At 39.1% G+C, this 51,917-nt stretch carries 102 protein-coding genes and 1 pseudogene (1 of these 103 only partly in view); 5 read left to right on the top strand and 98 right to left on the bottom strand.

The annotated features are described in order from the left end of the window. The 47 genes and pseudogenes from ACYFX0_RS20620 to ACYFX0_RS20390 all read right to left on the bottom strand — a co-directional run. Positions 1–63: the beginning of a hypothetical protein gene (locus ACYFX0_RS20620; protein ID WP_460271900.1), read on the bottom strand. Its footprint begins 222 nt before the window's first position; 63 of the gene's 285 nt are visible here — the first part of the coding sequence; it begins with the start codon at positions 61–63; the stop codon falls past the left edge of the window. A 39-nt stretch (positions 64–102) separates the two neighbouring features. Further along, positions 103–282 (bottom strand): hypothetical protein, encoded by a 180-nt coding sequence (locus ACYFX0_RS20615; protein WP_221660677.1) that lies wholly within the window; start codon positions 280–282, stop codon positions 103–105. 112 nt (positions 283–394) lie between these two features. Beyond that, entirely contained in the window at positions 395–835 is a 441-nt protein-coding gene (locus tag ACYFX0_RS20610) for a hypothetical protein (protein WP_221660676.1), read from the bottom strand. Between the two features lie 13 nt (positions 836–848). Beyond that, a complete protein-coding gene (locus tag ACYFX0_RS20605; protein WP_460271897.1) occupies positions 849–1,211 on the bottom strand; it encodes a hypothetical protein in 363 nt (120 codons plus the stop codon). Between the two features lie 2 nt (positions 1,212–1,213). Then, entirely contained in the window at positions 1,214–1,465 is a 252-nt protein-coding gene (locus ACYFX0_RS20600; RefSeq protein WP_221660674.1) for a hypothetical protein, read from the bottom strand. Between the two features lie 66 nt (positions 1,466–1,531). Further along, positions 1,532–1,735, bottom strand: a complete 204-nt coding sequence (locus ACYFX0_RS20595; protein ID WP_193635656.1) for a hypothetical protein — start codon at positions 1,733–1,735, stop codon at positions 1,532–1,534. A 3-nt stretch (positions 1,736–1,738) separates the two neighbouring features. Next, a complete protein-coding gene (locus ACYFX0_RS20590; RefSeq protein WP_221660672.1) occupies positions 1,739–2,026 on the bottom strand; it encodes a hypothetical protein in 288 nt (95 codons plus the stop codon). Continuing rightward, complete coding sequence (locus ACYFX0_RS20585; RefSeq protein WP_460271895.1) at positions 2,019–2,219, bottom strand: hypothetical protein; 201 nt, start codon at positions 2,217–2,219, stop codon at positions 2,019–2,021. Before ACYFX0_RS20585 ends, ACYFX0_RS20590 begins: the two co-directional genes overlap by 8 nt. A 12-nt stretch (positions 2,220–2,231) precedes the next feature. Next, on the bottom strand, positions 2,232–2,441 hold the full coding sequence (locus tag ACYFX0_RS20580; protein WP_460271893.1) for a hypothetical protein: 210 nt from the start codon (positions 2,439–2,441) through the stop codon (positions 2,232–2,234). 211 nt (positions 2,442–2,652) lie between these two features. Next, positions 2,653–3,108, bottom strand: coding sequence for a hypothetical protein (locus ACYFX0_RS20575; protein ID WP_460271891.1), 456 nt, complete (start codon positions 3,106–3,108; stop codon positions 2,653–2,655). 38 nt (positions 3,109–3,146) lie between these two features. Further along, the gene (locus ACYFX0_RS20570) at positions 3,147–3,527 is read right to left on the bottom strand and encodes a hypothetical protein (protein WP_460271889.1); all 381 of its coding nucleotides are present in this window, start codon (positions 3,525–3,527) and stop codon (positions 3,147–3,149) included. A 13-nt stretch (positions 3,528–3,540) separates the two neighbouring features. After that, on the bottom strand, positions 3,541–3,825 hold the full coding sequence (locus ACYFX0_RS20565; protein WP_460271887.1) for a hypothetical protein: 285 nt from the start codon (positions 3,823–3,825) through the stop codon (positions 3,541–3,543). Then, on the bottom strand, positions 3,826–4,230 hold the full coding sequence (locus ACYFX0_RS20560) for a hypothetical protein (RefSeq protein ID WP_460271886.1): 405 nt from the start codon (positions 4,228–4,230) through the stop codon (positions 3,826–3,828). 15 nt (positions 4,231–4,245) lie between these two features. Next, positions 4,246–4,434: a hypothetical protein gene (locus ACYFX0_RS20555; RefSeq protein WP_460271884.1), complete on the bottom strand. Its 189-nt coding sequence runs from the start codon at positions 4,432–4,434 to the stop codon at positions 4,246–4,248. A 10-nt stretch (positions 4,435–4,444) separates the two neighbouring features. Next, positions 4,445–4,648, bottom strand: a complete 204-nt coding sequence (locus ACYFX0_RS20550; protein ID WP_460271882.1) for a hypothetical protein — start codon at positions 4,646–4,648, stop codon at positions 4,445–4,447. A gap of 18 nt (positions 4,649–4,666) precedes the next feature. Continuing rightward, complete coding sequence (locus tag ACYFX0_RS20545; RefSeq protein ID WP_460271880.1) at positions 4,667–4,969, bottom strand: hypothetical protein; 303 nt, start codon at positions 4,967–4,969, stop codon at positions 4,667–4,669. Positions 4,970–4,975: 6 nt separating this feature from the next. Next, positions 4,976–5,164 (bottom strand): hypothetical protein, encoded by a 189-nt coding sequence (locus ACYFX0_RS20540; protein ID WP_460271878.1) that lies wholly within the window; start codon positions 5,162–5,164, stop codon positions 4,976–4,978. Further along, positions 5,157–5,294, bottom strand: a complete 138-nt coding sequence (locus tag ACYFX0_RS20535) for a hypothetical protein (RefSeq protein ID WP_460271876.1) — start codon at positions 5,292–5,294, stop codon at positions 5,157–5,159. Before ACYFX0_RS20535 ends, ACYFX0_RS20540 begins: the two co-directional genes overlap by 8 nt. A gap of 15 nt (positions 5,295–5,309) precedes the next feature. After that, complete coding sequence (locus ACYFX0_RS20530) at positions 5,310–5,585, bottom strand: hypothetical protein (protein ID WP_460271874.1); 276 nt, start codon at positions 5,583–5,585, stop codon at positions 5,310–5,312. 71 nt (positions 5,586–5,656) lie between these two features. After that, complete coding sequence (locus ACYFX0_RS20525) at positions 5,657–5,905, bottom strand: hypothetical protein (protein WP_460271872.1); 249 nt, start codon at positions 5,903–5,905, stop codon at positions 5,657–5,659. A gap of 77 nt (positions 5,906–5,982) precedes the next feature. Continuing rightward, positions 5,983–6,369, bottom strand: coding sequence for a hypothetical protein (locus tag ACYFX0_RS20520; protein ID WP_460271870.1), 387 nt, complete (start codon positions 6,367–6,369; stop codon positions 5,983–5,985). Further along, positions 6,347–6,820, bottom strand: coding sequence for a hypothetical protein (locus tag ACYFX0_RS20515; protein WP_460271868.1), 474 nt, complete (start codon positions 6,818–6,820; stop codon positions 6,347–6,349). Before ACYFX0_RS20515 ends, ACYFX0_RS20520 begins: the two co-directional genes overlap by 23 nt. 17 nt (positions 6,821–6,837) lie before the next feature. Then, positions 6,838–7,068, bottom strand: a complete 231-nt coding sequence (locus tag ACYFX0_RS20510; protein WP_460271866.1) for a hypothetical protein — start codon at positions 7,066–7,068, stop codon at positions 6,838–6,840. A 99-nt stretch (positions 7,069–7,167) separates the two neighbouring features. Next, on the bottom strand, positions 7,168–7,413 hold the full coding sequence (locus ACYFX0_RS20505) for a hypothetical protein (RefSeq protein WP_460271864.1): 246 nt from the start codon (positions 7,411–7,413) through the stop codon (positions 7,168–7,170). Positions 7,414–7,426: 13 nt separating this feature from the next. After that, the gene (locus ACYFX0_RS20500; RefSeq protein ID WP_460271862.1) at positions 7,427–7,726 is read right to left on the bottom strand and encodes a hypothetical protein; all 300 of its coding nucleotides are present in this window, start codon (positions 7,724–7,726) and stop codon (positions 7,427–7,429) included. Between the two features lie 99 nt (positions 7,727–7,825). Continuing rightward, a complete protein-coding gene (locus ACYFX0_RS20495) occupies positions 7,826–8,371 on the bottom strand; it encodes a hypothetical protein (protein ID WP_460271860.1) in 546 nt (181 codons plus the stop codon). Positions 8,372–8,375: 4 nt separating this feature from the next. Beyond that, complete coding sequence (locus ACYFX0_RS20490; RefSeq protein ID WP_460271858.1) at positions 8,376–8,660, bottom strand: hypothetical protein; 285 nt, start codon at positions 8,658–8,660, stop codon at positions 8,376–8,378. 204 nt (positions 8,661–8,864) lie between these two features. Then, on the bottom strand, positions 8,865–9,107 hold the full coding sequence (locus tag ACYFX0_RS20485; protein WP_193635634.1) for a hypothetical protein: 243 nt from the start codon (positions 9,105–9,107) through the stop codon (positions 8,865–8,867). Between the two features lie 74 nt (positions 9,108–9,181). Further along, a complete protein-coding gene (locus ACYFX0_RS20480; RefSeq protein WP_460271856.1) occupies positions 9,182–9,475 on the bottom strand; it encodes a hypothetical protein in 294 nt (97 codons plus the stop codon). A 10-nt stretch (positions 9,476–9,485) separates the two neighbouring features. Further along, entirely contained in the window at positions 9,486–9,689 is a 204-nt protein-coding gene (locus ACYFX0_RS20475; RefSeq protein WP_460271854.1) for a hypothetical protein, read from the bottom strand. 112 nt (positions 9,690–9,801) lie between these two features. Then, positions 9,802–10,287 (bottom strand): annotated as a pseudogene (locus ACYFX0_RS20470) (NADAR family protein). 30 nt (positions 10,288–10,317) lie between these two features. After that, a complete protein-coding gene (locus tag ACYFX0_RS20465) occupies positions 10,318–10,779 on the bottom strand; it encodes a hypothetical protein (RefSeq protein ID WP_460271852.1) in 462 nt (153 codons plus the stop codon). 15 nt (positions 10,780–10,794) lie between these two features. Further along, complete coding sequence (locus ACYFX0_RS20460; RefSeq protein ID WP_460271850.1) at positions 10,795–11,535, bottom strand: hypothetical protein; 741 nt, start codon at positions 11,533–11,535, stop codon at positions 10,795–10,797. Positions 11,536–11,639: 104 nt separating this feature from the next. Then, a complete protein-coding gene (locus ACYFX0_RS20455; protein ID WP_460271848.1) occupies positions 11,640–12,089 on the bottom strand; it encodes a hypothetical protein in 450 nt (149 codons plus the stop codon). Positions 12,090–12,210: 121 nt separating this feature from the next. Next, positions 12,211–12,414, bottom strand: coding sequence for a hypothetical protein (locus ACYFX0_RS20450; protein WP_460271846.1), 204 nt, complete (start codon positions 12,412–12,414; stop codon positions 12,211–12,213). Positions 12,415–12,445: 31 nt separating this feature from the next. After that, a complete protein-coding gene (locus ACYFX0_RS20445) occupies positions 12,446–12,865 on the bottom strand; it encodes a hypothetical protein (protein WP_460271844.1) in 420 nt (139 codons plus the stop codon). Positions 12,866–12,999: 134 nt separating this feature from the next. Continuing rightward, positions 13,000–13,731: a toprim domain-containing protein gene (locus ACYFX0_RS20440; RefSeq protein ID WP_460271843.1), complete on the bottom strand. Its 732-nt coding sequence runs from the start codon at positions 13,729–13,731 to the stop codon at positions 13,000–13,002. A 307-nt stretch (positions 13,732–14,038) separates the two neighbouring features. Further along, positions 14,039–14,281 carry a hypothetical protein gene (locus tag ACYFX0_RS20435; protein WP_460271841.1) on the bottom strand — a complete coding sequence of 81 codons (243 nt, stop codon included), beginning with the start codon at positions 14,279–14,281 and terminating at the stop codon, positions 14,039–14,041. Positions 14,282–14,807: 526 nt separating this feature from the next. Then, positions 14,808–15,194, bottom strand: coding sequence for a hypothetical protein (locus ACYFX0_RS20430; protein ID WP_460271839.1), 387 nt, complete (start codon positions 15,192–15,194; stop codon positions 14,808–14,810). A gap of 16 nt (positions 15,195–15,210) precedes the next feature. Then, complete coding sequence (locus ACYFX0_RS20425) at positions 15,211–15,945, bottom strand: hypothetical protein (RefSeq protein ID WP_460271837.1); 735 nt, start codon at positions 15,943–15,945, stop codon at positions 15,211–15,213. A 362-nt stretch (positions 15,946–16,307) separates the two neighbouring features. Then, entirely contained in the window at positions 16,308–16,475 is a 168-nt protein-coding gene (locus ACYFX0_RS20420) for a Spo0E family sporulation regulatory protein-aspartic acid phosphatase (protein WP_460271835.1), read from the bottom strand. A 259-nt stretch (positions 16,476–16,734) separates the two neighbouring features. After that, entirely contained in the window at positions 16,735–17,190 is a 456-nt protein-coding gene (locus tag ACYFX0_RS20415; RefSeq protein WP_460271833.1) for a hypothetical protein, read from the bottom strand. A gap of 237 nt (positions 17,191–17,427) precedes the next feature. After that, positions 17,428–18,411 carry a hypothetical protein gene (locus tag ACYFX0_RS20410; protein ID WP_460271831.1) on the bottom strand — a complete coding sequence of 328 codons (984 nt, stop codon included), beginning with the start codon at positions 18,409–18,411 and terminating at the stop codon, positions 17,428–17,430. A 129-nt stretch (positions 18,412–18,540) separates the two neighbouring features. Beyond that, positions 18,541–19,257 carry a hypothetical protein gene (locus ACYFX0_RS20405; protein WP_460271829.1) on the bottom strand — a complete coding sequence of 239 codons (717 nt, stop codon included), beginning with the start codon at positions 19,255–19,257 and terminating at the stop codon, positions 18,541–18,543. 143 nt (positions 19,258–19,400) lie between these two features. Continuing rightward, complete coding sequence (locus ACYFX0_RS20400) at positions 19,401–19,622, bottom strand: hypothetical protein (RefSeq protein ID WP_460271827.1); 222 nt, start codon at positions 19,620–19,622, stop codon at positions 19,401–19,403. 156 nt (positions 19,623–19,778) lie between these two features. Next, a complete protein-coding gene (locus tag ACYFX0_RS20395; protein ID WP_460271825.1) occupies positions 19,779–20,513 on the bottom strand; it encodes a hypothetical protein in 735 nt (244 codons plus the stop codon). Between the two features lie 768 nt (positions 20,514–21,281). Beyond that, entirely contained in the window at positions 21,282–21,839 is a 558-nt protein-coding gene (locus ACYFX0_RS20390; protein WP_460271823.1) for a tyrosine-type recombinase/integrase, read from the bottom strand. A gap of 876 nt (positions 21,840–22,715) precedes the next feature. On the opposite strand from ACYFX0_RS20390, the gene ACYFX0_RS20385 reads away from it, so the two are divergent. After that, entirely contained in the window at positions 22,716–22,910 is a 195-nt protein-coding gene (locus tag ACYFX0_RS20385; protein WP_193635612.1) for a hypothetical protein, read from the top strand. A 41-nt stretch (positions 22,911–22,951) separates the two neighbouring features. On the opposite strand, the gene ACYFX0_RS20380 is transcribed toward ACYFX0_RS20385, so the two are convergent. The 8 genes from ACYFX0_RS20380 to ACYFX0_RS20345 form a co-directional block, all read right to left on the bottom strand. Further along, positions 22,952–23,557, bottom strand: a complete 606-nt coding sequence (locus tag ACYFX0_RS20380) for a hypothetical protein (protein WP_460271820.1) — start codon at positions 23,555–23,557, stop codon at positions 22,952–22,954. Between the two features lie 132 nt (positions 23,558–23,689). After that, complete coding sequence (locus tag ACYFX0_RS20375; protein WP_460271818.1) at positions 23,690–24,004, bottom strand: DUF6166 domain-containing protein; 315 nt, start codon at positions 24,002–24,004, stop codon at positions 23,690–23,692. A gap of 21 nt (positions 24,005–24,025) precedes the next feature. Further along, positions 24,026–24,232, bottom strand: coding sequence for a hypothetical protein (locus ACYFX0_RS20370; RefSeq protein WP_416493620.1), 207 nt, complete (start codon positions 24,230–24,232; stop codon positions 24,026–24,028). A gap of 137 nt (positions 24,233–24,369) precedes the next feature. Further along, positions 24,370–25,086, bottom strand: a complete 717-nt coding sequence (locus ACYFX0_RS20365; protein WP_221660633.1) for a hypothetical protein — start codon at positions 25,084–25,086, stop codon at positions 24,370–24,372. Positions 25,087–25,125: 39 nt separating this feature from the next. After that, a complete protein-coding gene (locus tag ACYFX0_RS20360; protein ID WP_193635607.1) occupies positions 25,126–25,431 on the bottom strand; it encodes a hypothetical protein in 306 nt (101 codons plus the stop codon). Between the two features lie 339 nt (positions 25,432–25,770). Further along, on the bottom strand, positions 25,771–27,000 hold the full coding sequence (locus ACYFX0_RS20355; RefSeq protein WP_460271815.1) for an ATPase, T2SS/T4P/T4SS family: 1,230 nt from the start codon (positions 26,998–27,000) through the stop codon (positions 25,771–25,773). Between the two features lie 17 nt (positions 27,001–27,017). Further along, on the bottom strand, positions 27,018–27,983 hold the full coding sequence (locus ACYFX0_RS20350) for a hypothetical protein (RefSeq protein WP_460271813.1): 966 nt from the start codon (positions 27,981–27,983) through the stop codon (positions 27,018–27,020). A 268-nt stretch (positions 27,984–28,251) separates the two neighbouring features. Next, entirely contained in the window at positions 28,252–28,542 is a 291-nt protein-coding gene (locus ACYFX0_RS20345) for a hypothetical protein (protein WP_460271811.1), read from the bottom strand. 421 nt (positions 28,543–28,963) lie between these two features. Between ACYFX0_RS20345 and ACYFX0_RS20340 the strand changes: the two genes are divergently transcribed. From ACYFX0_RS20340 to ACYFX0_RS20330, 3 genes are all read left to right on the top strand, one after another. Next, positions 28,964–29,434, top strand: coding sequence for a DUF5065 family protein (locus tag ACYFX0_RS20340; protein WP_460271809.1), 471 nt, complete (start codon positions 28,964–28,966; stop codon positions 29,432–29,434). Positions 29,435–29,479: 45 nt separating this feature from the next. After that, the gene (locus tag ACYFX0_RS20335; protein WP_460271808.1) at positions 29,480–29,953 is read left to right on the top strand and encodes a DUF5065 family protein; all 474 of its coding nucleotides are present in this window, start codon (positions 29,480–29,482) and stop codon (positions 29,951–29,953) included. Between the two features lie 171 nt (positions 29,954–30,124). Further along, positions 30,125–30,289, top strand: coding sequence for a hypothetical protein (locus ACYFX0_RS20330; protein ID WP_193635601.1), 165 nt, complete (start codon positions 30,125–30,127; stop codon positions 30,287–30,289). A gap of 609 nt (positions 30,290–30,898) precedes the next feature. Here ACYFX0_RS20330 and ACYFX0_RS20325 read toward each other — a convergent pair. From ACYFX0_RS20325 to ACYFX0_RS20305, 5 genes are all read right to left on the bottom strand, one after another. Continuing rightward, a complete protein-coding gene (locus ACYFX0_RS20325) occupies positions 30,899–31,279 on the bottom strand; it encodes a hypothetical protein (protein WP_460271806.1) in 381 nt (126 codons plus the stop codon). 11 nt (positions 31,280–31,290) lie between these two features. After that, positions 31,291–31,725, bottom strand: coding sequence for a hypothetical protein (locus tag ACYFX0_RS20320; RefSeq protein WP_460271804.1), 435 nt, complete (start codon positions 31,723–31,725; stop codon positions 31,291–31,293). A 20-nt stretch (positions 31,726–31,745) separates the two neighbouring features. Next, entirely contained in the window at positions 31,746–32,021 is a 276-nt protein-coding gene (locus tag ACYFX0_RS20315; protein WP_460271802.1) for a hypothetical protein, read from the bottom strand. A gap of 114 nt (positions 32,022–32,135) precedes the next feature. Then, on the bottom strand, positions 32,136–32,603 hold the full coding sequence (locus ACYFX0_RS20310) for a hypothetical protein (protein WP_460271800.1): 468 nt from the start codon (positions 32,601–32,603) through the stop codon (positions 32,136–32,138). After that, the gene (locus ACYFX0_RS20305) at positions 32,581–33,186 is read right to left on the bottom strand and encodes a hypothetical protein (RefSeq protein ID WP_460271798.1); all 606 of its coding nucleotides are present in this window, start codon (positions 33,184–33,186) and stop codon (positions 32,581–32,583) included. Before ACYFX0_RS20305 ends, ACYFX0_RS20310 begins: the two co-directional genes overlap by 23 nt. Positions 33,187–33,384: 198 nt before the next feature. Here ACYFX0_RS20305 and ACYFX0_RS20300 point away from each other — a divergent pair, with 198 nt between their 5' ends. After that, positions 33,385–33,876, top strand: coding sequence for a hypothetical protein (locus ACYFX0_RS20300; RefSeq protein ID WP_460271796.1), 492 nt, complete (start codon positions 33,385–33,387; stop codon positions 33,874–33,876). Positions 33,877–33,943: 67 nt separating this feature from the next. On the opposite strand, the gene ACYFX0_RS20295 is transcribed toward ACYFX0_RS20300, so the two are convergent. From ACYFX0_RS20295 to ACYFX0_RS20110, 38 genes are all read right to left on the bottom strand, one after another. Beyond that, positions 33,944–34,282 carry a DUF1653 domain-containing protein gene (locus ACYFX0_RS20295; RefSeq protein ID WP_460271794.1) on the bottom strand — a complete coding sequence of 113 codons (339 nt, stop codon included), beginning with the start codon at positions 34,280–34,282 and terminating at the stop codon, positions 33,944–33,946. A 13-nt stretch (positions 34,283–34,295) separates the two neighbouring features. Further along, positions 34,296–34,745: a hypothetical protein gene (locus ACYFX0_RS20290; RefSeq protein WP_460271792.1), complete on the bottom strand. Its 450-nt coding sequence runs from the start codon at positions 34,743–34,745 to the stop codon at positions 34,296–34,298. Positions 34,746–34,898: 153 nt separating this feature from the next. After that, complete coding sequence (locus ACYFX0_RS20285; RefSeq protein WP_460271790.1) at positions 34,899–35,246, bottom strand: hypothetical protein; 348 nt, start codon at positions 35,244–35,246, stop codon at positions 34,899–34,901. Between the two features lie 99 nt (positions 35,247–35,345). Beyond that, positions 35,346–35,738 carry a hypothetical protein gene (locus ACYFX0_RS20280; RefSeq protein WP_460271788.1) on the bottom strand — a complete coding sequence of 131 codons (393 nt, stop codon included), beginning with the start codon at positions 35,736–35,738 and terminating at the stop codon, positions 35,346–35,348. 27 nt (positions 35,739–35,765) lie between these two features. Next, the gene (locus ACYFX0_RS20275) at positions 35,766–35,981 is read right to left on the bottom strand and encodes a hypothetical protein (RefSeq protein WP_460271786.1); all 216 of its coding nucleotides are present in this window, start codon (positions 35,979–35,981) and stop codon (positions 35,766–35,768) included. 18 nt (positions 35,982–35,999) lie between these two features. Then, entirely contained in the window at positions 36,000–36,293 is a 294-nt protein-coding gene (locus ACYFX0_RS20270) for a hypothetical protein (protein WP_460271784.1), read from the bottom strand. A gap of 11 nt (positions 36,294–36,304) precedes the next feature. After that, the gene (locus ACYFX0_RS20265; RefSeq protein WP_460271782.1) at positions 36,305–36,727 is read right to left on the bottom strand and encodes a hypothetical protein; all 423 of its coding nucleotides are present in this window, start codon (positions 36,725–36,727) and stop codon (positions 36,305–36,307) included. A 49-nt stretch (positions 36,728–36,776) separates the two neighbouring features. Continuing rightward, the gene (locus ACYFX0_RS20260) at positions 36,777–37,250 is read right to left on the bottom strand and encodes a hypothetical protein (protein WP_460271780.1); all 474 of its coding nucleotides are present in this window, start codon (positions 37,248–37,250) and stop codon (positions 36,777–36,779) included. 86 nt (positions 37,251–37,336) lie between these two features. Beyond that, a complete protein-coding gene (locus tag ACYFX0_RS20255; RefSeq protein ID WP_460271778.1) occupies positions 37,337–37,894 on the bottom strand; it encodes a hypothetical protein in 558 nt (185 codons plus the stop codon). Between the two features lie 53 nt (positions 37,895–37,947). Then, positions 37,948–38,532 carry a 5' nucleotidase, NT5C type gene (locus ACYFX0_RS20250; RefSeq protein WP_460271776.1) on the bottom strand — a complete coding sequence of 195 codons (585 nt, stop codon included), beginning with the start codon at positions 38,530–38,532 and terminating at the stop codon, positions 37,948–37,950. A gap of 12 nt (positions 38,533–38,544) precedes the next feature. Then, on the bottom strand, positions 38,545–38,946 hold the full coding sequence (locus ACYFX0_RS20245; protein ID WP_460271774.1) for a hypothetical protein: 402 nt from the start codon (positions 38,944–38,946) through the stop codon (positions 38,545–38,547). An 84-nt stretch (positions 38,947–39,030) separates the two neighbouring features. Next, positions 39,031–39,258 carry a hypothetical protein gene (locus ACYFX0_RS20240; RefSeq protein WP_460271772.1) on the bottom strand — a complete coding sequence of 76 codons (228 nt, stop codon included), beginning with the start codon at positions 39,256–39,258 and terminating at the stop codon, positions 39,031–39,033. A 27-nt stretch (positions 39,259–39,285) separates the two neighbouring features. Continuing rightward, positions 39,286–39,672 (bottom strand): YopX family protein, encoded by a 387-nt coding sequence (locus tag ACYFX0_RS20235; RefSeq protein ID WP_460271770.1) that lies wholly within the window; start codon positions 39,670–39,672, stop codon positions 39,286–39,288. A gap of 90 nt (positions 39,673–39,762) precedes the next feature. Continuing rightward, positions 39,763–39,942: a hypothetical protein gene (locus tag ACYFX0_RS20230; RefSeq protein WP_460271768.1), complete on the bottom strand. Its 180-nt coding sequence runs from the start codon at positions 39,940–39,942 to the stop codon at positions 39,763–39,765. 2 nt (positions 39,943–39,944) lie between these two features. Then, complete coding sequence (locus tag ACYFX0_RS20225; protein ID WP_460271766.1) at positions 39,945–40,148, bottom strand: hypothetical protein; 204 nt, start codon at positions 40,146–40,148, stop codon at positions 39,945–39,947. A 48-nt stretch (positions 40,149–40,196) separates the two neighbouring features. Next, positions 40,197–40,670: a GNAT family N-acetyltransferase gene (locus tag ACYFX0_RS20220; RefSeq protein ID WP_460271764.1), complete on the bottom strand. Its 474-nt coding sequence runs from the start codon at positions 40,668–40,670 to the stop codon at positions 40,197–40,199. A 35-nt stretch (positions 40,671–40,705) separates the two neighbouring features. After that, entirely contained in the window at positions 40,706–41,206 is a 501-nt protein-coding gene (locus ACYFX0_RS20215) for a hypothetical protein (protein ID WP_460271763.1), read from the bottom strand. A gap of 444 nt (positions 41,207–41,650) precedes the next feature. Further along, on the bottom strand, positions 41,651–41,980 hold the full coding sequence (locus ACYFX0_RS20210) for a hypothetical protein (protein WP_460271761.1): 330 nt from the start codon (positions 41,978–41,980) through the stop codon (positions 41,651–41,653). A gap of 12 nt (positions 41,981–41,992) precedes the next feature. Beyond that, complete coding sequence (locus tag ACYFX0_RS20205) at positions 41,993–42,388, bottom strand: zinc-finger-containing protein (RefSeq protein WP_460271759.1); 396 nt, start codon at positions 42,386–42,388, stop codon at positions 41,993–41,995. Positions 42,389–42,607: 219 nt separating this feature from the next. Then, positions 42,608–42,868, bottom strand: coding sequence for a hypothetical protein (locus tag ACYFX0_RS20200; RefSeq protein WP_460271757.1), 261 nt, complete (start codon positions 42,866–42,868; stop codon positions 42,608–42,610). Positions 42,869–42,977: 109 nt separating this feature from the next. Further along, a complete protein-coding gene (locus ACYFX0_RS20195; protein ID WP_460271755.1) occupies positions 42,978–43,166 on the bottom strand; it encodes a hypothetical protein in 189 nt (62 codons plus the stop codon). Between the two features lie 30 nt (positions 43,167–43,196). Continuing rightward, entirely contained in the window at positions 43,197–43,649 is a 453-nt protein-coding gene (locus tag ACYFX0_RS20190) for a NucA/NucB deoxyribonuclease domain-containing protein (RefSeq protein ID WP_460271753.1), read from the bottom strand. Positions 43,650–43,680: 31 nt separating this feature from the next. Then, complete coding sequence (locus ACYFX0_RS20185; protein WP_460271752.1) at positions 43,681–43,938, bottom strand: hypothetical protein; 258 nt, start codon at positions 43,936–43,938, stop codon at positions 43,681–43,683. Between the two features lie 94 nt (positions 43,939–44,032). Beyond that, on the bottom strand, positions 44,033–44,533 hold the full coding sequence (locus tag ACYFX0_RS20180) for a dUTP diphosphatase (protein ID WP_460271750.1): 501 nt from the start codon (positions 44,531–44,533) through the stop codon (positions 44,033–44,035). 31 nt (positions 44,534–44,564) lie between these two features. Continuing rightward, the gene (locus ACYFX0_RS20175) at positions 44,565–45,149 is read right to left on the bottom strand and encodes a hypothetical protein (protein WP_460271749.1); all 585 of its coding nucleotides are present in this window, start codon (positions 45,147–45,149) and stop codon (positions 44,565–44,567) included. A gap of 197 nt (positions 45,150–45,346) precedes the next feature. Next, complete coding sequence (locus tag ACYFX0_RS20170) at positions 45,347–45,604, bottom strand: hypothetical protein (protein ID WP_460271748.1); 258 nt, start codon at positions 45,602–45,604, stop codon at positions 45,347–45,349. Between the two features lie 120 nt (positions 45,605–45,724). Then, positions 45,725–45,982 (bottom strand): hypothetical protein, encoded by a 258-nt coding sequence (locus ACYFX0_RS20165; RefSeq protein ID WP_460271747.1) that lies wholly within the window; start codon positions 45,980–45,982, stop codon positions 45,725–45,727. 17 nt (positions 45,983–45,999) lie between these two features. Then, the gene (locus ACYFX0_RS20160) at positions 46,000–46,527 is read right to left on the bottom strand and encodes a hypothetical protein (protein WP_460271746.1); all 528 of its coding nucleotides are present in this window, start codon (positions 46,525–46,527) and stop codon (positions 46,000–46,002) included. Between the two features lie 13 nt (positions 46,528–46,540). Then, the gene (locus ACYFX0_RS20155) at positions 46,541–46,837 is read right to left on the bottom strand and encodes a hypothetical protein (protein WP_460271744.1); all 297 of its coding nucleotides are present in this window, start codon (positions 46,835–46,837) and stop codon (positions 46,541–46,543) included. A gap of 274 nt (positions 46,838–47,111) precedes the next feature. Beyond that, positions 47,112–47,447, bottom strand: a complete 336-nt coding sequence (locus ACYFX0_RS20150; protein WP_460271742.1) for a hypothetical protein — start codon at positions 47,445–47,447, stop codon at positions 47,112–47,114. Positions 47,448–47,460: 13 nt separating this feature from the next. Next, on the bottom strand, positions 47,461–47,889 hold the full coding sequence (locus ACYFX0_RS20145; protein ID WP_460271740.1) for a hypothetical protein: 429 nt from the start codon (positions 47,887–47,889) through the stop codon (positions 47,461–47,463). A gap of 13 nt (positions 47,890–47,902) precedes the next feature. Continuing rightward, positions 47,903–48,415, bottom strand: a complete 513-nt coding sequence (locus ACYFX0_RS20140; RefSeq protein WP_460271738.1) for a hypothetical protein — start codon at positions 48,413–48,415, stop codon at positions 47,903–47,905. A gap of 30 nt (positions 48,416–48,445) precedes the next feature. After that, a complete protein-coding gene (locus ACYFX0_RS20135; RefSeq protein ID WP_460271737.1) occupies positions 48,446–48,964 on the bottom strand; it encodes a hypothetical protein in 519 nt (172 codons plus the stop codon). 460 nt (positions 48,965–49,424) lie between these two features. Further along, on the bottom strand, positions 49,425–49,868 hold the full coding sequence (locus tag ACYFX0_RS20130) for a hypothetical protein (RefSeq protein ID WP_460271736.1): 444 nt from the start codon (positions 49,866–49,868) through the stop codon (positions 49,425–49,427). A gap of 120 nt (positions 49,869–49,988) precedes the next feature. Further along, positions 49,989–50,186 carry a hypothetical protein gene (locus ACYFX0_RS20125; protein WP_221660583.1) on the bottom strand — a complete coding sequence of 66 codons (198 nt, stop codon included), beginning with the start codon at positions 50,184–50,186 and terminating at the stop codon, positions 49,989–49,991. Positions 50,187–50,215: 29 nt separating this feature from the next. Further along, a complete protein-coding gene (locus tag ACYFX0_RS20120) occupies positions 50,216–50,467 on the bottom strand; it encodes a hypothetical protein (RefSeq protein WP_460271734.1) in 252 nt (83 codons plus the stop codon). A gap of 13 nt (positions 50,468–50,480) precedes the next feature. Beyond that, a complete protein-coding gene (locus ACYFX0_RS20115; RefSeq protein WP_460271732.1) occupies positions 50,481–50,825 on the bottom strand; it encodes a helix-turn-helix domain-containing protein in 345 nt (114 codons plus the stop codon). A gap of 56 nt (positions 50,826–50,881) precedes the next feature. Next, positions 50,882–51,790, bottom strand: a complete 909-nt coding sequence (locus tag ACYFX0_RS20110) for a hypothetical protein (RefSeq protein WP_460271730.1) — start codon at positions 51,788–51,790, stop codon at positions 50,882–50,884. Positions 51,791–51,917 lie beyond the last annotated feature (127 nt).

Below are 51,917 nucleotides of genomic sequence, written 5' to 3'. Positions count from 1 at the left end.
CATGAACATATCATAATCTAAAACACTACCATCTTTTTGTTTTCCGTAATGGTTATTAAACACCTGTACCCCTCCTCAGTAGAATCTATATAACTCCCCGTCTTATAAGGTCTCGATTAATGTATCTACTCTCTGTAAAGCTTGATTTAAATTCTCTTCTTGCTCACTACCTGTAGGAGCCTCTTTACATGCTTTTTTCAATAGTTCACTAACCCGAATCAGTTCATTTACATTTCTACACTGCTGCTCAATAATTTGTTGCGCTAATCCTTTTGTTTTCACACATACCCCTCCGTATCTAAATGCCCTAACTTATTTTCGTACCTTTACTATACCATTTATTTATATTTTAGTCAATAATACCACATAAATAAAGCAAGACCTATGTCCTGCTTTATCCCTCATCTTTTTCGCATCTATTTAGTCTAGGAACTACCTCTCCTACATCAATTAAGACATCACCAAGACCTAATTCACTCAATTCTTGAAGGGTTTCCTGCATCTTTTTTGCGCGAGCAGCTCCGTCTTCTTTTTTATCCGCCCTCTTAGGAAGGAGCGCACCAAAATCCACCTCTTCAATATACAAACCTACATCAAATTCATCACCACAGACATAACCATAATCTTTTTCTAGTTCAGAACGTACTTTAACAACTGAGTATTTATCCTCATAATCATGCGATTTTAATTCATACTCCAAATTCTCAAAAGCACAATCAAACGTATCTGTATCAGGGTCTCCAGTAAGTCGATTAAGTATTTCCACACCCGGTACGCCCTTTTCATCTTTAAACTGGTGAACCATGAAATACGCCGTCTCTTCTGCAACTATCACATCAACTCACCCCTCAATAATCTAGTAATTTCTTAAACTTGTCCTTTATAGAGCGCTCCCCTGCCTCAAATGACTCTTTTTTGATTCTTTCAATTTCGGACACTAACACATCGACTGGGATATGTTTTAACACCAATCCATCTAGGTATCTTTTTATTTCCTCGGCACACACTCCGGATGTAAGCATAACCGCCAACTCTTTACCCTCATCGGAATCTTTAACAATCTCATACCGCATACCTAACAGGGGCGACCGCACCCAGTATACGGAATCGTTAACCGCTAGGAAATCGCCTAACTCTTCTCGTTCCATATACCTACTTGCTCTTGCACCTACAACGACTTTGCTCTTATCCCCAATCACAAACCCCGGCATCTTTAACCCTCCAACTTCTCAACAGCTACGTGCGTTACATCCCTGCCTTTTCCTGTACCTTTACAGTCACTACACGTAACCATTGCTTCGTACCACGTATCCACATTTGGATACACTCCGTTAGCTACCCAACCAGACCTTTCACCTGTACCGCCGCAACTTACACACGTACAGGGTTTTTCAAACGTTCCCTTACTTTTACCCTTACGCCAACCTTTCGCACGTAAAACAGACCGTATACGCTTTGTTTTCATGATGTATATCCTCCTTGTAGGTAAATCTATACAAAAGACCGTAAAACACATCTACCGCTATTTATGTTACGCAAGCTCTTCACCCTCACCCAACAACCTGCGGTACACCATAATCAATTGATTTCCTTCACGTCTATGCCCTTTGTAAACCCAACCGTGACTCTCTAGATGTTCACGATGTATTCCTTTTTCTTTTCTGGTCTCTTTAGTATATCCAAGCTCGATAAATTCCCCTACAAACATCTTTCTAGAGCATATAGGTAGATTCATACACTAACCTCCTTGTTTACTTCGGTTTACGAAGTACAGGAACACCTCTTCAATCATTTCAATATTATCCTCTACGTTCCCCTCAGAATGGACAATATAGGTAAACCCCTCGTTATTTGGCGCATCCCCATAATCGTCACCCTCAGCCGTTATATTCTCAAAAGGTACACCATACTCTTCTAGCTTTTTCGTAATCTTATGGTGAACCTCTCCTGCTTTCCGGTTATATGTATCGTACTGCCTCAACAACTTCTTTAACTCATAAGGCATAGCCTTCATCTTCCTAGCCACGTCTTTTCCCACTCTTATACTCTTCTATCTTGATATTATCTTCATTTGTTGTGAATTTAATATTAGAATCGTAGTTATCAAGGAAGTAATTTCTTAACTCCTCTATAGTTTTAATATCATGAACATGACACGCAGCAGATATAAGAGATGCTACATCTCCCATTTTCATTGTTACTTGTTTAACATTACCCACATTCAACACTCCTTACTTATTTAACTTTCTATTTATACCTAAATTAAAACCTACTCGGTTTACAATACTTCCCGTGTTAACTATACACTCGCCTTGATACACCATTGTTTCCTTACTCCCACAAGCGCCACAGAACACTCTCTTACCTTTATAGTACTTATCAATCATAGTAAGCATCCCGCAGCCCGTTTCACACTTATATGCATGCATTGTCTTCTCCATATGCTACTCCCACTTTCGGTTTAAAATCATTGTTCCTACATACAAATAGAGAGCCAACCCCTTTACTGAGCCAACTCTCTACTTCTTTAACTTGCTATAAGTATACCATTTTCCTATTTTTCTTAAGCCCATGCCGTTATCACGAGATTCCCCATTTCTTAATAAACTTCAAATTCTGTACAACCCTATCAATTATTCCTTAATTAAAAAATCAATATTCGTATTTATATTTAGAATCTGTAATTGCCTTATCGAACTCTTTGCAATTAGGTAGTCTCTTCTTCACTAACTCTTTATAGTTACTCCCGCAGTGTTTTTCTCTCACATGGTACTGGTCAATTTGTGTGATAATTTCATTTGTTTTAGGTATCGCAATTACATTCACGTCTCTCCATTTAGCTGTGTCTAACTGAATATCTGGTAGGTATTTTTTATATTCCTCCGTAACATCTTCTACATCGAAGAATTCTGTTAAAAGCGCCAACATATGCCCATCTTCCATACATAAAGACTCATCTACTAAATCCTCAAACCTAAACTGAAGACACGCAATGATTTCCCCTAGCGTTTCCGTAGCTATATTCGTTTTTACGAAGAACGAACTCTCATCATGATTATTACTGTAAAAATGTGCGATTTTAAAAATACCCACATCTAACCTCTCCATTTCTATAGACCCCAGTTAAAAACTAGCTATCTAATTGTTTATTCTTTTATAATAAGTTTCCCATCACGAAGCAGATTAGCTAGCTCCTCTAACACAGTAACCGCACCTAGCTGATAATAGCTGCTCTGCTCGTTATCTGCCACATGTTCCTTCATTGCTTCCGCCCGTTTTCTAAAATAATCCTCATTCATCACCATAGGCTCTGTAGTAGTTACCTGCAGCTTCCCTGCTACCTCATCGGCATTCTCACGTATCCAAACAAATACCTTATCTCTAACCTCTGTATCGTTCCAACCCCACTCAGCTGCTAATGTTTTAACATTCTGGGGAAGCCCATCAGCAACTGCCGTTATACGCTCCTCCGTAGGTTCTAATCTTGGAAATAAATCTACTAAACAATCGTGTATCACATCACGCATACATTTACCCTCCTCACTGATTCCCCTGCCTTACATACTTAAGCAAGTAATAGTCTCGTATTTTCGTAGAAACAACCACATAATCTCGTTTTCGTATAACCTGATTCCCAACTGCCACAATCTCACCCTCGTATTTATACCCAAAGGCTTCATTTACATCTCGAAAGTTGAGGTTACTCCCAACCTTTAAATCCTCTTCTTTAAACTGGTAATACTGACCTACTATCTTCATAGAAACCTTAGTACCTGTGTTCCTATCTACCGCTTTACTTAACCTATACGTTGTACTTTCTGACATTTACTTGACCTCCTCCATGCACTCTTTGTCCACTAAATCAGCCAAACCTGTTGATTGGTTTAACGAAAAGGTGTTCTCAAACAAGCTAACAATAAGATATGAGTAATCCCCTGCTGTGCCTTGATTCGCCCCGTTAAAATCAGCGTCCACATACAGGTGAATAACGATGTACGCCCCTGTACATTCTCCGTCTGTATTATAGTAATACCCTTTCTGAACAACATCAGAAATATCACCAAAAACCATATCTGCAATAAATTCTAACTCTTTTAAGTTACGCTTACCTTTATAATACCTAAGCTCTCCCTCATCCTCATCGTACCGCCACCTGTGTTCACTCCGAAAATATTTAGCGATAACCCCTTTTAAATACCGATACATACTGGAGTTAATTGTTAATTCCATAACAAATCACTTCCCTTACTCGTCTTTCAACCTCTCCATACCCTGCTCGCAAGCCTTAGAGCCTAGATACTTACGGGCTTCTTCTCTACTTTTATTTTCCTTATCAGCAAGCATTTTTCGGTACTCATCTACAGACAACCCAAGCTCTTTTGCTCTAGCCTCTTCCATCTTTCCTAGCATGTTTTGAAGCTTATTATCAGACATCTCAACACCCCTAACATCCGAATATTTTATACACCTCAGACAGATAACGGTCACCCTCGGTATTTATATCAATCCCTAACTTCTGTATATGTTTATATGCCTCTTCTGACTTTGTTCGTACCTCAACATCAGTTAAGAACTCAACACTCTTACCTAACTTTTCAAACGAGTTACGTATTATACGTATCGCTAAATCATCACAACATGTAGCCAAACACTGACACCTCTTTACTCAATCTACAATCCATAAATATAAATCATCTACCGGAATGACATACATATAGGCATCTAGCAGGTTCGTACATTTTGCCTCTACACCCTCTATGCTTTCAATTCGGTATGGAATCACTTTATCTCTATGCTTTCTAACCCTTACAATATCCTTTTCCTGTAACGCTCTGTGTGGTATTTTTCCAACATGAACAGGATGCTCCCCATTCCCACCACAATCATCACATACAGCGCTGTACCCAGTCCCACGACCACTAAACCCACTACCTCCACACCCGTTACACTCTGTTGTTAACATCTTCATTACTACTTACCCCCTTATTTTCTTTAACTCCTCCTGCATACTCTGAATTACATTAATAGCAAGGAACGCAATATCCCGGGACTCTTTTTCATATGCGTCCGGTGACATTAACCCCGCACCGTCACGTAAACCACCGCGTAGTCTCCACAGCTCCATTAACGCTTTATCTACTGACTCATCTGAAACCTTACTCATCGCTTACATTCTCCCCTGCAAATAACTTTTCTATATCTAACCAATACGTTTCGTAGCAGTCCTTACTGCACAGGTCTCTATACCCTTCACCAACGTAATAACGGCTTTTACAGTTTACACACATCTTCATCGCAATCAGACTCCTTTACAAACAGTTCTCCTCGTACATATCACAAACCTTTTCCCATGTAGCCTCATCGTAAGCAGCATCTAAATACTCTGCCATATCTTTAAACGATTGTGGCACAATACAGTGGTCTCTCCAACCTTTATCGAAATGCTGATTCCACTCAACTGTTTGAACCGTTCCGTCTGGTTCAATAAGAAACAAATCGTACCATTTGCAATAGTCCTCAACCGTTAGCATACGGTTCTCATGCGTTTGCGTAACTAACTGAATACCTCTATTACTTACTAACACGCACAACCCTCCTATATATTCATAATAAAATAGCTAAGTCCTCTACACGAAAACTTAGCTATATACACCACTTAGTCTCTATAGATAGACCCCGAAAACCTAACAAATTCTAGTGTTTTTCCCTGCTCAATAACCACATTACCTAGCTGCTTAATATATCCAACATCCTCATCAGTTAGTAGTTCCTGCTTCCGATACTTTTCATTCATACGAGCGTAGAATCGAACTTCCTCTCTATCTTCAAACCCCCACTTTACTAATACACCATCTTTTATATAAGCCGTAGCCTGTTTTCTTAGTGACTCATCTGAAATTCTCATCTAAATCCCACTTCCTTTATGTATCTAATTAAACCATATATCTTCTCTTACTTTTGTACCACACTTATCACAAACCTTTAATGTATTCCAGTTACTGCCCGTACGATTGCCGCTAAAATATCTGGGAATAGTCGAACAAATATCATGTCTATAATGAACCCGAAAACGATAACGGTAAACGCCTTTTTCTCTAGGAACTTCAACCCGAACAGCATAAACCCCGCTATCAAAAACACAATCCCAGTAATAATACCCGCCGTGGTCGACGCATAAATTATCTGCTCTATTGTAATCCCTGATTTCCTCTGTATCGTATCTATTTGACCCGCTAACCAGTCCGAGTTTGCCCGTAACCACCAACGAATACCTTTAATAATGGCGACAAGAAGTATAAGTTTCCCTATACGCCTTGACGTAAGTTTTAATACTCTCTTTTCATCTTCATTTAGTTTCCGCAGCTTCACTCTTAGCCAACCTTCTCTCACGCATTAATTCTTTATATTCATCGGAAGTATATATTTTACCTGTATAGCTAGCCATTAGCTCCTCGAACTTTTCTTTAACTACATACCCACTAGAGAACACATAGCAGTTCTCTAACTCCTTCTCTATGCCGTATGCAGCCCGAATAATATCTTTACCTAAAATATCAGCAGCTTTGTCAGAACCACCGTCCCACCACTGACCATAGCAATGCTCAACCACACCACTTTCTAAATGAATATCAAATTCATCCCCACCAAACGCTTTAAAGTATTTCGTAGGTCTGTCGTACTTGTAGCATTTCAGAAACGTCCCTACCGCATCCTGACCAATAATAAGACCCGGATATTTACAAAACGTATACTCTGCTCGCTCTGCTAAGACAGGGGCTTTCTCCCCATTAAATATAACCATTGCGACTACTTCATACATCTTCATCACCTCCTGTTTTATTTATCTTCTTTTACTTCCATTACCCCTATGATTTTTGCCTTTGTATGTATCATTACCCCATTAAAATCAAAGTAGTTCGAAGTCATTTTTACACCCTCAGGAACTTTTGCATACGTATCTGCTTCTTCTAAATCAATTACAAGCGCTTTAGCGCTATCATAACAATCCGTTTTAAAATCAAACACCATACCCGTCTCTACATAAATCCGAAATACTTTTTCCACCATACTTACCAACTCCTTTTGCTTTGTTGTAACGTTTTATCTGTCTTTACTATACCATTTTATTATATTTTAGTCAATAGTTTACCTTTAGAAAAGGAAGGATTATTTTACCTTCCTCCACTTATTGTTTAAGTCAGACCAACCATCTTCCGTAAGCCACCAACCCTGCGAAAATAACGTACGCTCTTTCTTTTGCTTAGTTACCGTATGCTGCGACCTTTTTTCCTCTAACTCTGCTATTCGTTTCTTACACGCAGCCAATTCCTCGTCTATGGCACGAATAGACTCCCATTCTGCCTCGACCTCGCTCTTAGCTTGTTCTATTTGTTCCTCGTTCCACTTCTCCACTTAAAAACACCTCTTATTCTGTTTCTTTTAGCCCTTGTCGCTTGATTTCCGCCTCTACGTCTTTTAGTATCATTCCTAGATGGTTACGCAATAGAAACAAATCTGTAGGCTGTTGTTGAGAGAACTCCTTTAACTGCCTTCGAATAGTATCAACCCAACCCTCATACATATGTCCGGGCTTATCTTCTAAACCTGTAACCAACTGCACAATCCCATCGTAATAACTCTCCTCAACTAAAAGGACCTTCCCCACACCATCAAGGGTCTGCTTTTCCCATAAACTCTTATCTTCTTTAATATCGCTTAATTTCATAGAATCCCAACCTCCTATACCGTTATCCTTAATACAATTACTATAACTTAACCTCTTTTTCTTATTGTTGCTTTCTTTATCACAAATAAAAAAGAAGGGTCACCCCTCCTTTGTAAGTTCCGTTACGATAACTTTATCTTTAACCTCGACGACCTTTAGTAAAAGCCCATATTTCTCAAACGTATCGCCTCTCTCAAAACCGCCATCATATACATCCATTGCAGTAGCGTGTACTTCTCCGTGTATATCCCGAAGGTGTATATCTTTTATGACTCCTATCGCTTTACCCTTCAGTTTAGCTATAATTTTCTCTAACCGTTTGACTTCTTTTTTCAACGCTATGTTTTCTCTATCGTACTCATCCAACTCATCTTCATAAAATTTATAAGGTTGGCTTCCCGTCCATACTTCGTACCTTTCATTATCAGGGTCGTAATTAACCTTTAAGCACCGCTCCCCATCTAAACCTTGTATAAACTTCTGGAACTCTTCCCATGTTTTAAAATCTACATTCATAGCCACACCATTTGCACCATCCTTTAGTCTCTTGTTTTCTTTTTCTAGTTTCTCAATATACTCTTCTAACCTATCGATATACATAAAATCCGGAACGTATTCTCGTTCTTTCTTTATATCTTTAAGCATGTCATCAACCGCCTTCATTATGCCTTTTCAAAACATCCGAAGCCATGCCAACTATCTGACCCAAGATATCACTACTAGAGAACCCCTTAATATCGTCCTCTACAATACTCGTAAGCGTATTTCGATAGTCTGTTTTCTCTATATCCAACCCTTTAACCGCTTTCGCCTTTTTAATTAGCCATTTAAGCGTTTTTACTTGTTCTTTAAGGACTTTGTTACCATCTTCTTTTTTCGCTTGTTTCTGAAGCTCAGAGAGCCATTTCTCAGCCACATCGATATGTCCATTCAAAATAAAACCCCTCCTTCTTCCTTGCCATACTATACCACTTTATTATATTTTAGTCAATATTTTCGTTCAAACATAGGGAACGTGACTAAGTCGCAAACCATTGACTATGTACTCCGCTCCCCTTAAACTATGTATACACGAACCAATCAAGCCTCTGCTGCAAAGCATGCTGACCCGATTGGTCTTTTTTGTTCCTACTACCTCTTACTTTCTACTAGCAGCCCAACGCTTAGCAGCACTACTCACATCTGTAAATCCTGTAATTGCGTGTACATCAATGTAATCAAGACCATTTTTAATATACGTTCCGCAAGTATTTACACCCTTTATCGGACTTCCATCGGCTTTAAACTTGGAAAGCTCGACCCCAAATACCTCTATATTCTCTTGGTTATTTACCTCAATTGTAGCCTCACGACCATCAATTAACGATAATTTTACCTTCATAAGAATCCCCCTTACCTAATTACATTTCTATGTTCCTATCCTACCACCTCAGCCCCATAACAAAAAGCAGGAGTTTAGCCCCCTGCTTTGTTTTTACTGCTATTTTCTAGTAATGTAGCAAGCTTATTGATGTCGTCCTGCGCATGAACCCTCCATGAAGGATACGCTTCATCCATCAACTCTATGTTACTAATTAACACCGTAACCATTTTCTCAGCTAGTCTTTTATTGTCCCTCTCTAGCTTTTCAACCTTTTCAGCCTGCTCTACCGCCCAATCTATCACATCAGAGTCGCACATACTCCTCACGATTACATGGTCACCTTTAAACATGTTTGCGATATCTTTTAACTCACCTAACCTACTCACTTAAACACCTCTATTTTCCATACCTATCTTTCCAATCCTCTAACCACCCGATAAAGATTGGATTATGTCTTGGTAGTGACCAAATTAATGCTGCTATAGCCGGAAAAAGGAATATACCAATCCTACCTAGTAATAGAAAATCCAATACAACCTTAACGATAAGTCCCACCGTTAAGCATATTTGAAACAGATATATCTTCCCCTCGGTACTCAATTACACGACCTCCCCTATGGTTAGTTACCTCAATATCCATTGTAAGGGAGTTCGCGCCACCTACCAACCTAATTCATATGTCAATTTCTTTACATATCGTAAAATTTACTTATTACGAAGTTTTTAACTCCTTTCTGACCTTCATCAAGACCTCACCTAGTAGCTTTAACCCTCTCCATTTATCAGGATTCTCTACATGGCGATGATTTTCACCCATTTTAATTCCCCAGATGCCATCAAACGGACTTGCTTCTACTAAATGCTTATCTCCTGTAGCTAGAATTTCTTTCTTAAGTTGCGGAAGTGAGAATTTATCCATTAACACCTATTGATAGAGTTTACATCTATTCTCAACCCAAACATCTTCATTAAACGGTATCTGACGGCTTCTCCCTAGATTCTTACACTTAATTGGCGCATCCGCTTCCAAAATTTGTTCAGCGATTTTATGCGCCCCAAACAGCTTAGCTTTACGCCACATAATCGCTTGCTCCGACCATTTAAATACAATACCCTTATGCGTGAAAGGAGCGTAGAAGAAATTAGAGTACACATCTTCATCACCCCAGAAAAATACGAACTTATCTGTTTCTCTCATGTTTATCCCCCATTTTATAATTTTATTGTTTTATTGTTTTGCTATAACACCTACTCTATCGATTAATAACCCCTTCGTTTCTTCTGTGTAAAACTGTACACGGAATCCTGCAGACTCCCAGATAAAATCTATATGCTCAACAATATCACCATCTGCACAAACCTCAGTACGTATTGGTAACAACGTTCTGATATAATCGGTTGTTTCTTTTGCATCTGCTCCGCTATTGATACCTATCTTCCCATGTAATTGCATAACAATATCTACTTCGCTACGCAGCATAATATCTGCTTTTCCTTTACTGACTACAACAACCCCAAGAACCGCAGCGCTCTTATATCGTACTTCAAAAAACTCATCTTCCTCATCTAAACTAGTAAACCAAACCTCGTATGGGTTAAGCGTCCCCCAGGTTTTATGTACGAAATCTCTAGTAGCGCAGAATCCTTCCTCTTTTGTACCAGCATCTTTCGTTATTTCATATTTGTACATAGCTTTAACCTACCTCTATAAGTTTAATTTTGTTACATCCATACCGAGAAATTCTGTAAGACCGTAGTAAACACCATTATACTTCACGTAAAAATCACTTGTTCTTCCGTACTCATCAATTGCATCAAGCTCCCGGTAATACCAAACTGGACTAATTTCCGGAATTTCCCCAATACGACCAATAGCTACGCTTGTTCCATCTGTCGTAGACTCATGCAGATTCCAAATGACTAACTCTTCGTTGTTTTTCCACACGCTATGGTATTTACCTACAGCTATGTGCATTTCTGTACGTGGTGTATACGGCGCACGTAACTTATCAAATCGGTCACCAATAACCTCTGTATCTCTAAGGTCAAGTTCCCCTAGCTCCAATATCTCTCCCGTATATTCCATATTCCCATGCTTATCTATCACTAATTCTGGGTAACTAAGACCCATCACATTATCTCCCTCAGTCTCAACTGAGTAAAATGCTACATTGACTAAATCGGCAGCAAGTAATTGCCCTTTATTATCAAGAATATCCTTTGTTTCTCTAGTTTTTGCAGCAATAACCGTACCGATAAATATATCATTTTCATTTTCGTCTACGCCGACTTTATATCCTACAGTCTCAGGCTTTACTTCAAATTCACGACCCTCCATAGAAATATAATACTTACCGTTCTTTACAGCCAAATCACCATGCGCCCAAGTTAAAGAATCTCCCTCACCATGCGCTCCACGAAATTCTAGTCTACCTAATGCCTCCATCTTCATTACCTCCCGTTTGTTTTGTTGTTTATAGTATACCACATTATTATATTTTAGTCAATATATATTACTGTAAATACAGCAGGGAATAACCCCTGCCCATATTACTGCACAGCATAAATAGTAATTTTACTATCCCCGACCTTTTCAAAGTCAATTCGGAATACACATAACTCCCATTTGTACACAAAAACACCAGTCCCTGTAGTTAACTCGCCGATAACCGGGAATATTTCATGTATTGTTTTATTTACATTCTCAACAGTCTCAACCCTATTCAGTAACAAACTCGCTACCTTACTCTTTACACCCTCAATGATATCGAAGTTTTTAAGTAACGTAACAACCGTTTGCCCATCAGTAATAGTTACTGCCCCTAGATTAACACCTACACCGTAACGGATTATGTACACTTTTACATCTTCTGTATTAGATTGAATCTGAAACCAAACCTTTTCCGCCGCTAAAGAAGACCATTTATGCTGTACCAACCCTCGAGTAAACTGAAACCCCTCTTCTAATGAATGTGTATGTTCGCTAAACGTATGTGTCATGTATATTCCTCCTTTGTTTGTTGCTTTAAATATACCATTTTATTATATTTTAGTCAATAATTAGCTGAAATAAAAGCAGGTAGACACCCCTGCTTCTTGTTTTGACAGTTCTACAATTGCTTTATTTGTTTTTCTTCTCCAGTTGTTCCTCTAAGTCCTCGATTCGGTTACATAGCGATAATACCAATTGGTCACCAGTTAAATCACGCCAAGGCTCTCCATGTCTTGTCGCATGAAACACACCTTTTGGAAAATCAATAGTGATTGTATACTCATCATTAACCTTTACCGTTGTTTTTGCCCCATCTACTGTTACACTTTTCATCTTCATTTCCCCTTTGCTTCTATTTTATCTTCTAGTTAACTAAGGATATGAACGAGATAAAGAACATCTCACATACCACCAACGAAGGTATAAACCATCTTCGTTTATTGTTGTACACCCAAACTGTAAAAATCCTAGCATATAACGATAATTGCAGTATCGCATAGATAAGAGGAAGAGACACCAACACAGTCACTACCGCCGTCACAGCAACTAATGTAAAGTCAGTCTCCGATAAAACATGAGTTGCCTCTACTGGACTCATTGTCTGTACCTTATCCATACTTTTAGCTACTATAACCCCTAGCAACTCCAACAGACCTAATATACCGACGACATAATGTAGTTTGGTTTTCAGTCTCCACTTATTTACGTTTGTCTTCATTTCTCCGCTATTTATAAACTTCTTATACAGAAACGTAACGATAGCAGCAAGTACGACCCGATACAAAAGCCTCTCGCCATAATTTAGATGTGTTGTGAACTGCAACATACACACACCAAACAGCAGAAGCGCTGCATTGAACCCCATCTCTTTATTTAATAACTTCTCTCTCACAATACCCTTTACCTTTCTATCTCTATTTAAGCAACACGTTTACCTAACGTTTGAAGTGGCTTAATCCAATCCTCAAATTCAAACGTACTATCCTGTGCAAACTTATCAATATCTTTAGCTGACCCAGAAATTCGGTACTCAATTGCATGAGGTACTTCATCTTTGAAACGTCTCCAAGCCGTTGCACCTGCGTTATCTTCATCACGAATGTAAATAACTGTCTTAAACCTACTAAGGAACTGTTTATGGTATGGCATAACTTTAGTACCCATTAGACTTACCGCAGGTATTCCATATTGCTCTAACCGAAGAACATCGAATACACCCTCGACCACTACAATCCTATCTTCCTGCAACGCCTGCTTTAAATTATGCATCCCATACATCTTCATAGCCTTAAGGTTGTCGCTATTTGTAATTGGATAGATATTCAGATACTTTTTAGACTTATCCCTTAACCAAGAATAGTTAATGTAAAACATAAGGTTCATATAACCATCCCAAACCGGAATGATATACCCACGTTCAAATAACCCTAGACTAATCTCGTCCATATCTAAATCTTCCTCTGCCATCCCTAACTTCTCCATGACATAACTGAGTTCCTCCAAGTTTCCATCAGCAGAACAAAAGATACCTCGTTTAATATAGGTCTTTAAATCACCTTTACGCTGCTCAACTAACTCAGCTAGATACTCCTTCTGGTCATCATCACCTACCAAGAATTTGACGAGCTTCTTATAATTCATTTTAGCCATTCAGATATCACCTCAACTTCTACCTTAATTTTACCGAAATTACAGGGAAAAAACATCCTCATGCGTATCAAACAGCTTCCTCTTTTTTGTGTCTTTAGTCTACGTTAAGTACACATTAAGTCTTCATGGTTTGTTTCACTCTTATATATCTATCCAACTTCCTATAAAACAAGTCTACATTAAGTCTACATGGGGTGTATTTTCCGCCTCGGTTTAGTTATATCTGTGATTTTAGTACACTTTGAGTCTACATTAAGTCAACATAGAAAAAGCAGTCGGATTTATTGTCTCCAACTGCTTCCACCACTTAAAACATATATTTTTGAAGTACCCAAGCCCCTGCCTCGTATGTCCCCCATAGAGTAGCAGCTAGTAAAATTATACCTACCGAAATAATGAATGTTTGTGTTACCCATAGTTTAATCTTATGAAAATTCTCAGGTGTTCCGGTAACCATACCCGCCGTTGTTGTGAGCGCTAACCCCAATATACTAAGTAAAAATAGCTGACCTCCAAACAGTAACAACATGTACATTGTACCTGTAAACATAATAAATACCCACTCCTCATCTTCAATTTATCTTCCTTTTGTTGATTTAACTATACCAAATTATTACTTTTTAGTCAATAGTTCACCCTTATCATCCATTTAAACCTATAAACCAACGGAGCGAAGACATTGCAAGGACATAGGAGTTTCCCATACAAATCCAGTCAGATACTTACAAAGACCAAAGGAATCCCCGCAAGTGAACTAAGGTTTTCACGACATCTAGCGAAGACATTTCACAATCCTCCCTAAATTTTTCACTGTCTCCGCCATATACCGCCACAACTAAAGTATTTACTGCACTCACCCCTATCGATTAAACCCTTACACTTTTAGCAACCAAATTTGTTATAGTTCAACCTACCACATAGCTCCTTATCGCCATCTACACTATATACAAATACTTTGTGCGCCGCACACATCACTTAAAACTTTTTATACCCTAAATAGCAAAGACATAGCGGCGCACCCTGTCCTCGCAAATAAAGAAGCAGGGAATCCATCCCTGCTTCTACACAATGAACAACTACATACTCTTACTAGACATCTCAGCTTCAAACTCAGTTAGCGCAAACGCACAAGCCGCTAACAAACTCCCAAACATCACATGCAATGGCGTATCCAAACTAAAAAGATTAAAACTCACAGCCGTATCATTGGCTTTAATGTAATTTAATGCATCCGACATGTACAACCAACAAAAAGCAATGCAGATAACCGAACCAACCGTGTTAACCGTTTTTCTAGCGAAGCCCCAGTCGCTAATCTTAATTGAACCTCTATGTCTAATTTCCAAAATAAGAGCTAAAACCAAACCAAGTATAAATAGCGTCACACTCCCGGCAAAAAACAGCAATAAAGTGTCCCCTTTTGGCACTGTATCAAAAGGTTGCACTGACGTACTAAGTAACATAAACACTCCTCCATAATTAACCTTTACTTACCTTCTCCACTTCTTTTTTAGCGTTGTTGTAGTTCCTTTGAATGGTTTTAATACTAACTAATCTGTACTTTACATCTTCAACAATTTTATGGATTTTCTCTTTGTCTCCACCTGCATTCATCTCAGCCTCAGCATCACGAAGCCCTTTATAAATTGCATGATACTCCTGCAAGATAGATTTAGCTGCCACATCTACCTCTTTAAACTCCTTAATTTTCTTAGAACTCTCATCTATTCCTTTAGACTGAAGGTTCGGCATCAATGTATCAATTGCTTCTTCCAATGTTTTTGCAGCTGCTTCAACTGTTTTTACATCCGACTCATTAACCGCTTTTACTGCTACAAACACTTTACTCTTTTCTATATCATTACCTTTTACATCTTCCTTATCGTCCTTCTTACCTGTAGCTTTTTTACCCTCATCCTTATTCTTTGTATCTCCTGTAGGGGCAAGAACCTCATCAATGGATTTATCCATTTTAGTTATAGCCGTCTCTGCTTTCACAACATCCTTCTTTGTATAGCCTTTATTTTCGATTTTAGCATCCGAGTCTTTTGTACTTATATATGTACCTATACCCACACTTACCGCAACAGCTAACGCCACACTGATAGCAAACACCCTTTTATCACTCGTTACCTTCTTAAAGCTTATATTCTTAAAACTAAACTTCTTTTTACTCACATTCTCTGGTTTCTTTTCATCTTCTTTACGTACCAACTCTTAACAACTCCTTTAGTCTATATAGAACAACCTCATAGGGTGTGAATACCTACGAGGTTCTCCAAACTCAAATCTATTTTTAATAAAGTAGGGAAGGAAATACATCAACTCAAATGCATTTCGTACTTCTATTATCTACTTTCCCTTATATCGTTTATTTCCTTCTTTTTGTCCATTAAAATACCCCTGCAGATACGTCCCTGCAGGGGCAAACAAAAGGAAATTAAAGAAAGAAAACAATATACGAAGTGTTGATACCTGTATATTATTTCGGAAATCTACTTGCCTTCTAGCAAGTACCTTCAGTATACCAGAATACTTATATAAATTCAGCTTACCTGTTATCAAACTTCTTATTTTTACGTAACACATACATATTTTCTTGTTGCCATCTTCATGGACTGCATAATAAGGTTGTCCAACTCCTGACTTAACTTCACAACCGAATCATCCAGTACCCCCAGACGTTTAACCTTATCTGCTAGTTCTATTCTTCTTTCTTCAATCATTTCATTTACATTATCCACAATATAACCCCCCTCACATCTTCATACCCTCAGTATCCAAAAAGGCAATCATCTGCCCCGTACATGATGATTGCCCTCTCTGTAGAATTTGCTAGATTTTATCTAATGGAAACCAATAGAGCCAAGAAACAACATGTACTAGTCCCAAGCACATGTTTACTTTAACACATACTTTATTCTTGTATTTCTACACTCTTATCAAATCCCATATATCTGTATATTTCTGGGTTATTTTGGCTATATTGTGAGTAGAAACTACCTACCAATGAACAGACAACATACTGGTTACTGTATTATCCCGGTCAACCTCGACCACACGAACCGCATAGCCAAGCGCCTCCAGTACCTCAATTGCGTAAATAACTGTAGAACGACAACTGGCGTAATGCTCAGCAAGCAGCTCTAAATCTTTGTTTTCCCGCTTACCTAACCGAAATTCCATACTTAAACTCCTCAAGATATCTGCACCGTACATAATAGATGCCGAGTCCACCGGATATAACTGGCTTCGATTCATAAATTTATTTACCTCAGATAAGACGTCCTTTACCAACTCGTCCACATCCATATTCTGAAATAAAGGAATATATGTACCGTCAGGTGCGAAGTTTGTACTCATCCTTGCATCTTTAGCAGTCAATAACTTCCCATTCTGCAATATTTCATGTACCAAGTCTTTCTTTTTACTTCGTCTCGTTAACAGTGACCATGCCATCGTTTATTCCTCCCCATGATGTAATCCCTGTACTATATAACCAGTAACCTAACAGTTTTGGTTTCCTCTTCACTAGTTATCTACTGCCTATCCTGTATATCATCCAACATCTATATCAAATCCGGAAGAGGGGAGGGGAAGACAAAGAAAATGGCTTACAGGTCTACACCCATAAGCCATTCCCAAACCTTATCTATTGCACTAGACGTCTCTTTCAGTACGCCAAAAATTTTCTACCTATAACCCTAGAACCTCACGATAATAAGCATCTTTTCTCATCCATTTCCGACCCATATACATACCGCCAAGAATCTCTTCAACCTCGCAAGGCTTCAGCGAAAGTTCCTTAGCGACTCCACGAATCGTACGGTACTCCCGCACTATCTTATTTGCAACCGAAACCTCAACAATATAGCGAGAATTAAAGGGATTCCCTTGCTCCGCACGGAGTTGCTTATCCCAAAACACGGATTCCATCTCTAAAACATCACCACGCCTCGGGAGTCTTCCCAACTCCTGCAGTGTAATTTCCGCCAACCCGTCTAGCTGATAGGCATCCCGTGCCTCGCTAAAGCTCGCTAGTCTTCCCTTAATTTCCCCTGCGCTCCCTAACACCATAACAGGGTCGCCGCTAACGGGATTCCAAGCCTTGACCCCTTGCACCCTTGCTTTATCTACATCAGCCAGAGCAGGGAAGCGCCCGGCATTGTAATCGGACTGCAGCATCCATCTATAACCTCCTGCGAATCCGTTACGGCTAACCATACCCCCACGGATACGAAGACCTGACATCCCTGTTACATATGTAGCCATATCTACAGAGGAAAACACATTAAAGATTTCATTACTATCTGCAAACATCTGAATAATATTATCGTCTTTAGGAAACACATTTCTAATTAGTTTCTCATAGTTTCCGTACACGTAATCGTACTCCGTAACCCAACGGTAGTCTAAATACCTTCCATCCCTGCGGCGAAGCCCACAGCGAAGATAACGACGTGCCGTAGCCATATCTGCTTTATAATACCCCAAGTCCAAAACGTACTGGCAAGCCTCGTCAATATTTTTAAACACCTGCAGTACATAGTCAACATCCAAACCCATCTGCACAATGACACTATTAGAAGGGTTGTCCCAGTTAATTCTGCTATCTGAACGTTTGGTTTCCGTAGGGCTATACTGTAGCGCAACCCCACCATCAAAGTGAATCATTTGCATCTCGCACCCTTTCTTTGCCGTTAAATTTATAGTCTTATTCTAACCCATAGCGGAAATGTAAAGGTGCTTATTCATATCAAAACACGATTTTAAGACAAACAAAAAACCCTATGGGTAAGTCCCACAGGGTTACTTATTTACTTTTTTAAATTTACTCCAAATTCTAGATACGTTAGACTGAGCAATTTCTAACTCTTTAGCGATTGGACGTTGTGCCATTCCTTTGTTAATGAAATGTTGGATAATAGACCCTTGTACCACTAAATCAGCACTTCGGAACGCTTCTCCACGAAGGATTTCATAACCTTCTTCTGTTTTTTCTACTTCTAACTCGATTGTAACAGGTTTCTCTACCACCTCAACAGGTACAGTATCCTCTGCCAATTCATCTAGAATATCAGTTTCTGCTTCAACTGCCTCAACTGCCTCGACTTCATTTGACTCAACAGGAGCTACCATAACAGCGACTTCTGCTTCTTTCTTTATCTGGCTTACTTCTTCAGCAGTAAATTCATCCGCTTTACTTACCTTTGCTTTAGCCTTACGTTTAACCGTTGTTACTTTTTTAGGTTGCTTGTTCTTTAACCTTTCAGCCCAGTTTTGGTACATATCATCAAGTGATGCTTTATAATCACCTAACAGTGTTTGTGCATCGCTATCCATATCGTAAAAAGCCGTTTTGTGAGCAACTTCCCCACGTTTACGAGTTGGTACACCTAAGCTACGTAAGACCTTTGAAATGTGACCATTAACGCTACCCAATAGAGCTGCAATCTCCTTTGTATTGTACCCGTAGTTATATAATACCTCGATTGAATCATAATCTAATTTTGGTTGTTTAGCCATTTTAAATCTCCCTCTTTCCTTTAATTTTCCTTTTGTTTTCCTTTGTTGACTCTAATATACCACTTTATTATATTTTAGTCAACAGAATATCTTCATTTCTTTTGAAAATATATTCTTTACTATTTAAAGGGGGAAGGGGAAGCTTACCTTCCTTTATATGTAGATATAAATTCATTAAAATCTTCGCAGGTAACCGCACCGCTTTTCTCTAGCTTTCTATTATATGCATCACCAGAAAACTTTACCCCCAAATCTATTTGTGTTTGATAGATATCCTTATTCCCTTTAGAAATCCCTTTATACAACCCATCCATTGCCAATATAAACCGTTCTACCCATACATCCTTTGTTATTACGTTACCCATAAGCCACACACCTCTTTGCGTAATTCTTGTTTCATCTTCTTTTATCATAGCAATTATTGGCAAGCAGCACTCGACTTTTGTTATCGAAATAAGAAAGGGGATTACAAGCACATTAGACTTATAATCCCCGTGTTTCTTCTTATATAAATGATTGTATCAATCAAATATACCCTGCGCAAGATGTTTCGGAATCTCACGCTCTTGATAGTTCCAATCTAAATCAAACAGGGGATTCACACTATTTCCTTTTCTATCAAATTTCTTTAATGAAAACTCTAATCTTACAAACGTTCTCAACACATCTTTAGACGTTGCCGTACTCTCATGTACTGAATACGCTGTCATAAGGTTGATTTCAAACGGTTTAGCTAACACAGACCTCTTTTTATCTTTAACCTTATCAAACTCGTAGAACCAATTTTGTGTCATTTCGCACAAGTTTGTTTGAAAAGGATGATGGTAAAAACGAGTAGGTATAGCGTTACTCACCACATAGGAGTGACAGACTGGTAGTTTATCAGGATACCTTTCACCCTGCATCCCATCAATATGCGCACCTGCTCTTCTCTGTGTTGATGCTTTCTTTACAGGAGAATGGTGGACTGTAAGATATAGATAATAGTCTTCCCAATTTGAATTGATACCTTTCTCAAACTCTAAACAAGTATTTACGACCTCTATTATTCCAGGTGTCTGTAAGTCTCTCGGAATACGAACGTCCGAGTTTGGTAATTTAATAGGCATATCTAGCACACTACGAATCTTTTGTCCGAAAGACTCTCTATCCTGCACAACCGCAACTGGGTGAGGGTAACGAACAATACCAAACCGCTCTGGATTCCATTTACTCCGAATATCCTCTATCAATATATCAAGATTTTCATTTTCCATATTTAGCCTCCTAAATCCTCTTTATATATTCAATCATAACAATAATAGGATTAAAAACTCCGATTTCCTTATCACGCAGGTCGGAAGCAGGGGAGGTAGCCAAAACCCTTATCGGATTCCAAGTCTAAAAATGAGAGACTTCGTAACTTGTAAAATGAAAGTCACAAAACTAAGCAATATATCAATTTATAGATATAAATATATAAAAATATACGAGTCATTGAAAATATGAAACTCTTAAAGCGAATCTATCTGTCTATGAATCTTTGAAGCTACTAGATGGGTTAAATTTACATATCTATTTGTATATAAAAATACAAACATCTTCATCAAATGAAATTTGGATAGTAAAAATAGGGGAGGGGATATTCCAAGGTCTAAAGTTACTCAAAAAGGGTCTATATTTACTAGTTGCAAATAAATAAGTTCTATAGTTACATATAACGATATTTTACAAGAAAAATAGGGGTTGTGAGAACAAACTTAGTGACCAAGTACCCACATATTTAATTTTCGTTGCTTCTCACAACCGCCTAAATTTTAGGAAATAAATAGAGGTCTAAAGCAAATCTAGCAAGCTCTAAACCCCAACATCTTCATTTATATAATTCTACTTAGGTAAGTCATAAGATGTGTAATACGTACAGTCTCTGCAAGCAACCTCAACTATCTGCAACTCCTTATTCACTTCACGGACTAACTCACCGTTACATTTAGGGCATTGATTCATTTTAACACCTCCAACATCTTCATTTAAAAAATTTAGATTTAACCCAAACGGAATCCCTTCATAGACTCAGCTAAATCATCCTCATGAATTTCTATGTACTTTTTCGTTTCATTTTGGTCACTGTGATTAAAAATATCCATTAACGATGCAATGTCTTTTGTTGCCTTATAGTAATGATAACCAAACGTTTTTCTCATCGTATGTGTTCCCACATCGTCTCGCTCCAGTAGTTTAGCAGCCTTATCTAACATTTGATATACCGCTACAGTTGATAATGGCTTGTTATCGCCCTTCTGACTTTGAAACAAATATTCTTCCGGTTTTTTACCTGCTGTATAATCCTGCACATCTTCCCAAATACTCTCCAAAAACAACGTACGTTTCTTTTTTCTTTTCTTCTCTTGAATCCTCGGTCTTTGCGTCGACATGTCCTTTACTGTAAGACGTACCAAGTCGCTCACACGTAAGCCTGTGTTGATTCCAAGTTTGAATAAAAACATATCCCTTTTATAGCGTCTACTCGTTTTTTGAATCGCCCACAGCATATCCTTTATTTCTTCATTTGTTCGCAGTGGTCTTACATTATATATTCCCATTTCTCTACCTCAATTCTCCAGATTTTAGGAAAAATCACCTATTTTCTGTCCTCTTCATCGTACCCCGAAAACCCACTTATATCAACAAAAATAATTTATTAAAAACGGGATATTTTTAAATTTTATATACCAGTTTATACATATTTTAGTCAACTGTCAGAAATTAAAAACGTGCGTGAGACTCGACGAAAATGAAAAGGGTAGGGGTTTACCCATCTCGTTTGCTCTCAGATGCTACCATGCTCCGAACAAACGTAGAGTAAGGTGGAAAACCCATAAACCAACAAAAGTGAGAATCTGAACTTTAACCTTTCGGCTTGTAGTCCAACTTGAAAATCTTCCTAACCAGAATACAAACGTATTTCCATATAAACATAAAATAACCAGACTCACCAACGAATCTATGTAACTAGGTGGAGGTGTGAAAAATCCCAAAGTGAACGCACATATGAAAAACCACGAACTTGTCATGAAAAATATAAGTAGATACATTGCTGCTACAATTCCAATTTTTACTGAAGCCTTTATAAGTCATTCCTCCAAGTTTAATTATTCGCACATAACTATAATTGAATATAAATTATCCGCACAGAATCCAAGTCCCAAACATAGACTGTAAAAGATGGGTGGCATATCCGACTAACATCTTCATTTAAAAGCTGAAGTGGGTGTTTAGTCGACATGTTAGTCGGGTAGGTCATCAGTCACTAGCACTCCACATGAGCATCTCCAAGTCAACGACTAATTACGGTCACACTGATTCATACACCCACTCACATCTTCATTTAAAAGAACCTCTTTAACCGAGTGGTTCTTTTCTGTTTATAGTGATGTAATCATGCCCATACTGCTCTTAAAAAGAAAGTTGGGACATCCATGAGAAAACCTATCCAAATCATTAACGAGCTAGAAGCCGTCCGGGGCGGTGATGGTTTTACTCCTGAGCAACTTGAACCTTTTACCGAATACCTTCAACAACTTAGCGCCGACGAAATACTGGTTCTGGATGCTTATGTAACCTCCTTAAAAGCAATGACCCAATACCTAATGACAAACGTAACCCGCAACTAAAAAGAACCTCCCTGTTTACGAGGTTCTTTACTTTACATAATCTAATTATGTACAACAGACTCTTGTATCTTTTTAAATTCCTCAAAAGTTACTTTCTTACTTTCTTTTTTGTTTTCTTTACTTGGAATAATAACCAACACTCTTGTCTGCAACTCCTCTGGAATTGGACGATTCTCTAACATCCAGTTCACACTATCTATAACCAAACGTCCCGGCGCACCAAAATGATACCCATGATACTGAATCCCAAACCATTTCTCCTTTTCTCCCTCTTTTTGACAAAAAGACTGGTTGAATATATCACTCAAAAACGGCGGGTAACCTAACACTGTCCCCAGTTTACCGTTATCGTAGTCCATAATATAACCACCATGCTTATCGGATTTCACAACCCTAGCCACGTTATTTACGTACTCCTGCATAACCTGACCATCTTGAAATAGAATAACCGAACCTCTTTGCGGTAATGTAATACTAGGGTAGCTAGCCATAAAGCTCTTTGCATAAAAGAACGTAGACTTTACCAACAAAGCTGGTTTCAAGTTATATAAAAACAGTTTTGCATCACCTGCAACCCTATTTACATCTATATTCGCCTTTTCTAAACTATTTATCGTTCGCTGCGCTGACCATGTAACCTCGTACAACGTAATCACCTCTTAACCGAATTTATATCTATACTCAGTCTATCACAGTCCATAAACGTCATTTCCTACATCCTTATCATCAATAAAAAAGAACCGCCCAATTTGAGCGATTCTCCTACTTTAATTCCGATATTAACCCCAAGTTAACGTATCTATATCTACCTCAGGGATGTTAACTTTAACCCAGTCGCGAATGGTTTCTACTGTAATCACTCCACCACTTTCCGGGATAGTAGCCACAACATCCCACTTAAATTGTTGGTACTTTGTATTGATAATATCCATGTTCTTCACATACTTTAACAGGATATTGTACGCTAAATCAGCGGGTCCGCTACCTCCATACCCGAACTCAAACCCAGAAGGTGAGTGATACTTCATTTTATGCTCCACACCCTCTACTATCGCATCCCCATTTTCTGCCCTACATAATTTTACAGCTACCATAGTAACTCCTCCTCTTTCTTATTAATTATAATCAGAACATATATGAAAATCCGCAACCTTTTTATATTTCTGTAATGAACAACGTAATCTACCGCCATCTCCAGTAATTGCATGGTCACAAGACATACAATCGAAATCATTCATATGTGCTAAATTTGGATTATTTTTCTTTACCTTTTCTACAACCTCTGCACGTTCTTTAGTTCCTCGATTTAACATTTTTGTCATTTTCCTTACCCCCAGTTAATTTCCCTTATTTGCTTCGTTTTGTTACTTTCAATATACCAGTTTATTATATTTTAATCAATGTTTTGGTGTTTTTATATGCAAAAAGGTAAGGCGAACATCAATACCGCCTTACCCTCTTACATTCTATCTAATATCATTTGTTGCGCCTTAGAAGCCCCTGTCGGGTTTGACCCTGCACCTGCGTATGACGGGTGGTTCGGGTACGCACTGATTAGTTTTCGATACTCAGCACGACCTGCATCCGGCTCACATACTGTACCTACATAATCATATATTGGCATTACCTTACCGAATGTCCGTATCTGGGAGTTAGGTAACTTTAACGCCTCTAACGTAAGCCCTACCACGATTTCACGCTGCTTATTAATGTCCGTAATATGCTCATCTACAATCTTTTGCTGCGCATGCATCTCAGCAGCTGTAATACTTCCATCCAACACATGATTATCCTTATACACTAACCAACAATGATGTATTGGCTTACTTCCTACTAAAATCCAACCTACATAGGTCTTCATGTCGTCCTCAGGAATCCCTGCCTGTACTAAACTTCTATATAAATTCTCTGTATTTTGATAGCATTTTCCTACTTCAAACTTAACTGAATCGTATGCGTCCTTAATCGTCTGGAAACTCTCGATTCCTTCCTCTATCTGCTCAGTATTTACATAGCAATAAAACTGTATAGTCCTCTTATTTGTTAATGGGTACAACTTAGATGGGATAGTTGCCTTACCTTCTTCATCTGCAACCATTACTTTATCTTTACGTACCTTTAACCCGATTCCGTATTTTTCTAAATAGTCCTCTGTGTCTTTATCTAAGTAAATCATAACATCCCCCTAATTCTCGGTAATCAGTAAACTCTGGGATTACTGCATACTGAATAAGATGCCGTGATTATTTGTTTTCTCAAACTCCATGAATGTTCTCTCTAACATTACGTTACGGAACTTTCTCATTAGATTAAATTTACCGCCTGTCGGTGCAACCGGGTAACGACGAGTATGCTGCTCTAGTAACTCCCCACGTCCGCCGTTTTCTTGTACTTTAAATACGTTTAATGTCATTTCATCAAATAATGTACCTAATAAGATGTTTCCACTCACCATGTACTCATCTGGCTTATTGATTTGAAACTCTCCTAAAGACTCTCCAATATATTGTTCTGTACCCATAACAAAATCCTCCTTATACCTATCCTAATCTATTCTTCATCTCTTTTTTATCTCTGTATTTTATCTATTATCTCGTTAATTGCTTCCCTTTTATATACGACTAAACGCTGTCTTTTATCTATAGTCTGTCTAGTTAGTTTATGTCTTTTATTTATCTCTTATATCATTTATCCCAGTTGTGGCGATATACACCGCTAACTTGTTACCTTTAGTATAGCAGACTTAGTCTTTCTTTGTTAGGCTTCCATTATCTCTTTCTTCGTCAATCTTCAAATAAAATAGGGTTATAACCATAATTTGTACGGTTATAACCCTATATTTTGTCAGTTATTCTGGTTTTTAGGAGAACAATTCTTCTGCTTCTTCATCCAGTCCTTCTACTCCTCTAGCCATCAACTCTCTAAATGCATCTTTAGTAGATACCGCCCAAGTCTCTGAACTATTGTCTAAGAGATTATTCACTCCTGCACGATTAAATACGTCCCTTACCTGTGTACGCACTGCATCACTTGTTATCATTAACGTAGAAGCAACCGGGAATTGTTTATCTCTATACACCTTAAGGTTTTGATGTAAAATTCCCACTAAGTTCTCAAACAGTCGAGAACGAATACTCTCTTGAATATCTGGACTAAACTCCCCAACAAATCGGTCACTTGTATCCGCTACCGAATTTGCATGCATTGTAGCGATAACCAGTTTACCCATTTCGGCTAAACGCAGCGCCTGATACATCTCAGCCTCTTCACGCAACTCCCCGAAATACACAACGTCTACGCCCTCACGAACCGCATCTTTTGCCGCATCCGAGTAGCTTAATACGTTAACCTTCAACTGGCGTTGAATCACACGACCGTTAGCCGACTCATGTACGAACTCAATCGGGTCTTCTACCGTAAGCGTCACTCGTCTTGTGTCCATGTCCATATTAATCGCTTTTATGATAGCAGCTGCCGTTGTCGTTTTACCTGCCCCTGTATGTCCACTAATAATGAAAATACCCGACTTTTGTTTTTGCACCTCAGCAACCGCCGAAGGTAAGTTTAAGTCATCTAAGTCTGGGATTTCATTCGGTACTAATCGGATAGCAATAACCGCTTTCTCTTGGCTCACATTGTTAGTAAACGCCGAGTACACATGTACACGTAGCGTCTTGTTTAAATGTGCGCTAAAGTCGAAGCTCTTCCCGTTATCGTTCATTAACGCCGAGAAAAATAGGTTATCAATCGTTCTCTCGTTCTTACTTTCATAGTTTGTATCCCCCGGTGTAAACGGAGTGCTGTACCCTTTACGGCTTACAGTCTCTTGTCTGCAAAATTTATTCAAGAAGATATTGAAATCCTCGATGTCCCAAACCTCTAATTGGCTTTGTTTTACCCAACGTCCACGTATTTTAAAATCGATAATCTCACCCTCGACAATCAACACATCCTGCGCATCTGTCTCATTCGCAACCGCTGTACGCAACATCATTGAAATTTTATCCTGTCTTCTCTTAAAATCAGCATCTTCAAGCGTAGTCACATACCCATCGGCATATTTCGATTGTTCTTTTTCCGCAACCGTCATTCTACTCTCTCCCTCTCTTACATTTTACTCTCGTCGCTTAATGCACTTGAAATATCCATAAACGAACCTACACCAGTTCCCATATAATCTTTCGCATCTTTCTCACCGTAGTAATTATCCAAGTCTTCCTGCGTGAGATTCACCTCAGCCTCTACAATATCATGTGGTACTGCAGAAGACTTCAACGTAACGACTCGATATCTATCCCCACTACTCATGACCCCTTTTAGCCAGTTAAGGAAATGATTCGCTAACCTCTTCGGTACTTGCTGCGTAATCACAAGTAAGTTGTCTCGATGCGATGTAAAGTTGTTGAAATCCTGCACCCCTTTAACCATGAAGAACTCATATCCCTCAAGCTTCGGAATAGCTACCGACTCCGCAAGAATATATACCTGCTTCAACCTCGGTTTTACAACCTCTTCCGGCTCACGCTCTTCCTCTTCTTGTTTCAGTCTTTCATCTTCCTCATCATGCTTTGCACTGGTTTCCGCCTCGTTTATGATTTGGTCTAGTTTTGCAAACCAATCTGACTTCTTCACATCTTCCTTATCTGCAGTAACCTCTGCGGTCTCTTCCGAAACTGTAACCTGCAATGCATCTGTAGTACTGGCTACCTTATCCGCCGCTACCTCAACGTCCCCCATAACCTGCTCCTCTGGTTCGGTTAAATCCTCAACCTCTGTTTGCCCCATAACCTTTATGTGAATTGGCTCTTTTGGTTCTTCTTTTTGAATTTGAATGCTCGGCGTAGGAGTCGTTGGGCGCTCAGTATCCTCTACATACTGTACAGGATTTCCGTAGATATCCCGAAGTATCGGGAACACCTCTTCCCCACTTAAAATCTCCCTTGCATATACCTCGTCCCACGTATTATTTTTAGCGTCCTGCAGCATATTACCTATATCAATCCCACGCTCTTTTAACGTAAGATAACTCTGTACATCTTCCTCAGAGGTAATACCAAGCGCTACCAAATACATAAGAGAAACTCCCTCATCCTCTAACCGAGAAAATATACTTTTCCGGCTGTTATGTAGTTTAAATACACTCTCCATAAGGATTAGGGTCTCGTCCGAAATCTTTGTGCGCAGCTCTCTATAGTAGGTTTCCTTATCGGAACTGCCCGTATTCAGTAACCCGCCCGCTCCAATATTGATGTTGAGCGAACTCTGCGACTCGCTGATACTTCCAAGCATTTGAGAACTCATTCTGGCACTACTGTCCCGCTTATTCTTCTTTGCCCATGAACTAAATAAGCTCATCGTCATCACCTACAGTCAGCTTAATCGTCCCCACATAGTCATCTCGACTTAACTTAGTAACTCGACCGTCTACCCAACTACATAACGTTGGCTCAAAGCTGTATAAGTTATTCCCAAGCTTTACCCAAAACTCAAGTGTTAGGTTCAATGTCCCAACTAGATAAACTTTATCTCCATCTTCTTCTGTTACAATCTCGCCATTTTCATCCTCGTACCCTTCTACTAAAACCCCAAGGTTGTAAGCCTCATCGTCCAATTCCCCAAACCTCATATACAAAGGCACAGCTCCCTCTTCCTGACTATGAGCCTTAATCATATTATCCAACAACTTCAACGTACTCTGGTAAGGTCGTCTACTGAAATTAAGTAAAATCGCCTCCTGAGATGCATCTACCTTATCCATCTCAAGGTCAACATCCTTACCCCCTATAACCCTTCTCTCAAATTCATGTACATCCATAGACCTATACCAACCCTTTCCTTATTTCTACCTTATATTTTAAACTACTTACTTTCCCTTTACTCAATTCCCCTTATCATATACTTTCTAATCTTCCTAAATCCCATCATATAGAAATCTTCCCATAAATTGTCGAACTTTTCCTACTTATTAGTGATATAATCATATATGGGAATATTGCCATATATTAGTGATATTACCCCCGTTACTTAATAACACAATTAGGAGGAGTTAACGCATGAAAAAGCTAAAAACACTAGCACTTATTGGAGCATTAACCGTTGGAGGATTTACTGCAGCTAGTTTATTTACAACGAACCAAGCAGCGGCTGCAACACCATCAGCTGTGCAGTATGCAGTAGCAGATGACTGGGGATTCCCAACTTATCAGCACGTACACCACAATGCTGATTTCCGACCAGAATTAGATTTAGGAACATTACGTATCGGCTCTACACTTGACATTAACGTAGAGGTTGGTGGCGTTGATAACGGTATCCTTAAGCTTTACTATATCGACCCAAATGGCGCTAGTGACTATGGTGACTTAGTACGTTACAAAACAATTTACGGCGCTGAAGCAGGTCACCACAACTTCAGCCGATTCACAACACCAATTACAAACGTTTACCCACCGGGTAACTACGTAGCAGTATTAAAAGTTGGAGACAGCTTCTACTACGGTGGCAAATTCAAAATTACGAAGTAACCCAAAATTTATAGTTAACTTACTAAACTAAAAGGAGACTTTACAATGAAAAAACTAAAAGCATTAGCACTTATCGGAGCACTAACAATCGGCGGTTTTACGGCATCAGGGCTATTTTCAGCAAACCAAGCATCCGCTGCAACTCCTGACCCAGTTCAGCGAGCATTTGTAATTCCAGACGACTGGGACTACAGTACAAACTTCGAAATCCACCACAACGCTGATTTTATCTCAGAATTAGCGGTAGGTACTTTAAGACATGGCGGTAAGTTTGACGTAACAATTAACGTCGGCGGCGTTTCAAATGGCGTAGTAAAACTATATCGCCTTGACCCAAATGGTAGCGAATACGGCGATTTGCAACGATATAAAACAATTTACGCTACAAACACCGGTAACCACAACTCAAGCCGATTTACTACACAGATTACAACTGGGTTCGCTCCAGGTACTTATGTAGCGGTATTAAAAGTAGGCGACAGCTACTACCACGGCGGTACGTTCAAAATTACAAAGTAACCCACACTGTCATCTATGACAGTAAAAGACCCATACATTCATTTGTATGGGTTTTCTTAGCTCATGAAAAACGTTTATATGGTAAAATGGAGTAGTAACTACGTTATAGGTTGGGAGGTTGCACAAACCCTTTCTTCACACGATTTGTACGAAGAAAGGAGGTGTAGCCACATGGAATTTCTTTTAGCCCTTTTGATTGCCGTAACCCTAGAGGTTGCTAAGACACTTGCTAAAGAAGGCACAACATTTGTCCTTAAACAGCTTGAGAACAAAAAGAGCAAAAAGAAGACCTCCCATAAGCCTCGCAAGCGTGGGAAGTCTTCTAGACACAAGTAATTTGGTTTAGTAGCAACCCCCACCGTTAGCGGTAGTTGCAGAACAGGGTGTTGGCTCACCCTGTTTTTTAGTGTATGCAAAATGATAATTCTGTATACACTGCTTTTGTATTTACATGAACTATGAAAGTTCTCCCTCACATAAATACAAAATCTATATCTGATTAGATTATAACATGTCCTATTTATTTATATACAGTTTTATGGGAAGTTTCATAAAACTGTCTTATATGTATTTACTCCTCACGTTAGATACTGTCCTCAATGTTATCGTAAGCCCAACTCTTTCTATCCAAACTAAAAAATACAACAAAAACCCACTCTTTCCGTCGGAAACTCAAGAGTAGGCTTTAGAAAAAGATAATGCATAATAACAACCACCCCGACGTCGACCAAACGTAAAAGAGATGGCTCTAAAAGAACAAATAAATTTTCTTTTGCGACCAGTTACCTTAAGGCGACCGTTACAAATTAGACAGATGTGACAGCATTCCGTCTTCCTATATTATAACATAGCCCCTAACCTTATACGTAATCTTATACGTAATCTTATACGTAATCTTATACGTAATCTTATACGTAATCTTATACGTAATCTTATAAAAATGCCTTACATGTATTTGTTTCTTACATCAGATACTGCACTCAATGCATGCTTTAACCCATGTTTCTGACCATTCCAGTTGCTTATCGTTCTATCGTCATTTGTTGTTTTTACCTTAGCTTCCTGCCCTATGTTATTGTCGATAAGCTCACTTATCTCACCCATTGCCTCACGTAACACCTCTTCAGGTTTCTTCGGCAGCTTACCGATAACATCTAACAAGTGATACGCCAATTCCTCAGCCTTATTTAATGGTATATCGATATGAGTCTTTGCACCGACTACACTCACATTCACACAATCTTCCCCATCTATTTCATTAAAGGAATCCCGAACCCATAACTCTGTATCTCTACCATCTAACTTCACCCACTGTACGCTATGCACTCTCCCACTCCTCACCAAAGTTTATATGCCTTACAAACCCATTCCATATCACAAAGATTAATTTCAATCTTAAACCCTACACCACTATCGAGATGGATAACCCCCTCGTACTTACCATCTCCCGTTTTTTCTGCAGCTGACGTACGCAAAATCCCCGTAGGTAACGTATTATAGAACCCCGTTATTACACTCCCTAACGATAAGTCCCAACTGTATTTCTCTGTTTGCGCATGAATCTGCCTGTTGATTCTTTCGACATTTCCATCTAATGCATTAAGCGCATTTACCCATTTAACCACATCTTCATCATCTGAAATAAACCAACCGTATGTATCGTCCATAACCAGCTTATCTACTGTACAAAAATCGGTGTTACTGTAATCCGCCCCGATACTGTTAATTATTCGTTCTCTCAACATAACAATTAATGCGTTATCTGTAACCATATTATCTTCTCTCCTCGATATTAGAATCCGCCTTCGCCTGTCTTGTTCATGTATGACTCAGCAGCCCCGCCTTTAGCCGCCTTATCCGCACACTCATTGCATATAAACAGATTACCACTTCTACACTCTTTTGATGTTAACGCCAAATTCACGGTATCTGTAGTCTCAAATGTATGATGACATAACTCACACTCAGGCTTGTCTGAACGTACACTACGAATTGATTTATGTTTTAAATAATTATGAATTACTGTATCAATTACAACGTTTTCTACTTTTTGTGTTACATAACCCATATAAACCACCCTCCTCTTATTTAGTTTAACGCCCCTACAGTACATTGTAAGGGCTTTGTTATCATTCTATATAAATTTGTACCTAATATTGAGAAAGAAAGCATTGTCGTAGTTTTAAAGCTTCTCCGTAACCCTCTTAAGAGATTCATACTTCTCCTTCCACATACGTACCTCCTCAGACACTCCAGTCACCTGCATACTTAGACTTTCCTTATCTTTATATAGCTGCCTTATCTCTTCTCCTAACCTGTCAATCTTTGTTTCTAGTAAGTCCCTTTCAGTATTAACCACCCTTAGTCCCTCTTTATTGTCATCTACTGACAAAACAAAGAGCTTAAGTCTAGGTAACATCCTCCTATGTACCGCTATCCTTCTACCTTTGCTTAACTTTCTGTAAATAATGTCCCCATCTTTGTAGATAGCACTTAACAAATCTTGACGAACCTCATATAACGTACCTCCCAAATCCAACAGCACCATAGCATCCTTAATACCTATTCGGGTTAAACGTAAGTCCCTTTCTATACTCTGCAAACCAATACACCTCTCCCGCACCTGTTTATTCTTCTGGTATTTTACCAATTAACTTACTCCCATAAAAAGTCATTTTACCCGCATCAAAACTCTCAAAGAACCATTTATGCTTTTTAGCATAGTTAATACAAGCATCCTTGAAATCAACACCTTCAGATTCTCCAAGATAATTATCCAAACCAGAGCTAGTCTCGTTCCAGATTTCAAACTCCTTCTTCTCGGGTTCTCCATGTTTTTTAGCTAACTCTTTAAGTTTATTTACAATCTGTATAGCCTGCTCCCCGCTAAGTGGTTTCTCATCTAGTAGGTTCTGCGGGTAATCCATTATGAAGAAATCATATTCATGCTTCGCTTCTTGCTCAGCAAGTAACTTTCTTACTTTATCTACTTCGTTCACATCTACTAACTCTAACTTTACATCCGCAACCCGTCTTACCTCTTTTCCACCGTCTAACGTTCTGTACGCCCCAAACCCTATATCTAAATCTTCACAACAACTCATTGTCTCCACATTTAGATGGTCTGTAAGTCTCTGTATTCTTTCCTCATTCGTTAACGCATTTTTTGTTTGATAACAAACCTGCGTCACACCACCCATCAAGTCTGTAACCGTAAATCCATAATTAATCAAAATACCCACTCCCCTTATCTTCGTTATCTTATTTACACTATACCACTTTTATATATTTTAGTCAATAAATTAAAGTTAAATCATTTCCACATATATATGAACTAAATGTGAAATATTGTCAAATTCAGTATATTATATTATCTAAATGTGTTAATGTATACAATGTTTAGAAAATATATGAAAAGGGGATTTTTAATTATGAAAAAAGTATTATCTACACTTGCAGTATGCGCATGCCTTACTATTCCTACAGTCGGAGCTTCCGCAGATACTATTGAAAACGCTAACAGTAACCCTAATACTGCGGTTGCACAAACTGTAAATGTCGGCGTTTCAGAAAACCAACCTAAAGCTCCTATTATTCAACGCTCAATGACGAAACCTGATTCATCTGACGTTGTAAACCTAACGAAATCACAAATGGATTTTGCAGGTCAGGCACGTAGCGCCATATTATACACAAACAGCCACTTTAAAGGTAAATCAACAATTAGTTACAAAATCAAGAACCTAAACAAAGATGACGTGCTAACAGTTAAGGTTTACGAAACAGGTGCTTGGTTCGCAACTGAGACACTTAACATTGACCCATCTAGTACATCTACAGGTACGATATCTGGCTTAGATAAAACTAAAAAATACTACCTATCCTTTTCAGCTCCAAGCCATTTTTCAGGGCATGTTAAATAACCTGTAACCATTAAAAAAGAAGCTATGTCGTTCGTTGGTTGTTCGACATAGCTTCTTTTTATTCTCATTAATCCTTTTTTAAAAACCTTCTTACTAACCTACCCTGCTTATCTTTAACCATTCCGAAAAACTCATCTACCTCACGTACCCATACTTTATCCGTGTTGTAATCATCCTCAGATTGATAGACCACATGCGGTGTTTCTTTATCAACAAAAGTTACCCCATTGCTGAAGTAAAGTTGTACTTGATGAGGTTCTTCACCCTCCGGCGTAGCTGCGTCATACGCTATCCCACTCTCACTGACCGCTACGTGTCGTTTATCGAGCTGAGAAATCGGCAGCGCAATTCCATCGTACCAGTACTCTTTATTTTTATGATGGTTATACAAATCTCCATGTTTCAAAGTAAATTCCTCCTTATTTTTGAATCACCTTTTTAAAATCACCTATTTTATGTGTAGGACACCAATCTAAGCTCCCCTGTTTAGAAGAAGCGAGCTTAAATACACGTTTCGTCCAACGATAGTCAAACTCAAACGCAAAGCCAACATGGTTACCGTCCGTAACCACTTGCCCCTCTTTTATATCGGTAGTTAATCTATACGCACCCGCTAAAACTGCTTGGTTCATAACATCCTTTTGCTCTCTTGTGTAGCTATTATACTTCTTCCACATATCTACATAGCCTCTCGTGTTAAGCTCTCTTTTCACAGGCTCATCACAGTCCAAACATTCGATTGCAGATATACATGCAGGTTCTCTCCCCACTGATATAGGTAAATAACCTAATCTAACTCCGTTTAACACCCACAACACGATTTTCTCTTGCTTTACTAAAATTACAGGAACATCAACTACTTCCAACATCCAACCCATCCCCTATCCGTTTCCTTTTGTTACATATAATATACCATTTTATTATATTTTAGTCAATAGTTAGTAAAAAGATGAGAGCTAATACCCTTTATAAGCTGTAAAAGCTGTCTAGTTTACAATAACCACATTACTGTAACCCTGTTTTCAATCAGTAAATTTTTGTACTAAGTTTAACACATCTTCTATTTTGTGATTCTGTCTATCCATCCAAGCTGTTATTTGCCTCATAACTATCGCTTTATCTTCCTCATCGTCCAATCTGTTCATTCTTGTCTCTAAGGTTTTATACTTCCGTACAATTTGATACTCGTCTGCTACTTTTTCTACCAACGCAGCTAACTCTACTAAACGTCCACTTCCAGTACTTACCCAACCTCTGACCTCTTTATCTTGCAATAAATCCTCTAACGTATCAATACGTCCCTTGTCTTCTTTTAAATGACCAATAACCTTACTCTCCCAAACCTCTACTACAACTTTAAGTGAATCCATACCCGCCAACTCCTTTTGTTTTTGTTACATTTAATATACCATTTTATTATATTTTAGTCAATAGTTTGCAATGTAAAAAAGAGAGCCGCTAGACCCTCTTTACTCTAACCCATATTCTTTCTTTAGCCCTTGATAGACTTCTTCAATAATCTCTACAGGTACGCAGCCATACACAGAAATGTTACCGCTTAGTAATTTCCCATGCATAGCTTCTTTATGTTTAAATTCTGGAAGAACGGACTCTATAGGGACTAAGTCACCATGTTTATTTACTGCCATCTCCATAGCTTTATACTCACTAAGCCCTACAGACTCACGAGGTATAGAGTGAAACCCTGTCCCTGCTTGTATGCTAAGTCCTACACCACCATTGAACCGAATTTCCTTATGTATAATGTAGTCCTTAAGAAAAACTGTCTCCTCTAGGTCAGGTATTAACTCTCTAATAGCTTTTGTCTCATCATGCCATTCCATTTTTGTAATGTACTCCATGTAAACCCCTCCCTCTAATACAAACTCCTACTCAATGATTTTAAACTTACTTAAATCACATTTCCCATGTATTTTAGCGATTACGTAAGCTTCAGCAGGATATACACTCGCCAACTTCCAAAAGTTACGTAAATCCGATTTAATAATTAAACGAAGCAGTTGTGCCGTAAAGTTATCCTTACCATCCATAATTTGATATTCAAATCTAGCATGCTCAATATCTTTCTTTCTTACCTCAAGCATAGTTATACCTTCTTCCTTTTAGCGTATTTCAATTTGCCACAAACCATGCTTGTCTTGAAACTCCCTAGATACAAACCCAATCGCTAAATGTAACCGACCATACCAATATTTCTGTATTTTATAGATTTCCATTCGAGCGCTATGAAGCACAGGAGTCCCACGCTCAGTTGTTTGTGGTAATGAGAAATTTATAGTATCTTCTATCTCTTTTAGCTTCGCCACACAGTGTAAGCATTCCTTTTCCATATCTTCCTCAAAACCATCATACACGTTCAACATAGCATCTGTCATGTTCTCTCTGCACCCCGGCATACAATCATCTCCTATCCTTCTATTAACCCAATAACCACACAAGGAACTGTACGTACGTCTAACGCTTTGTAAATTTCCTCAAGTGTTTTATATTTAGGGATTCCAATACACTCGACTTCAATTTTCTCATACATATCTGCTTCCTCAACTTCCACATCATCCATACATCCAGAACCGTTACAGCACTTAAGTAAGTAGTAACCAACTGCCTCATACTTATTTCTAGCGGCAATAACTTTACACGCACTCTCTAGCATCATTCTGACCTTAAATAACTTGATTTCAGAACCATCTAACTGCTCCAGATATATTGCAGCATCTTTAAGCGCCTGTTTGTCATACTCCGAAAATAAATGCTTCTCAGCAACCACATCACTATGGATAAACTCATCCAGTTTTACAATCAAATCTTTTGTAAATTTAGCAGAATTCACATTAACCACTCCCTTTATATTCTTAATTATAGTAGATTTGCTCGCGCCACTATAGCCTACTCTTATCGCCTTCATAGGAGCAGATTTGGTTACCTTGTACTTCGTAGTAACTCATGTTGTAATTCGTAACCACATACTCCGATTCAATATCGGTAATGTCATCCCCAAAATCTACTTTAGATAAATACTCATTAAAATAGTCTCGATTAAATTTCTCGTACACCTCTTTATTGAATACCTCTTCTTCCTCTACACTACCCCTGCCTCGGTACTGGAAAATTGCAAACGGTTTCCCTTTGTATGTAAGCACCTGTAAATCCCGTGAACGACCATCATGTGCATAATCAGCTACATAACTGCGAACTTGCAACTCTTTTTCAGCAGATATATCTAACCCTTCCTGATTAATATTTGAAATACGTCTAAACATCCAAAAGTCCCCAAGCTCATAATAAAAATCGCTTTCTTTAGAATCAAACGTAAGTAAGTCTACAATCTTAGCTTTGAACGCTTCACCTTTCACTAAATCTCCCCCATATACCCTAAATTTAATGTCCTAAATATACCACTTTATTATATTTTAGTCAATAAATTAAGAAAAAAGAGAGCTTACACACCCTCTTCCTGTCCCTTCTGCATATGTTGTACAGCACTTTTAAGGCTTCTGTAAGCCGAAGGAAGCCCTGCTCTATCATCTAGTAGGATATTATAGTAAAGCTTTTTACCTCCCTTACACGGGATAAAATCAGGCGTTTCGTTAATAGAATCGTAAGGTATACTGTTTTGCTCCAAGTATTCTTTAACAAAAGCCAGTTCATTATCCTTTCTTGCCGTGTAGACCATTAAATATGCTCCATTTTCTTTACACTCATGAAGCAGCTGAATAACTGACCCGTATGTTTGCCCCTCTTTGTGGTAATCGTAGACCGTATTATCAAAATCGTATGCCACCACAATAGAGCCATACTTCTCCCACTCTTTAACCAATCGGTTTGTTACGTTTTGTTCGTCTAAGTAGAAATCAGAACCATCTTGAACATGTAATAACTCCAACAAAACCTTTCTATTAACTTGAAGATTCTCCATACAGAAGGAGTACGAAAAACCGTCTACTTTCTTTACCTTAACTGCTTCTTTTAACTCCTCAATCGTGTTTATTGTATCCATACCACTACCTACCCTCTCTTTACATGTATATGTATCTACTGCCTTGTACCTCTTTAACCAACGACCGAACCTAAACCACCATAGATGTAACCATCAACCCAAGATTCCGCTTCCTTCCAGCTTTTAACCCGAATAACTCCCTTAGGTGTAAACCCTTGGTTATACGGCGTATCGAACAGAATAACAGGGATTACGCACTTATCATGTACTTCTAATGCCGTCTCGTATTTATCCTCAAAGAATATATCTATTTTTTGCTCCAGAACCGTATCAACTTTAGACGTTCGACCCACTAACCTGATTCCGTTATATACAAACCCATTCTCCTGCAGCCAATCCTCCGAAACATCTAAAAACCTTTCGTTTCTGGCACTAATAAAAAAGATTTCATTTTGTTTTGACCAGGTATGTAAACTTTTGAAAGCCCCATCCGTCGCTACAGCCTCTTTATATAGACCTACCTCGTTTACAGCAAACCAACCCCAAAATTCATCCTCAGACACATCTACAAACCTACCTAAATTGTAATCTGTTATATCCTGCAAGGTTAACTGCAAACCGAACTGCTTATTAATTGCAGGTAAAAAGGAAGACGGGGATGTAACTGTCCCGTCAATGTCTACCCCAAATCGAATCATATTAAACCTCCTCTACTCTTTACCTTCTCCATTACCTTTACTTGTTACCGGTAATGGACTAAACTTAGCCATGTCTTTCCGCAACATTTCTAGATGCTTATCACCATATAGATACAACTCATTCAGAGTCTTTATTTTCCCATCTTCAATTAGCTTTCTTAACTCTTTCATTGTGGCAAACGAACCATTTAGTGACCAAAACAATGGCTCGCCTTCCAACTCAGCAGCCTTATTTACAGTACGAATTTCCTTTTTGGTGTAGCTTACAGTATACACTCCTGCTCTCTCGAATGGCTCAAGCGCATCAAACCCCTTAGCTTTAAACTCTAATAACCCTGCAATTCTATCCTCTTCCGTCTCATACTGTACCGTTACAAGATTGTCCACTTGATGTCCGATTAACTTACCTCTCATTCCATATTCCTCCCCGTCTATCAATAACTTAAATATACCATATTATTATATTTTAGTCAACAAAAAAGAGAGCCAGAAGACTCTCTATATTCGTTCGTTTCTCCACTTTTTATTTTCTTTACAGCGCTCCATATGCTCCGCATGTCTCTTTTCTACATCATTACCTACCTCCGGTAATTCTAGAATGTTACCACAATCGAAACCATCCCCATACGTATCTGTAACTAAGTACCCTTTACTTTCCCAACCTTCTTGCTCTTTAACTGCCTTATCTGCAGCTTGATTATAACTAACCGATACCTTTTTACTCACAGCAAACATCCCCTTTATTTTTGTTGTTTACGCCGCTAACTCTGGATTATCATGAATATTTCCAACAACATCGTAAGTCACATTCAACTCGTCTCGTATACCACCACGCTTAGATACTTCCTTAACTGTATACCCTGCGTAATTGTATTCAACCACACCTATGTATTTCTTAGGGTTATTGAACCCGTAATTGATTCCCTCAACCAAGTCATTCTCATAAATCTCTTTTCCGTTCTTCTTAGACTTTAACCCGGTAAACTGACCGACTGTATCCCACTGAACAGGGATTGTCCCAAGACCCGGAGCCTCGATGTAAGCCAACTCATCTTCGTAATTTAAAATGGCACTTCCATACACCCATTTTGTATCTCCTAAATCCCCAATCGGCTTACCACGGAACTTAATTTCTCGCACCACATTTACCCCTCGTTTCTCTTATTTGATACCTTTACTATACCGAATTATTATATTTTAGTCAATAAGTGGGACGAAAAAAGAGAGCCTTTAGACTCCCACCTTTTCTTTATCTCCACATTTGCAATCGCACTCGGGCGTTATACCTGTTGCAACAGATAACCCAGATAGAATGACTAATGAAAACCAACTATTTGTTAAGTAAAACACGAACCCTGTAAGCGCCAATACACCAAATACAATTAGTACTGCTGCCGTATTTTCGTTCATATCTACATCTCCTCGTCTTCAAATATTTTCTTCTTACTTCTAGCAACAACACTTCCCGTTATTGTTAAAGCACTGTTCTGTCTTAAAAAATAATCTAATTCAAACGCCATAGATGGCTCGTGCTTGATTTCCGTATATAGAACCCCCTCTTCGTCCTTAACCACAACTACATCATGTGTAATATGGCTGCTTAAAAATGTCCCCAAGACTAACCTCTTCACCCTTCTTTGTTGTATACCCTGTACGTAAATCCATCACATTTCCCCCATATCTTTAGGTTTTCGTACCATTTCATCGTTGTATTTATACATACTTGTTTCTTTAAACCCATACTTTTTATAAAACCCTTTTAGCACTTTCTTACCTACGCCGAATTTAGGCTCAATATTTAGCTGCACAACATATTGGTATTTATCCGCAATGTATGTTAGTTGCTTCATCATCTTCGTACCCAGTCCTTGCCCACGCTTATCGTCCGGAACACCGATGAACGCTAGATGTATTGTACTGTCATCATTTAGATGCAGCTCGAACTTAGCTCCCGTAGTCATATCGATTAAGAAGTTCCCTAAATAGATATAACCAAAGTTAAATCGGAACTCATTTAGAATAGGTAATGAAGTTAGACTCTCAACAAAAATACCAGACATGACGTCCCTAAAATGATGTTCACGTTTCTCCTCTAGCGCTCTCAACTCATCTTCTGATATATTTTTAAAATCAATCATTCTATCCGCCCTCCGTATGTGAAAAGGTACTGGAATCAGTACCCTCTGTATCCGCCCATATCGCCGTCATGTAACCGAACCCCAACCAACGCAGGATTATTAACCAACGCTACCCTCATAGCATCATGTAAATCTGTTCCACTGTAGTAATGAAGGGATTTATGCCCCTTTTTATACTCAATTTCGAATAGGTAATGTGTAATGATATCAAAATCTAACGCATCCACTCTACCTACACCATCTAAGTATGTCTTGTTAGCTTTTAAACTGTTTAGTACCCCTTCTGCCTCACTAACCGTTACTTGCGTTGCCTTTGATGGGATAACCTTACTGTCTTCTTTAATTGTTGTCGCATTACATTTACCCACTAACGGACTACCATGCCATATCTTTTCAATAGTACCCTCTTGGTCTAACGTGTAGTACAAATGCGTTACATCAATACCTGCACAACTAAGTCCACGTTCATCATTTTTCTTAACCATAAATACTTGCAGCTCATCTACTTCACCGTGATACTGAAAACCATATTTCATAACATTTCCTCCTTAGTGGATGTTTGTTTCGTTATTTATAATATACCAGTTTATTATATTTTAGTCAATAGTTATTTCTCAAATTAGCCAATACTTTTTCTGTTCTCTTTGTTGTGCAGATGTTGCATAACCTCTCACCGTTACTGAGCGTCCCATGTGAACCCCAGAACCTGTTAAACCAAACCTTACACTCAGAGCAGAAAAACCAACCCTTTTTCTTACGCAACCTCTTTGTTTTTGGCACATGTTTATAAAACTTTCTTCCTATACTTAGGTATACAAACTTACCTTTTCGCTTATACGAAACATGAAATGACGTTCGTTTATGTATACTCTTCACACCCTCACCACCCTACCTTCATTTTCTATTTTAACTATACCAGTTTATTATATTTTAGTCAATTATTACTCGTAGAAAAAAAGAGAGTGTCAACACCCCCTTACCTAAAACGATAAATATATTAACACAGCCACCCAAGCTATAAGTGTAACTACTCCAATCACCAACATAGGTATAACTGCAAGGTACGTTCCTTTTTTCACAAAATTGTCCGTACTATCTGCTTTACTACTTAACGTAGCCTCCATCACGCCAAGAGTGATATTGCTTATTTTAGCACTATGATATAAATTTACCCCAACAGAACCAATAATACCTATAAGCGCTAGTGTCATAACTTTTAAGCTGACAAAACACATACCTATAAGAAATAAGAACCCACTACCTATCAACCCTTTTAACGACGCATCACGCCATTTTCTACTTGTACCCATACTTATCTCCCCTTATGCGCTTTTCTTATACCACTCAGGGTTCGCTAAGATTGTCAACGTCTTTAACAACATATCTGTTTTGAAGTACCCGATATGGCACTCATCTCTAGGAATCCCTAACAAATCCGACAATCTTCCATACGCTGTGTTCCTATGTAATATCCCGCTTTTCCACGTAGCATCAAACAAGTCGTGACACGCCCGTTTCAGCACTTTCATCTCTTTTGTTGCCATAACCCCTAAAGGTCTGTTTGTCCCCTTGTGTACCCCTACGCTCGCCGTACAGTTACGACACAAGTATATTTTTATGTTTGCGTATTTCTTTTGACGATACAACTCCTCCGCCGAAGTAAACACTACTTCATGTCCGCAGTAGGGACACACTTCTGGAATTTCTATTTTTGACATCTCCATTCCCTCTCCTATCTCCTATTCAACCACACATATACCGTAACCAACAAAGGTGCAATAATCAATGTAGCCGCTAAACTAAGCACCCATAGTTGCTTTACTATCGTGTATGCTATAACACAGATTAAGAACGCAAGTAAATTAACTGCCCAAACCTTAATCAGTCCTGTTACATCTTTCTTGTCCATAGCAGCCTCCCGATATAAAAACAGGGAATCAGTTCGATTCCCCATAAAATTCTTTACGCATCTCACGTAGCTCTGGTTTCGTGAAGTATTCCTTCAGATTCTCTAACTCTTGTCTCTTTGTTTGGATGTCTTCACGTAATTGTTCAAGCTTTTGAAACTCTTCACTTACAACATGGTCAGGAGCTTCCCAAAACGTGGTTTCGTAATACTCCTTTTCAGCTGCTTCAAACTGTTTCTCTAATTCTTTCTTTTCTTTTACTACCCTGAAAAAATCCTGCTTCTTTGTCATCTGAACCCCTCCTAATTTTTAATAATTGATAGGATATGTTTTTCTTCAAGTGTAACGACATCCTTATATTTAACCGTATCCAGTTGTACTGGGTCATTATCCAAAGTACCTACAACACAGAGCCGTGAATACTAGTCACCTGCACCCACATTCTCTCTGTCTGCTTTCCTTCCTCCTCAAAACCTGCCTTTACGTAATCACCAACAACAATATCTTTAACTTCTTCTTTTGTTGGTACTTCAAACGTTTCTGGGGTTAATTTGTTCTGCATCTCACCATCTACTAATGTATAGCCCATAATTTCCAACCTCCTACATACTTCCTATTTTTATTTTACTGTAATTCTCACTTTTGTACCATCGGATAACTTATCAAGTTTGTTTCCTACGTAAGAACCTGCCCCACGGTTATCAGATGGGTCAATTAATTTAACGTGAGCGCCTTTCCCTCCTTCTTTACACATCGCCATCGGAAACTCGTCTCGGTCTTTACCTTTAACCGTTTTAATACCTGCTAGTGACTGCTTACGACGGTCAGATGCGCCCCCACGGTCGATTGTACAAATATCTGTATGTCCTTCTTTAATTGCCTCTTTAACATGCTGCGCCGTTTCTGGGTACTTGTCGGACGGTATTTCGACCACCTGAGCGACTTTCTCGCCGTTGTTACCATTTACTTGTTTTGCTTTTGCATCGCCTTGTTGCGCCGTACAGCCCGCTAAAATAGACCCTGCAATCACTAACCCGCTAATTGTTTTAAACACCTTTTTATAGTTGAACATTTTCATCATTCTCCTTAGTATGTAGTTTTGATTACGCTACGTCTTGGTAGCAAATCCTTGCGTTTGTAATCCCATATTGCTTAATCAATTTCCACGCTTCTTCATATGTAACTCCATCGAATCTTTCATCTTTATGGCATCGATACATCCCCGTATCTTCCATAAAGAATGCAGGGGATGACATATGAATCCAATGGTCTTTCTTACCTTCCACCAATTCTTTCAACTTTTTCTTTGTTACCCGTACCACATACCCTTTGATTCCTAGTGGCGGTGTCATTTTAGCCATCCCCTACAACTCCTTTGTTTTTCTTATCTGTCTTTACTATACCAGTTTATTATATTTTAGTCAATAATTATGTAGAAGAAAAAGAAGGCGAAACTCAACCTTCTCTCCGTAACACATCAGCCTTATCGATTGTATACGTTGAAAATACATCTTCAATCTCTTCTAACGTATACCCTGCAAGCTCACCTAACCCTACGTACATACTTAGAAGCCAACGAGTTGTGTCCCCATCTTGTTCTTCACGTACCTTTTCTACTTGTTGCAACAATAAGAAGAATTGTCTCGCCATAGTGAACGCCTTATTTGTATTTACGTTTTCACCCTCAACTTCATCATCCTTACAAACACTTAGTACGTAACCTAACCCCTCGATATACGACTCTAGGAACTGTTTGCTCTGCTTGTTGCCCGTATTTAAGGACTCTACCTCATCATGTGGGTATTTAAACTGCCCCCAAATGTCCATACATTCCGTAAGGCAGGAAACAAAGTTTAGCAATCTATACTCCCTTGTTTCTTCCCTAGTAATATCTCTAACACTAAACTCCTCTGCATCTACCATCTCTTGCATATTTATCATAAAATCAATTTTCATATGTATTCTCCTCTCTTTTATATACCTTATTTTACTCTGTTTTATCTAAAAATTCTCGTACAATCAAGTCGAAATCAAATTCTAACATGTCACCCAACCCCATATACACCGCAAGCAGATAATCCATTGTCTCCTTAGAAGGGTCTCGTCTTGCTTTCAACACCCATTCATACACATCAAAGAATTGTTCTTTTACACCCGTAGCCTTTATTACACCTACGTAGTTCGGGCTTACACCGAAATCTTGACAAAGTCCAATACATTGCCATAATCCCTTGATATACGCCATTAACAACGGATTCTCGTACACCTGACCGCCTTTACAGTCCGAGTTCTGACAAACCCCGTTCTCTGGTTTCTCATCTTCATAACCCGTACCTCCGCAGTTTTCGCAAACCTCTGTGGATTTTACAGCCGTGATTGGCTCCTGCGTCATTTGGTAGTATTTATGACCCTGCCAGTTATTCATGCACTCCCCAATATCCTCTAATAGACCCATTACACGCTCGTCAAAAACCTCAGAGCGCCCAACTTCGCTACACACTAATAACTCATCTTCCGTTCTCTTTTGCAATTCAAACATATCTTTCATACCTTTTGTTACACGAACTCCCATCTTTAATTCCTCCCTCGTTTTGTTACCTTTACTATACCAGTTTATTATATTTTAGTCAATAACTTACCGAAATAAAAGAGAGCCGGGAACTCTCTGAATTTTAGATGGCAACTGTACACCCTAGCGTAAGGTTTACGTTGCCCTGCGATTGTTGTACGTACATTATATAATATATACATATAGATGTAAACGAATCCTCAACCTGCTTTTCTATACATTTCTTGCTCCATACACCTACGTATATATCGTTTATCTTTTCGGTCTTTCTTAACCTCAAAAATCAGTAGTACATCCCAAATACTTAACGCAAACCCTGTAGCCGCCACACCCGTAACGGCTACATATTCCGTACCCTCTTGATATAAAACCTCATGGGCGTATAGATACCCCATACAGCAGAATAAAACAACATGAAATACAGCAACAAATGTATATGTTACAGCCTTACCCTTCATACCTTCCCACCCCTCTAGGTTACTTGTAGTATATTCCATTTATCTGTATTCATATTCGAAATTGTTATCAAAAGAAAAAGCCCGCAGCAGTGCCTACGAACTCTTACTTAACCCTTATTTTTAATAATCAACATGCTTTACCTCATTAACCTGCAGAGATAGAATTTTACCCTCCGAAAACGCCCGATACTCTAAGGTTTTCGACCCGTCTTTTGTCCAAACATACACATGTTTTCCGCTCGCCACTGGCGGATATTTAACCATATGGATATCGTAAACCTCTCCATCGGCATCGTCCTGCCACTTCCCAGTACCAATAAGATGTGTAATCTGACTTACCTCAAACTTTATCCCGTTAATAGATAAGATATCTCCCATAGTTTAGAACCCCCTTATCATTTACCAAGTCGGCGCAGAAGAGTCACACCTATTATGTTTGCTGCAAACATCCCGAGAACGATACACCAAGTCTCTATCGTTTTAACATCCCCCGGAACAACCGAACTATCGACGTAACCAAACATCTTATACCGAATCAATCTCCAAGATGTCCATAATGCTAAAAATAGAATAACAGTCGATACATTCAGCACAACCAAAAGAAATACGTTGTAAACGGTTGTTTCGCCCTTTAACCACTTAGATGCTTTGTAGTTCTCCGTAACTATACTCCAACGCTTATCGAATCTACTCGCCCACAGAAGTAATAAACACCCGCCAAGTGCAACCAACATCCATATACTTATAGGGTAGGCTACCATAAGCGCAAGTTGCTGTACGACTATATCCCCGTTATCAACTGCCCCAAGGCGATATACAAAGTCTCGTGAAAGTACAACACCCAGAAGAACCAAAACCAAAACTATGTCTATCTTCCACTCAAATGGCTTTTTTGCTGCCCCAGTCGCTTTAATAATTCCCATAGACCCTTACCTCCTACTCTTCAATTAACTCAAAATGTTCCATATCCTGCGTAAGTTCTGCCCCACACTTCGGACATTCCATAGAAGCCATTTCATCTTCCCAATCCTCTTTATTAAGTAACACAATATCCTCCCAGTTACATTCGTCCGGCTCTTTGTACCAGTCATGTAACCCCTGTTTCCACTTAGCAGCACCTACATAACACCCGCAGGACGCATGTACTTTTACTTTTGGATACTTATCAGGCTCTACATTCCCCACATCTTCCTTACCTACACTCTCAAACCAAACACCAGATAGTTTAACCAACCTCTTTTCCCTCCTTACACCCGAAGCAGCCAAGACCTGACTCTATCTGTCCAGATGATTAGTAATTTCCCCGCACCTACTGCAATGAGTATAGCAACCACAGGGAATACCATATACTCCGTAAGTGCATGATGAAATCCTTTTGACCCTATAACCACGTCTGTTGTTTTAAACCACACATAAGCGAACCACGACCCTAAGATTACTACTAGCCACTTTATATCCTTTGACCACGAGAGGATTGTACCCACCACTAGCCAGAACCTACGCCCCATCAATCGTCCACCTCTAATACTTTATACAGGTTCTTAACGTAGGCTTGACCTACACTTACACCATCCCCATATAAATAATGAACCCGGTTCTCGTAGTCCTTTAACCCGGTGAACATGTACGGCTCCCCGTTTGGTTTCCTCGCCGTGTACATATGACTAAACGAATAGGCTACATACCCTCTTCGCTTCCCAACGAGTCGAAACCCATACTCCGAACTGCTCATACCCTTTAGGAACTCCTGCAAGTCCTCGTATGTTTTTAGACCCTTTAACTTACTGTTTAGCCTGTCCTTCTCCTGCTTTACCTTTTCCTCATAGGTTTTGTACGTCCCCATTTAGACACCGCCCTTATATCATTTTATAAGCCACGCACTTCCACTCACTGCCCACCTTTTGAACGATTACTTTAACCTCTTCGGTGTTATGTAGCTCCGCAGCGCACTCGTAAAACGTATCCTCTGCTAACACTACCGTTTTACTCTTTATACCTCCGCCGATTTTGGGAAAACTTCCATAGAATAACTCCAACACCCTATCTCTATCGGCTTCATTTACAGCAGGTAGGGCAAGATACGTTTTTTCGTACAAGACCTCTCCTGTACCCGTACCTCTAATTTGTGTCTCTAACCCTGCTAACACTACCTCAAGTTCTTGTACTGCTGTGACATCCTTGTTGATTTTAGCCAACTCCTGCAGAGATGACAGTACACTTATCGGATTGTACCCCAACCTCCGAATCGTTTTAAGTAACTCCTCTTCGTATTCCGTAATTACCATACTCCTGCACCCCTTATTTATAGATTTTGCAGTCCCAGCAGTCTTCCGTAAATCTCACGGACATTGTAACAACCTCGTTTGTCCCTAACCGTACGTAGCGCTCAAAGAACCCCAAAGCGTGTTCCCCAAACATCCCGATAACTCCATCCCACTCAGCAGGGAAGGTCTCAACAAACTTTTCAACTACTGCATCAAACGTTGTCCAATGGCTATACTTCTTCTCATGGACAACTCTCACATCTTCATCAACTCTTGCAACCTTTCGGACAGTATCCCACATTGCTCTCATACCCTCCGGCGATTCCGCAACTACCTTGTCCGCCTTTAACCTACTTATTGTTTTCGCATCCTCTACCATCTTATCGTTAAAGTCCATAAGCGCTATCATCGTATTGTTTCTATCCCCATCTGACTGGAACGTTGTATTTGCCAAGATGTGCATATGCGCCAATACTCCCGCAGAAATCCCTGTGTCCGGCACTGTATATCTCTCTAAAAAAGAAGCTTTCTTTCGCAACTCCCTCATCTTCATTACCCCCTTGTATTTGATGTACTGTTATCTCTGTCCCTTTTCGTAGGCTACGCACATCCACCCATCGTACGTATAGGTAAACTCCACTCTTAGTTTAGACCCCTCCCCCGTTTTAATATATCGAGAAAATGCACCCAACACATTTGCACCATACACCTCTAGGACTCCCCCGCCCCATCTCTCTTCTTTAAAACTATCGAAGAACTTAGTCATGACTTCAAACAACGTCTCTTTCTTACCGTACACCGCCGTCACTCGAATCTTATCTTCTACTGGTCTATCTTCCTTAAGGAGTTCTTTCAGCTCCGGAAGTATACCCAACCCCTCGCTTTCCGATTCCATCTTCCTTTTGTGCAACTCCTTGGCGCTAGCCAACATCCTATCATTCAGTTCCTTCACAACTGCCATCGATATCCTCTTATCACTCAAGGACTCAAATCGGTGGTTTGCAGCCGCATCAATCCAATTCAAATCCTCAGGGGTTAGCAAACCATGAGTCGTACCAAAGTCATCAAGGTTGTAATCAAATCCATTGGAGTTCATTACACCCCTCACCTCACCTTCCGTATTCTATAAAACCCATTTTACAGAACTTTTTTATCTTCCTGTCTACTTCGCTTATCAAAACTCGAAAATTTCTTCATTTATTTAAAAATAGGGCTTTGTACCTCCTTTTTCTTCCCTTAAAACTCCTAAAGTTACCAAATCCCCTACATCTTCATTTAGTTCCTAAACAAAAAAGAGAGGTTTCCCTCTCTTGGTTCAGTGCGTTTTGGACTCAGACACTTCACATACCCAACTATTGTTCGCAAACTCCACTAGCACCTTCAGAATCAGCCCGGTATCCGTCAATACAACCCCTTTATGCTTTTTTGCCTGTAGAAACATATCGGCTACGTAAGAAGTCGTAACCGTACCTAAGATGACTTTGATGTCCTTAAAGAGCATACCCACAACCTCTTGCATACCTAAGGAACCTGAGTATGTTTTTATTACGGGTGAGTTACTCAACAGGTTTACCAACTCTAGATACCTCTAACCCAATGGACTCATCCTTACTTATATACACATTCCCGACAAGATATCTACATCCTTCTACCGTTATAATAGAGCCGTGACCTAAAGTTCCATCATCGATATTTAAGTCCTGTAAGGAATACGTCCCTACATATGAAGTTGGTAAAAATACCTTGTACTTCGACTCCCCAGTTTTCGTTAGCGACCTCTCATAACAAGATAAAGCGAATTTAGCGATTCCCTTCGCAGTAGACTCATCTTCTATATCGTTTTGAATATACTGAACAAAGTTGTTTCTATACTTATTTGACCCAGTTAAGTATGGGAATTTTGCTGTAATATAATGCAAACCTTCCCCATCTACAGATACCCAAAACTCTGTACCGTCACCCGCTTTATAGTTAGCTATTTCTTTTGGTTCAGTTACCATATTTACTCACCCTTTCCAAAATACTAATTCCTTTAACCAACTAGCTGATTATCTGAATCGATTCCTTATCAGGACAAAGAAAAAAGACACCCCCTAGAGATGTCTTACCCGATTTACGCTTCAATCTAATACACCATCACCCAGTGCATCCTCGCCCATACTTACAATAGCATCGGCTATCTTGTTTGCTTCTTTACGGAACGCTTCATTTTGAGATAATGTATTATTTAACGCTGCTAATGCATGGCAAGGATGAAAATTAACCCCGCGAATCGCCTCTACCATAATTCTCTCAGAATCTGTAACCTTCATATCCACCAATGTAATCCACCTCTACCCTTTATATCTTATTCTTCTTTAAAATGCTTATCGTAAAAGGAATTATCTGCTCCCTCTGTGCAGTGTTTAATAATATGTTGCTGCTCTAAATCGTTTTTCGCACGTAACACCCTAACCACCTCAGGCTCGTATGGGTTACCCACTTTTATATTTGCATGCCTTGTTTTATACCATTTTCCTTTTGTAAATACCTTTTTACCCGAATCTTCATAATCTTGATTTGGATTTAGATACACATCTTCAATACAACGTACCCCCACACTTGCAACCCCCTTAATCTACTACATCAACAATAGCCTTCATTGCTTTTATAATCTTTCGCTGTGTAGTTGGTGTCTTTACTAAAATTTCCTCCAACATTTTATCTATTTCATGTACAGGCATTTCCCCCTCAATATCGATATCCTCACCCATCACATAATCAAGAGGAACACCCGCCAACTCTGCAATCTTTATGCTTGTTTTACGAGAAGGGCTACGTTCTATAAATTCATTTTCCCACATAGAAATAAGGGACTTTGCGCTCACACCTATTTCTTGTGCAAAGACTGGCTGTGTCATATTAAGCAGGTTTACACGTATATGCCTAATTCTCAAACTAACAACTCTGTACCTCATGTACTTCCCCCGATACTTGATTTAAACGGCTTGATTTTACCCCGTGTGCGCTTTCCTCACCTCACTACAGAAAGACCTTTAGGTTTTGACCCTACAAAGAATGCGGGCGTTATTTCGCTTTTGTGATACCATTCTTTTTCACCCATACCTAATACACGCACTTCATCACCATTAACCTCTGCTACACGACCGTACCCATACCCGCCGTTCTCGACCGCATCTCCTATTTTCCACCCATCAAGCATGCGCCCATCTGCTTCAAATATACCTGTACGTTCCTTGATTCTAATTTCCTCAGGTGCAGCCTTTCGGTATATCTTTCCACGGTTTGTAAAGAAATCACGCAACATCTCAATATCATTTTCTTTCGTAATCAGTGTCATATCATTCCAAACTACATCTATAACCCAGTCCCCTACAGTTAACGCTTCAGTTTTGAACATTTCAAAGCATTTGCTTCTCATTTCATCTTCACTTACATTCCTATCTTCTTTTCTTCCCGATATATCTTCACCTAATGTATTTATCGTAACCTTATCGATAACGTATGAATTATGTCCTATAACTTTACCGCTCTTCGTATCAATATCGATATCCCCAGTTTCTTTCTCCCAAAGACACATACGCCCGTGACTCGCCACAATTTCCCCGTACCAATCCCCATTTTCTACATAGAACGTTGTACCTACAGGTAACTCCATAACATCTAGGTCTGTATACGTCTCGCCCTCATCAAAAGGTAATGGCTCTACACGACCCGATAGATATTTGATTCTTATATCTACCCTATATCTTTTTCCCCGCTCATCTGTAAGCATTCGTGGGTTATCTAAATCTCCCGCTATGACTAAATGTTTAACTCCATCTTTAAGAATAACCTCACCATTCCAAGCCCCATTTACAACATAAAACGTTGTACCTGCAGGGAGTCTGGCAAGATTAAAACTATAATACGTTTTCGACATTCTACTGACCCTCTCTTTGTTTACTCTTCCCTATCGTCTAACCTGCTTATTGCTGCGAGGTTCATTTTCACCCAACCAACCCCGAAACCGTCTTTACCTAAACACGACGACTCTCCACGCCTTGTCA

It is taken from the genome of Bacillus sp. NEAU-Y102, from assembly GCF_054788175.1.
The sequence above is the reverse complement of the archived record's forward strand: the minus strand, read 5'-3'. Positions and strand labels throughout refer to the sequence as shown.

Bases quoted from the DNA above. Each gene is read 5' to 3' on its own strand.
- ACYFX0_RS20110 (WP_460271730.1), bottom strand. From the start codon at position 51,790: ATGTCGAAAACGTATTATAGTTTTAATCTTGCCAGACTCCCTGCAGGT.
- ACYFX0_RS20360 (WP_193635607.1), bottom strand. From the start codon at position 25,431: ATGGGTACAGAACAATATATTGGAGAGTCTTTAGGAGAGTTTCAAATC.
- ACYFX0_RS20450 (WP_460271846.1), bottom strand. From the start codon at position 12,414: ATGAAAAGTGTAACAGTAGATGGGGCAAAAACAACGGTAAAGGTTAAT.
- ACYFX0_RS20440 (WP_460271843.1), bottom strand. From the start codon at position 13,731: ATGGCTAAAATGAATTATAAGAAGCTCGTCAAATTCTTGGTAGGTGAT.
- ACYFX0_RS20435 (WP_460271841.1), bottom strand. From the start codon at position 14,281: ATGTTTACAGGTACAATGTACATGTTGTTACTGTTTGGAGGTCAGCTA.
- ACYFX0_RS20365 (WP_221660633.1), bottom strand. From the start codon at position 25,086: ATGATTTACTTAGATAAAGACACAGAGGACTATTTAGAAAAATACGGA.
- ACYFX0_RS20130 (WP_460271736.1), bottom strand. From the start codon at position 49,868: ATGGTAACTGAACCAAAAGAAATAGCTAACTATAAAGCGGGTGACGGT.
- ACYFX0_RS20145 (WP_460271740.1), bottom strand. From the start codon at position 47,889: ATGGTAATTACGGAATACGAAGAGGAGTTACTTAAAACGATTCGGAGG.
- ACYFX0_RS20170 (WP_460271748.1), bottom strand. From the start codon at position 45,604: ATGAAGGGTAAGGCTGTAACATATACATTTGTTGCTGTATTTCATGTT.
- ACYFX0_RS20330 (WP_193635601.1), top strand. From the start codon at position 30,125: ATGGAATTTCTTTTAGCCCTTTTGATTGCCGTAACCCTAGAGGTTGCT.
- ACYFX0_RS20350 (WP_460271813.1), bottom strand. From the start codon at position 27,983: ATGTATTTGGTAGCGCTTGGTATTACCTCTGAGGAAGATGTACAGAGT.
- ACYFX0_RS20290 (WP_460271792.1), bottom strand. From the start codon at position 34,745: ATGTTGGAAGTAGTTGATGTTCCTGTAATTTTAGTAAAGCAAGAGAAA.
- ACYFX0_RS20510 (WP_460271866.1), bottom strand. From the start codon at position 7,068: ATGGTGGAAAAAGTATTTCGGATTTATGTAGAGACGGGTATGGTGTTT.
- ACYFX0_RS20485 (WP_193635634.1), bottom strand. From the start codon at position 9,107: ATGAAGGTAAAATTATCGTTAATTGATGGTCGTGAGGCTACAATTGAG.
- ACYFX0_RS20250 (WP_460271776.1), bottom strand. From the start codon at position 38,532: ATGATTCGATTTGGGGTAGACATTGACGGGACAGTTACATCCCCGTCT.
- ACYFX0_RS20160 (WP_460271746.1), bottom strand. From the start codon at position 46,527: ATGGGAATTATTAAAGCGACTGGGGCAGCAAAAAAGCCATTTGAGTGG.
- ACYFX0_RS20165 (WP_460271747.1), bottom strand. From the start codon at position 45,982: ATGGGAGATATCTTATCTATTAACGGGATAAAGTTTGAGGTAAGTCAG.
- ACYFX0_RS20500 (WP_460271862.1), bottom strand. From the start codon at position 7,726: ATGAAATTAAGCGATATTAAAGAAGATAAGAGTTTATGGGAAAAGCAG.
- ACYFX0_RS20315 (WP_460271802.1), bottom strand. From the start codon at position 32,021: ATGGGTTATGTAACACAAAAAGTAGAAAACGTTGTAATTGATACAGTA.
- ACYFX0_RS20535 (WP_460271876.1), bottom strand. From the start codon at position 5,294: ATGAAGATGTGTGTAAACTGTAAAAGCCGTTATTACGTTGGTGAAGGG.
- ACYFX0_RS20605 (WP_460271897.1), bottom strand. From the start codon at position 1,211: ATGCCGGGGTTTGTGATTGGGGATAAGAGCAAAGTCGTTGTAGGTGCA.
- ACYFX0_RS20150 (WP_460271742.1), bottom strand. From the start codon at position 47,447: ATGGGGACGTACAAAACCTATGAGGAAAAGGTAAAGCAGGAGAAGGAC.
- ACYFX0_RS20560 (WP_460271886.1), bottom strand. From the start codon at position 4,230: ATGGAATTAACAATTAACTCCAGTATGTATCGGTATTTAAAAGGGGTT.
- ACYFX0_RS20200 (WP_460271757.1), bottom strand. From the start codon at position 42,868: ATGACAAAGAAGCAGGATTTTTTCAGGGTAGTAAAAGAAAAGAAAGAA.
- ACYFX0_RS20140 (WP_460271738.1), bottom strand. From the start codon at position 48,415: ATGAGGGAGTTGCGAAAGAAAGCTTCTTTTTTAGAGAGATATACAGTG.
- ACYFX0_RS20570 (WP_460271889.1), bottom strand. From the start codon at position 3,527: ATGCGTGATGTGATACACGATTGTTTAGTAGATTTATTTCCAAGATTA.
- ACYFX0_RS20400 (WP_460271827.1), bottom strand. From the start codon at position 19,622: ATGGGTAACGTAATAACAAAGGATGTATGGGTAGAACGGTTTATATTG.
- ACYFX0_RS20415 (WP_460271833.1), bottom strand. From the start codon at position 17,190: ATGGCATGGTCACTGTTAACGAGACGAAGTAAAAAGAAAGACTTGGTA.
- ACYFX0_RS20215 (WP_460271763.1), bottom strand. From the start codon at position 41,206: ATGAAATATGGTTTTCAGTATCACGGTGAAGTAGATGAGCTGCAAGTA.
- ACYFX0_RS20190 (WP_460271753.1), bottom strand. From the start codon at position 43,649: ATGTTCAACTATAAAAAGGTGTTTAAAACAATTAGCGGGTTAGTGATT.
- ACYFX0_RS20405 (WP_460271829.1), bottom strand. From the start codon at position 19,257: ATGGCTAAACAACCAAAATTAGATTATGATTCAATCGAGGTATTATAT.
- ACYFX0_RS20595 (WP_193635656.1), bottom strand. From the start codon at position 1,735: ATGAATCTACCTATATGCTCTAGAAAGATGTTTGTAGGGGAATTTATC.
- ACYFX0_RS20320 (WP_460271804.1), bottom strand. From the start codon at position 31,725: ATGGTTACAGATAACGCATTAATTGTTATGTTGAGAGAACGAATAATT.
- ACYFX0_RS20355 (WP_460271815.1), bottom strand. From the start codon at position 27,000: ATGACGGTTGCGGAAAAAGAACAATCGAAATATGCCGATGGGTATGTG.
- ACYFX0_RS20270 (WP_460271784.1), bottom strand. From the start codon at position 36,293: ATGCCGGGGTGCAGAGAGAACATGACAGATGCTATGTTGAACGTGTAT.
- ACYFX0_RS20185 (WP_460271752.1), bottom strand. From the start codon at position 43,938: ATGGCTAAAATGACACCGCCACTAGGAATCAAAGGGTATGTGGTACGG.
- ACYFX0_RS20460 (WP_460271850.1), bottom strand. From the start codon at position 11,535: ATGGAGGCATTAGGTAGACTAGAATTTCGTGGAGCGCATGGTGAGGGA.
- ACYFX0_RS20395 (WP_460271825.1), bottom strand. From the start codon at position 20,513: ATGGAAAATGAAAATCTTGATATATTGATAGAGGATATTCGGAGTAAA.
- ACYFX0_RS20230 (WP_460271768.1), bottom strand. From the start codon at position 39,942: ATGAACGAAAATACGGCAGCAGTACTAATTGTATTTGGTGTATTGGCG.
- ACYFX0_RS20245 (WP_460271774.1), bottom strand. From the start codon at position 38,946: ATGAGAGGTAAGTTAATCGGACATCAAGTGGACAATCTTGTAACGGTA.
- ACYFX0_RS20335 (WP_460271808.1), top strand. From the start codon at position 29,480: ATGAAAAAACTAAAAGCATTAGCACTTATCGGAGCACTAACAATCGGC.
- ACYFX0_RS20545 (WP_460271880.1), bottom strand. From the start codon at position 4,969: ATGAAGATGTTAACAACAGAGTGTAACGGGTGTGGAGGTAGTGGGTTT.
- ACYFX0_RS20370 (WP_416493620.1), bottom strand. From the start codon at position 24,232: ATGACAAAAATGTTAAATCGAGGAACTAAAGAACGTGCAGAGGTTGTA.
- ACYFX0_RS20210 (WP_460271761.1), bottom strand. From the start codon at position 41,980: ATGGGTACAAGTAGAAAATGGCGTGATGCGTCGTTAAAAGGGTTGATA.
- ACYFX0_RS20115 (WP_460271732.1), bottom strand. From the start codon at position 50,825: ATGAGGTACAGAGTTGTTAGTTTGAGAATTAGGCATATACGTGTAAAC.
- ACYFX0_RS20515 (WP_460271868.1), bottom strand. From the start codon at position 6,820: ATGTATGAAGTAGTCGCAATGGTTATATTTAATGGGGAGAAAGCCCCT.
- ACYFX0_RS20205 (WP_460271759.1), bottom strand. From the start codon at position 42,388: ATGTCAAAAATAGAAATTCCAGAAGTGTGTCCCTACTGCGGACATGAA.
- ACYFX0_RS20525 (WP_460271872.1), bottom strand. From the start codon at position 5,905: ATGAGAATTTCAGATGAGTCACTAAGAAAACAGGCTACGGCTTATATA.
- ACYFX0_RS20135 (WP_460271737.1), bottom strand. From the start codon at position 48,964: ATGAACTCCAATGGATTTGATTACAACCTTGATGACTTTGGTACGACT.
- ACYFX0_RS20180 (WP_460271750.1), bottom strand. From the start codon at position 44,533: ATGAAAATTGATTTTATGATAAATATGCAAGAGATGGTAGATGCAGAG.
- ACYFX0_RS20565 (WP_460271887.1), bottom strand. From the start codon at position 3,825: ATGTCAGAAAGTACAACGTATAGGTTAAGTAAAGCGGTAGATAGGAAC.
- ACYFX0_RS20495 (WP_460271860.1), bottom strand. From the start codon at position 8,371: ATGCTTAAAGATATAAAGAAAGAACGAGAATACGTTCCGGATTTTATG.
- ACYFX0_RS20375 (WP_460271818.1), bottom strand. From the start codon at position 24,004: ATGGTAGCTGTAAAATTATGTAGGGCAGAAAATGGGGATGCGATAGTA.
- ACYFX0_RS20280 (WP_460271788.1), bottom strand. From the start codon at position 35,738: ATGGAGTACATTACAAAAATGGAATGGCATGATGAGACAAAAGCTATT.
- ACYFX0_RS20255 (WP_460271778.1), bottom strand. From the start codon at position 37,894: ATGGATACAATAAACACGATTGAGGAGTTAAAAGAAGCAGTTAAGGTA.
- ACYFX0_RS20275 (WP_460271786.1), bottom strand. From the start codon at position 35,981: ATGCTTGAGGTAAGAAAGAAAGATATTGAGCATGCTAGATTTGAATAT.
- ACYFX0_RS20555 (WP_460271884.1), bottom strand. From the start codon at position 4,434: ATGTCTGATAATAAGCTTCAAAACATGCTAGGAAAGATGGAAGAGGCT.
- ACYFX0_RS20455 (WP_460271848.1), bottom strand. From the start codon at position 12,089: ATGACACATACGTTTAGCGAACATACACATTCATTAGAAGAGGGGTTT.
- ACYFX0_RS20600 (WP_221660674.1), bottom strand. From the start codon at position 1,465: ATGAAAACAAAGCGTATACGGTCTGTTTTACGTGCGAAAGGTTGGCGT.
- ACYFX0_RS20340 (WP_460271809.1), top strand. From the start codon at position 28,964: ATGAAAAAGCTAAAAACACTAGCACTTATTGGAGCATTAACCGTTGGA.
- ACYFX0_RS20410 (WP_460271831.1), bottom strand. From the start codon at position 18,411: ATGCAAATGATTCACTTTGATGGTGGGGTTGCGCTACAGTATAGCCCT.
- ACYFX0_RS20465 (WP_460271852.1), bottom strand. From the start codon at position 10,779: ATGTACAAATATGAAATAACGAAAGATGCTGGTACAAAAGAGGAAGGA.
- ACYFX0_RS20195 (WP_460271755.1), bottom strand. From the start codon at position 43,166: ATGGGCTATACATTAGTAGATGGTGAGATGCAGAACAAATTAACCCCA.
- ACYFX0_RS20575 (WP_460271891.1), bottom strand. From the start codon at position 3,108: ATGGAGAGGTTAGATGTGGGTATTTTTAAAATCGCACATTTTTACAGT.
- ACYFX0_RS20430 (WP_460271839.1), bottom strand. From the start codon at position 15,194: ATGTTACTTAGTACGTCAGTGCAACCTTTTGATACAGTGCCAAAAGGG.
- ACYFX0_RS20300 (WP_460271796.1), top strand. From the start codon at position 33,385: ATGAAAAAAGTATTATCTACACTTGCAGTATGCGCATGCCTTACTATT.
- ACYFX0_RS20385 (WP_193635612.1), top strand. From the start codon at position 22,716: ATGAGAAAACCTATCCAAATCATTAACGAGCTAGAAGCCGTCCGGGGC.
- ACYFX0_RS20390 (WP_460271823.1), bottom strand. From the start codon at position 21,839: ATGGGAATATATAATGTAAGACCACTGCGAACAAATGAAGAAATAAAG.
- ACYFX0_RS20540 (WP_460271878.1), bottom strand. From the start codon at position 5,164: ATGAGTAAGGTTTCAGATGAGTCAGTAGATAAAGCGTTAATGGAGCTG.
- ACYFX0_RS20580 (WP_460271893.1), bottom strand. From the start codon at position 2,441: ATGGAGAAGACAATGCATGCATATAAGTGTGAAACGGGCTGCGGGATG.
- ACYFX0_RS20220 (WP_460271764.1), bottom strand. From the start codon at position 40,670: ATGATTGATTTTAAAAATATATCAGAAGATGAGTTGAGAGCGCTAGAG.
- ACYFX0_RS20285 (WP_460271790.1), bottom strand. From the start codon at position 35,246: ATGGATTCACTTAAAGTTGTAGTAGAGGTTTGGGAGAGTAAGGTTATT.
- ACYFX0_RS20175 (WP_460271749.1), bottom strand. From the start codon at position 45,149: ATGGGAGTTCGTGTAACAAAAGGTATGAAAGATATGTTTGAATTGCAA.